Consider the following 55,388-nt stretch of genomic DNA (forward strand, 5'->3'; position numbering starts at 1 on the left):
CTCGGCGGGATCGACGCCATCGAGCCGTACGCCCGCCGGGTCCTGGTCAACACGTCGACCAGTTGGTGGCGTCGCCGCTGGCACGGGGAACGGCCGACCGAGGTGCTGCCCGAGCGGGCCGGCGTCGACGAGATCGAACACCAACTCGACCGGGATGCGCTCTGGCGGCACCTCCAGGCGTTGCCCGCCCGCCAGCGGGCCGTGTTGGTGCTCCGCTTCTACGAGGACATGTCGGAGGCGCAGACGGCCGCCCTGCTGGAGATCTCCCCGGGCACGGTCAAGAGTCAGACCTCCCGGGCGTTGAACACGCTGCGCCGCCGCCTCGGCTCGGAGGCCGCCCTGGGCCTGCCGGGCGAGCCGGCCCCGGCACCCGCCCCGGCCCCCACGACACCCCGCGTCCTACCGGCCCCGGCCGGTCCGCGGGTCGGGCGCGCGCCGGCGGCCCGGCAGCCCGTCGTGCCGCCGACGTCCCGCCTTCCGGCCGGGTCGGCCCGGCAGCCGGCCGCCTCCCGACCCGCTCGCCGTCCGGCCGGGTCCGCGCCGTCATCCGTCGAGACGTCGACGCCGCGACTTCCGGCCGGGTCCACGCGGGAACCCGCCGCGCCGACGGCGGCGACCGCGCCGGCCCCGGTCCGCCCCGCCACTCCGATCCCGGCGGAGACCCGATGAGCGGCGTCCGGCCCTCCGGTGACAACCGAACCAGCAGCCCGGAGCGTCCACTCCCCGTGGGCGAGGCCGAGCTGGAACGGGCGCTGCGGGAGACGTTCTCCCGCCGGGTCGACACGCCCGCGCCGCGCCGCGCCGACCCGGCGGGGGAGGTGCTGCGCCGGGCCCGCCGCGCCGGGCGCCGCCGGACGCTCACCGGCCTGGCCCTGGCCGGCGCGGCGACGGTGCTGGTCACCACCGGCATGGTGCAGCTCAGCGGGCCGGACGGGCGCGGCGGCACGCCGACCGTGGTGCTCGGCGACCCGCCCGGGCTCTCCCTCTCCCCGCTGCCCAGCGAGCCGACGCCGGTGTACCGGCCGGGCCCGGTCCGCGCCGAACTCGACCTGCTCGTCGGTGGCCAGCTCGACACCAGCGGCGGCCAGCGCCGGGAGCTGACCGGCGTGGACGGAGTCGAACGGGCGCAGCGGATCCACGACGGGGAGGGCTGGCTGCTCACCTCGGCCGCCACCGCCGCCGGCCGTACCCTCTGGTGGGTGTCGGCCGACGGGGGCACGCCGCAGGTGATGCTCGCCGCCGCGGACGCGGTCGCGGTCTCCGCGGACGGCCGGCAGGTGGCCTGGCGGGACGGCCCGGACGTGGTCGCCGCCAGCGTGGTCGCCGGCCAGCTCATCGCGCCCAGCCGGGTGAGCGCGCCGACCGGCGTCGTGCCGGTCGGCTTCACCGGCGACGACGTGCTGATCGCCCAGCCCGGCCAGGGTGGCATGAGCGTCTGGCGGCGGGCGATGGGCGGCGTGCCGGGCACCGTGAACCCGAACGTCCGCGTCGTCTACGGCACCCGTCCGGACGGCCGGCTCGTCGCCCTGGTCACCACCGGGCCGGCGCAGCGGCCCTGCGTGGCACTGCTCGACCCGGCCCGCGGTCTCACCCCGACCCGGACCGGCTGCGTCGCCGAGCTGACCGCCGACGGGCTCGGCGCCGTCTCGCCGGACGGGCGGTGGCTGCTGGCGAACGGCACCGGGCGTACCGCCCTGCTGATCGACCTGGCCGACCCGGCCGCCGCGCCGGCGACCCACCCGGCCGGCCCGAAGCTGGTCGGCCCGGTGGCCTGGACCCGGGCCGGTGTCGCGTTGCACGTGGACGCCGCCGGCGGGCTGGTCCGGGTCCGGCCGGAACGGGTGCTGGCCGGCGAACGCCCGACCCCGTCCACGATCGACGGGATGGCGCCCGGGCAACGGCCGGTGGTGGTGGCCGACACCCCCGCGCTGCCCGACGGGGCGTAGCGTCGGGCCGGTGAGCGTTCCCGCCCGCATCGACCTGCACACCCACTCCACCGCCAGCGACGGCACGCTCGGCCCGGCCGAACTCGTCCGGGCCGCCGCCGACGCCGGGCTCGACGTGGTGGCCCTGACCGACCACGACACCACGGCCGGCTGGGCGGCGGCCGTCGCCGCCCTGCCGGCCGGCCTCACCCTGGTCCGCGGTGCGGAACTCTCCTGCCGCTGGTCCGGCACCGAGCCGGCGCTCCCGCTGCACCTGCTCGCGTACCTCTTCGACCCGGCCGAGCCGGAGCTGGCCGCCGAACTGGCCCGGGTCCGGCGGGCCCGCGAGGAACGCGGCGAGCGGATCGTCCGGCTGCTCCAGGCCGACGGCATCCCGGTGAGCTGGTCGGAGATCCTGGCCGGGGCGGCCGGCGGAACGGTCGGCCGACCGCACATCGCACAGGCGCTGATCCGGGCCGGCCTGGTCGCCACCACCACCGAGGCGTTCGGCAGGGACTGGCTGGGGGAGCGGTACCGCCTGCCCAAGGACGACATCGACGTGTTCCGGGCGGTCGCGCTGGTCCGGGCCGCCGGCGGGGTGCCCGTCTTCGCCCACCCGAGGGCCAGTCGGCGCGGCCGGATCGTGCCCGACGAGCTGATCGCGGCGTTGGCGGCGGCCGGACTGGCCGGCCTGGAGGCCGACCACGAGGACCACAGCCCGGCCGAACGGGAGCACGTCCGCCGGCTCGCCGCCGAGCTGGGGCTGCTGGTCACCGGCGCGTCGGACTTCCACGGCACGCACAAGACGGTCCGGCTCGGCGCGTACACCACCGCCCCCGAGGCGTACGAGCGGATCGTCGCGCTGGCCCGGGGGGTGACCCCGGTCGCTTCAGGCTGAAGCGTTCCGGCGGCACGGCTACCGTGTCCGCGTGGATCTCAAGCTCTTCGGCGAGGTCTTCGTGACCCTGCTGGTGATCGTCGACCCGCCCGGAATGATGCCCATCTTCCTCGCGCTCACCGGGCCGCTGCCCGCCCGCGACCGGAACCGGGCCGCCTGGCAGGCCGTGGCGCTGGCGCTCGGGGTCATCGTGATCTTCGCGGTGGCGGGGCAGACGATCCTGGCCTACCTGCACGTCGACCTGCCCGCGTTGCAGGCCGCCGGCGGGCTGCTGCTGATACTCGTCGCGTTGGAGCTGCTGACCGGCAAGGCGGACGACCCGAGCCAGCAGGTCACCTCCAACATCGCGCTGGTGCCGTTGGGCACCCCGCTGCTGGCCGGGCCGGGCGCGATCGTGGCCACCATGCTGTTCGTGCAGCAGGCCGGCGGCGTCACCGACTACGTCGCCATCGCGCTGGCCATCGTCGCGGTGATGGTCGCGGTCTGGGTGGTGCTGCGCTTCTCCGGCGGGATCGTCAAGGTGCTCCGTCCGGGCGGCATCGAGGTGCTCACCCGGATCGCCGGCCTGCTGCTGGCCGCCATCGCGGTGCAGCTCATCGCGGACGCGATCGCCGCGTTCGTGACCGAATACGTCAACAACGCCTGAGCCTGTCGTCCGCTGTCGGACCCGGGTGGCAGGATCGCAGGCGTGCGACGACCCCCATCGACCGGCCGCCCCGCGTCGAGCAGCCGACCCGCCGGCGGCCGGGCGCCCCGGCCCCGCGCCGAGCAGGCCGAGCAGCTCGGCTTCGAGGGCATGCCGGAACGGCTCTTCGTCTGCACACCCAGCAAACTCGGCGCCTACGCCGACTGCCCCCGGCGCTACCGCTACGCGTACGTGGACCGGCCCGCCCCGCCGAAGGGGCCGCCGTGGGCGCACAACTCGCTCGGCGCCAGCGTCCACACCGCGCTCAAGAACTGGTATGCGTTGGCCCCCGACCGCCGCCACCCCGAGGTGCTCGGCACGCTGCTCAAGGGCACCTGGGTGCGCGAGGGCTACCGTGACGACGAGCAGGAGCGCGACGCGTTCCGGCGGGCGCTGACCTGGCTGGAGTCCTACGTGGCGGGCCTCGACCCGGCCGACGAGCCGGTCGGGGTGGAGCGGGTGGTGGCGGTGAAGACCGCGGTGCTCGCCTTCAACGGCCGCACCGACCGGATCGACTCCCGCCCCGGCCCCGACGGGCGACCCGAGCTGGTCATCGTCGACTACAAGACCGGCCGCACCGGGCTCGACGCCGACGACGCGCGCGGCTCGCAGGCGCTCGCGCTCTACGCGTACGCGGCCGAGCGGGTGTTCCGGCGGCCGTGCCGCCGGGTCGAGCTGCACCACCTGCCCACCGGCACGGTCGCCGCGCACGAGCACACCCCGGAGTCGCTGCACCGGCAGCTCACCCGCGCGGAGGACACCGCCCGCGACATCATGGCCGCCGAGCGGGCGGTCGCCGACGGGGCCGACCCCGACGAGGCGTTCCCCACCGAGGCGGGGCCGCGCTGCGGCTGGTGCGACTACCGGCGCACCTGCCCCACCGGCGCGCAGGTCCCCGGCAAGGAGCCGTGGTCCGCCGTCGACCGCCCCGCGCAGCCCACCGCCGACGCCGGCTGAAACCGGCACCCGCTGCCGCAGCCCTCATCGGCACCCGCGCTGTCGCCGCTGCCGGCCGCCGCAGCCGCCGACTCAGGCCGCCGACTCAGGCCGCCGACTCAGGCCGCCGCGAGGCGGGCGGCGCGTTCCTTGGCGGCCTGCTGCAACGGACCCTCCCGATAGCGCCGCGGCACCGCCGCCAGCGCCAGCCGCAACGCCCGCACACCCACCTCCGCCGACAGTGCGGTGGTGGGCAGGCCCAGCCCGCCGTAGAGCCGCAGCGCCCAGGGCGGTAGCAGACCCAACGCGGTGCCGGCCACCCCGAGGTACGCCCAGCGCGGCGGGCCGAGGTTCAGGCCGAGCCGCGCCGGCAGGCTGAGCTTCCAGGGGATCGGCGGAGCGGTCAGGAACAGCGCGGTCTCGGCCGCCTCGCGGGTCATCCGCAGCTCCGGGCGTACGTCCCGGTAGTAGGCCTCGATCTCGGCGGCGGTGCCCGGCACCCCGGCCGGGTCCAGGCCGACCAGGGCCGCAGCCCGGCGCTGCTCGGTGTAGTAGCCGTCCACCTCGTCGTCGGTCAGCGCGAGCCCGGCCCGGCGGGCGGTGCTCACGAACGACTCGACCTCGGTGACGTGCACCCACAGCAGCAGGTCCGGCTCGTCGACGCGGAACTCCTCGCCGGTGACCGGGTCGGTGGCGCGCATCCGGGCGTGCAGTGTCCGCAGTCGCCGGCCGGCCGCCTCCGCCTCGGCGGTGGTGCCGTAGATCGTCGTCGTCACGTAGGTCGAGGTCCGGACCAGCCGGCCCCACGCGTCGGCGCGGTAGTTGCTGTTCTGCGCGACGCCCGCCATCGCGCGTGGGTGCAACGCCTGCAGGTAGAGCGAGCGCAGGCCGGCGACGATCAGGATCGGTTCCTCGTGCACCTTCCACGTGACCGATCCCGGACCGAACAGGCCGAGGTCGTCGGTGTCCACCGATCAAGAGTGCCACGCCGGTCGGACCGGTCCGGCCGGGCTGGCTCAGTCGTCGGCGGAACGACGGGACTGGCAGGCCGGGCAGAGACCCCAGAACGTCACTTCCGCCTCGTCGAGCTGGAAGCCGTGGGCCTCGTTCGGGTCCAGGCAGGGAGCGCTGCCGACCGCGCAGTCGACATCGGCGATCACGCCGCAGCCACGGCACACCACGTGGTGGTGGTTGTCGCCCACGCGGGCCTCGTACCGGGCGGGACTGCCGGCCGGTTCGATCCGCCGGGACAGGCCGGCGCGGGAGAGCGCGCCCAGCACGTCGTAGACCGCCTGGGTGGAGACCGAGTCGAGCCGTTCGCGGACCCGCCGGGTGATCTCGTCGACCTCCAGGTGACCGCCGTCGGCGAGCACGGCCAGCACGGCCAGCCGCGGCCGGGTGACCCGCAGCCCTCGCGATCGGAGCAGTTCCTCACCCGTGGCCATGCGCTCATGACAGCACGGAGCCGGCCGGGCCGACAAGTGAGCGTTCCACCACGCCGGTCCCGGCCGTCGCGTGAACCGGCGCGGCGACCCGTGCGTGTGAGCAGGTGTGCGGCGGCACCGCGTCGTACGCTGACCGCGCGAATCCGTCCACTCGCCGGAGGTGTCGGTGTTCAGGGAAATCAACGGCCTCCCGGGCCACGTTCTGGTCATCCACGCCGTGGTGGTGCTGGTGCCGCTGCTGGCCGTGCTCACCGTCGCGTACGGCGTGCTGCCCCGCTGGCGGCCCCGACTGGACTGGGCGGTGGCGGCGCTGGCCGTGGTCACCCCGATCGTGGCCTGGGTGGCGACCGAGTCGGGCGAGGAGTTGGAGGAGGCGCTGCGGTCGCGGGGCTACCCGCCCGAGGGCCTTCAGAAGATCCACGAGCATGCCGAGTACGGCGAGACGCTGCTCTGGTTCACGCTCGGCCTGGCCGTGGTGGCGCTCCTGCTGCTGCTGTCCACCGCGGGCCTCGCCCGGGCCCGGAACCTGCCCCGCTGGCTGCCGCTGGCGCTCACCGCCGTGGCCGCCGTGCTCGCCGTGTTCGCGCTGGTCTACGTCTACCTGACCGGTGACAGCGGCGCCAAGATGGTGTGGGACGGCATCGTCTGACCGCTACGGGCTGCACCTTGCCGCCAGTTACCGTGCGTGACTTCCGGCGAAGGAACTATCAAGTGTGAAGCGATATACCTCAGAGTCATAAATATGACTCTGAGGTATATCGCTTCACGCACTTCAGTGTCGCCGGCCCCGACACGCCGGAACACGGCAGCCGGCGCTTCAGCGTTGAACGACCTCGACACCGACACCGACACCGACACCGACGCTAGAACAGCAACCGCGAGCAGAGCAGGCACATCAGCAGCACCAGCACCACGCCGACGACCGCGCCGATGCCGTAGGTGAGCTGTTGGGCGCGCTGCTCCGAGCGGTCCATGGCAGCCATGTCCTGCGGCGGGAGCTGCCGGGGCGGTGGCGTCCGCACATGCACCGGCGGTCGCCAGCCGGGGGGCGGCGGCGTGCTCGGCGGCGGCCCGGCGTACCCGGCGGTTGCCGGCCCGCCGACGTTGGGCGGCCCGCCGAGGTACCCGCCGGTTGCCGGCCCACCCGCATACCCGCCGGTTGCCGGCTCGACGGCGGTCCCGGGCGTGCCGGGCCACTCGCCGCCGGTCGCGGTCCAGCCACCGGTCGGTGCGGCCGGGTCCGGCCTGGCCCACGGGCTTTCCGCCGCACCCGCGCGCGACCACGGGCTGGCGGCCCCCTCGACCACGCCGGCCCCACCGGCTGAGGGCTCGGTCCCGTGCGTCCCGACGGTGTGCGGCCCGGCGGCCTGCGATTCGGTCCCGTGCGATTCGGCCGTGTGCGGTTCGGCGGTGTGCGATTCGGCCGTATGCGGTCCGGTGCGTGGCTCGGCCCTGCCGGCCTCGGTGGCGGAGCGTCCGATCGGGTCCGTCCCGGTGGCGGAGTGCTCGACCGGGTCCGTCCCGGCGGTGGAGCGCTCGACCGGGTCCGTCCCGGTGGCGGACCACGTGGCCGTGCCGGCCGCGATCGTGGGCTGTTCGGTCGATCCAGTGTCCGGACCGTCGCCGGTGCCGGTTGTCGGGCGGTCGATGGCAGCGGTGCCGGGTGGAAGGTCCGCGTCCGTTCTCCCGGGGTGATCGGCATCGGTCAGGTCGGCAGCGGCCGGGTCGGCGTCGACGGTGGGATCTGCCTCTGAGGGCGTTTCGGGGCTCACCCCGGCTGGCGGATGGTCAGCGGGCTGGTCGTCGGGCGGTGTCCCGTCCGGGGCGGCCGGCTGCTCGGGGCGTCGCCAGGTCTCGTCGTCGGTGCTGCCACCACTCGGCGTCGTCACGCCGACCGACGCTACCAACGCCGCGGCCGACCGGCCGCCCGACGCGGCGAAGCCCGACCCACCCACGCCGCACCCCACACACCCCGTCCAGCCCGCTGATTCACGGAAAGCGTGGCTATCGGGCGCGTAATGACCCCTCTTTCCGTAAATTTGCGGGCGGGGTCACCGAGGGGCGGGGTGGCCCGCCCGGCGGCGGTATCGTTGCTGCTCGTGACCGAACCCGGCATCCGCGTCCCGCGCGGCGACGACGACCGCGTGGTCGACCTCAGCGACGATCTCGTGGTGCTGCCCGAGCAGACCACCGACGACACCGACCACGGCTGGGGCGAGCGGCCCGGCGGCGGCGACGACTGGCTGCTCGCCGAGCGTCCTCCGCACTGGGGCTGACCCCTGCCGGGCGGCGCGGGCTGGTCCGGGCGGCGGTGGTCAGCTGCGGACCACCACGGCGAAGCGGCTGCCCTCGGGCAGTCCGACCGCGCGCCGGGCCTGCTCGGGCGGCAGAGCCAGGTAGAGCGCGGACGAGCCGTCGACCGCCCCGCCGGCCCCCACCACGTCGAGCACCAGCGCGCGCGGGGCGAGCAGCGTGGGGTCCGGTGAGCCGCCGGCGGGCACCACCAGCAGGTCGACCCGGGCGCCAGGACGCAGCACCGCGAGCGCGGCCGGTTCGGCCAGCCGGATCGGCACGCCTACCGACCCGTCGGGTAGCGGCGGCGGGCCGGCGGACGGTACGTCGGCGGACGCCGTGACGCCGGTGCCCGCGGACGACCCGGGCGGAGCCGACCCGGACGGAGCCGACCCGGGCGGCGGTGGCCCCGGCGGACAGCCGGCCGGCGTTCGGAGCACCGCCGCGGCCAGCCCCAGCAGCACCGCGATCAGCGTCACCCGCACCAGCGTGCGGCGTCGGGGCAGCCCGCGCCAACGCACCGGCCGTAACGTCGCCTCCCGACCCGTCACCGCTGCCTCCCGCCCGCCGGCCGACCGTTCCGCCAGCAGGCTAGGCGCGCCCGGTACCGCCGCGTCGCCCCGTCGACCACGCCTGTGGACAACCCGGGCCGCCCTGTGGACAACCGGCGACGGCGGGCACGGAAGTGGCCGCCCCCGGGACGGGGACGGCCACGTCGGGTCAGCGCGCGATCAGGAGGAGCTGGAGGCCGCCGGCGCCTTGCTGGCCGAGCCGGAGCCTGAGCCGGACGAGCCCGACCCGGAAGGGCCGGAGCCCGACCCGGAAGAGCCGGACCCCGAGCCGGACGAGCCGGAGCCCGACCCGGAGGACGAGCCCGAGCCCGAGGACGAACCGGACGAGGAGGATTCGGACGAGGACGAGTCGGACTTCCCCGGCTTGCTCGTGGGGCTCGACGCGCTGTCGGAACCGGACGAACGGGAATCCGTCCGGTAGAAGCCGGAGCCCTTGAACACGATGCCGACCGAGTTGAAGAGCTTGCGCAGCCGCCCCTCACACGCCGGGCACTCGGTCAGCGGCTCGTCCGAGAAGGACTGCACCGCCTCGAGCTGGTGGCCGCACGCGGTGCAGGCGTACTGGTACGTGGGCACGTTCTCCTCCGGATCTCTGGCACGGCCGGTCTGGCACTCGTGGTCTTCGAGTGCCAATGGTGCGTCATCGCACCCGGATTCGTCCAGCGGAAGCGCCCGGTCCCACATCCGGCACCGCCACCAGCCCGTCCCCGGGCGTGATCACGCAGTGCACCGGCCGGTCGTGCGGATCGGCGGGCACGGCCGTGACCAGCTCCCCGTCGTGCAGCAGCGCCACCGTCGGCACGGTGGCGGGCACCCGGGCCAGCGCGCGGTCGTACGAGCCGCCGCCCCGGCCCAGCCGGACGCCCCGGCGGTCCACCGCCAACGCGGGCACCACCACCAGGTCCGCGCCGGCCACGGCGGTCCGGCCCCACGGCGGCCCGGTCGGCTCACGCAGCCCTCGACCGGCGGCGCGCAGCGACTCCCGCCCGGTGTAGGCGGCCCAGTCCAGGTCCAGGTCGTCCCGGAGCACCGGCAGCAACAGCTCCGCCCCGGGCGGCAGCGCGGCCCGTAGCACCTCCGGCAGGTCGTCCCCGCCGGGCTCGGAGGCGACCGGCACGTACGCGGTCATCCGGGCCGGGCGCAGCCGGCGTACCAGGGCGGTCAGCTCGGCCTGGACGGACGCCGCCGCCTCGGCGCGGCGCGGCGCGGACAGCGACCGGCGGGCGGCGAGCAGCGCGACGCGCAGTTCCCGCTTCGCCTCGTGCACCTCATCCGAAAAATCCGGCACGCAACACTCCTGACGCAACGCTTGCCTACCGGTCGCTCTGTGTCAGCATCGCACCAAAGGGCGCGGAACTTCCGGGGGGAAGGCTTTTGACGCTACGCGGGCGGTTGACGGTGGCCTTCCTCGTGGTGGTCCTCGGCCCCGTCCTGCTCGGCGCGTTCTTCGTCGGCGCCACCCTCAGCGCGGTCGACCGCAGCCGCGCCACCGAGCGCCTGGGCCTGGCCGCGGCCGGTGTGCGTACCTCGGTCGACGCGCTCTGCCAGCAACTGCGCGCGGCGGCCGACGCGGTCGCGCTGGTGGCCGACCCGGTCGCTCGGTCGCGCGCCGCCGACCAGGTGGTCGGCCGGGGGCTGGCCACCGCCGTCGTGATCGCCGACGCCGCCGGCCGGACCACCTACGCCAGCGCCGGTGGGCCGGCCGGCCCGTGGCAGGACTGCGCCGGCGCGCCGGCCGGCCGGGTAGGGGCGCTCGCCGTCCAGGTCCGGCTCCGCGACCCGGCCGGCGCCGACCTGGGCGCGGTCGTCGCCGCGCAGCCCGTCGACCCGGCCTTCGTGGCGCGGCTCGCGGCCGTGACCGGCGTCGACGTCACCCTCCTCGACGGCCCCGGGCGGATCACCCACACGACCGAGGACCCGGGGGTACGCGCAGCGGTGCTGGCCGCCGCCGGCCAGGCGGTCGGGGACCGGGTGGCCGGGACCGGCGACGGGCGGTACGTGCGCCGGGTCGGGCCGTCCCCGGGGCAGCCGCTGCCGTTGGTGCTCTCGGTGCCGGCCCGGCGTCCACCCGTTCTGTTCGGCGCGCTGGCCGGGGCGGTGGCGCTGGCCGCGCTGCTGGCCGTGCTGGCCGCCTGGCGACTGGCCCGGGTGACGACCCGGCCCCTGGTCGAGCTGGCCGGCGCGGTGGACCGGGTGGCGCACGGTGACCTGACCGCGCGGGTGCCGGTCCGTAGCCGCGACGAGATCGGGCGGCTGGCCGCCGCGTTCAACCGGATGATGCGCGAGACCGGCAGCTACGTGGCGGCGCTGACCAGCAGCCGGGACCAGCTCCGCAACCACCTCGTCGTGCTCGGCGACACGCTGGCCAGCACGCACGACCTGCAACGCATCCTGCGGGTGATCCTGGACAGCGCGATCGCCGGGACCGGCGCGCGGGCCGGCGCGGTGCTGCTGCTCGACGGTCACGGCGTGCTGGTCGGCCAGTGCGTCGAAGGGCTGGCCGGGCGTTGGCCGACCGACGACCCGGCGGACCCGGCGACGCTGCGGGTGCCGGTCGGCACCGGCGTGGTCGGCGCGGTGGCCGCCACCGGCGAGCCGGTGCGGGGCCGCTGGACCGCGTCGGACCCGCCGACCGGGGAGCCGACCTGCGAGACGTACGTGGCGGTGCCGTTCGCCGCCCCCGACCCGCGCGGCCCGGAACGTCCCGGGCATCCGCCGCTGGACGGCGACCCGGCCGCGCCGCCCAGCGCGGCGCTCGGCGTGCTGGCCCTCTACGACCGGCTCGGCGGGCACGAGTTCGACGACGACGACCTGGTCACGCTGCGGACCTTCGCCGGGCACGCGGCGGTGGCGGTGGAGAACGTCCGGGTGCACGAGGAGGCGCAGCGGCTCTCCCTCACCGATCCGCTGACCGGGCTGTGGAACTACCGCTACCTGCGCGAGTCGATCCGGCGGGAGGTGGAACGGGCGAACCGGTTCGGCCGCATGCTCAGCGTGCTCGCGCTCGACCTGGACCGGTTCAAGCACGTCAACGACACCTGGGGGCACGCCGCCGGGGACGCCGTGCTGGTCGAGTTCGCCCGCCGGGTACGCGGCGTGATCCGCGAGGTGGACCTGGCGTTCCGGCAGGGCGGCGAGGAGTTCGTGGTGCTGCTGCCGGAGACCGACGCCCGGGGCGCCACGATCGTCGCCGAGCGGCTCGGGGCGGTGGTGCGGGACCAGCCGGTGCCGGTCGACGGGCACGGCGACGAGCCGCTGCGGGTGCCGGTGACGGTCTCCATCGGCATCGCCGTCTACCCGGACCACGCCGCCGGCGGCCAGCAGGTGCTCGACGCGGCCGACGACGCGCTGTACGCGGCCAAGGCGGCCGGGCGGGACGGCTACCGGATGGCCCCCGTGGCCGTCGGAGATCCGGCTCGCACCCAGGAGATTCCGGTGGCGGCCGCCACCGTCAGTCCGCCCGACGGGCTGCCCCGGGCCGGCGCGGCGGACCCGGCGGGCGCCGCGCAGGGCGGCGCGTCTTCCGGTCCTCACCCGCCGCGGCAGAGCCGTGGCCGATAGTCTCGCGGCATGTCGGAGCACTCAGCGAACCCCTCAGCGGCCCCCGGTCGCTCCCGTGCGGTCAAGGCCGTCATCCCGGCCGCCGGCCTGGCCACCCGGTTCCTGCCGGCCACCAAGGCGGTCCCGAAGGAGCTGTTGCCGGTCGTCGACCGGCCGGTTCTGCAGTACATCGTCGAGGAGGCCACCCAGGCCGGCATCACCGACGTGCTGCTGATCACCGGGCGGGGCAAGACCTCGATGGTCGACCACTTCGACCGGCGACCCGACCTGGAGGAACGGCTCGCCAAGAAGCCGGAGCTGCTGGCCGCCGTCAAGCGCACCGAGGAACTGGCCGCCGTCTACACGGTCCGCCAGCCGGAGCAGCTCGGCCTGGGCCACGCCGTCGGGTTCGCCGAGTCGCACGTCGGTGAGGCCGCCTTCGCGGTGCTGCTCGGCGACGAGTTCGTCAAGCCCTCCGAGCCGCTGCTGCCGGCCATGCTGGAACTCCAGGCCCGCACCGGCGGCGTGGTGCTCGCGTTCTTCGAGGTCGACCCGGCCGAGACCAGCCGTTACGGCATCGCCTCGGTCGAGCCGGCCGAATCGGAGTACGCCGACATCGCCGAGGTCGTCAGGGTCACCGGCATGGTGGAGAAGCCCAGCCCGGAGGACGCGCCCAGCAACCTGGCCGTCCTCGGCCGGTACGTGCTGCCGGGGCGGATCTTCGACGCGATCCGGCGGACGAAGCCGGGCAGCGGCGGCGAGATCCAACTGACCGACGCGATGGAATTGCTGCGCACCGAAGGGGTGCCGGTGCACGCCATCGTCTACCGGGGCACCCGCTACGACACCGGCATGCCGCTCGGCTACCTCCAGACCGTGGTGCAGATCGCCGCCGAGCGGGAGGACATCGGCACCGAGTTCCGCAAGTGGCTCGCGGAGTTCGTCAACAACGGCGACGAGACCGTCACCGACGCGGTCCTGGGCGGGCTGCGCAACGCGTCCGGCGGTGCCGATACATGACCGCGACGGCCGACGCCGAGGCGGCCGCGAACGAGTTGACGCCGCTCGCCGACTACCTGGGCAGCGTGCTGCGCAGGTTACGCGCGCTGCCTCCGCTCGACCTCGACCTGACCCAGGCGTACGGCAACGTGCTCGCCGAGGACGTGGTCGCCCCGCACTCGTTCCCCGCCTTCGACCAGGCGGCGGTGGACGGGTACGCCGCGCGCTGGGAGGACATCTCCGGAGGGAGCCGGGGGCCGGGCTACGTCCCGGCCCCCTCCGGTATCCGCGGCGGGCGCAGCATCCGGCTCAACGTGGTCGGTGACCTGGGCGCGGCGAGCTGGCGGCCGGTCCGGCTCACCCCCGGCGCCTGCTTCTCGGTGGCGGCCGGCGCGCCGCTGCCGGTGGGCGCCGACGTGGTGGTGCCGGTGGAGTGGACCGACCAGGGCATGGCCGCCGTGGAGATCTTCCGCGCGCCCAAGCGCGGGTACGGCCTGCGCCGCGCCGGTGAGGAACTCGTCGCCGGCACGCTGCTCGCCCGCGCCGGCGCGTACGTCTCACCGGCCCTGGTCGCGGTGTTCGCCGCCACCGGCATCGGGCACGTGGTGGTGCGGCCCAGCCCCCGGGTGGTCATCGTGGCCACCGGCGACGAACTCGTCGACGTGGGACGGGGCAGCCAGCCCGGTCAGGTGGTGGACACCAACTCGCACGCGTTGACCGCGGCGGCGGCCGAGGCGGGCGGGCTCGCGTACCGGGTCGGGATCTGCGACGACGACCCGGAGGCGCTACGCGGCCTGCTGGAGGACCAGACGCTGCGGGCCGACCTGATCATCACCACCGGCGGCACCGGCACCGGGCCGGGCGACATGGTCCGCCGCATCCTGTCCCGCCGCGACGGCGGCCGGGCCGGGCCGGTGGCCTTCACAGAGGTGGCCCTCTATCCCGGCACGGCGCTCGGGTTCGGTACGGTCGGCGCCGAGGAGGTGCCGGTGGTGTGTCTTCCCGGTGAGCCCGGCGCGGCGCTGATCGGTTTCGAGGTGCTGGCCCGCCCGGCCATCCAACTGCTGGCCGGCGCCGAGCCGGTGTTCCGGCCCAGCGTGCGCGCGCACCTGCTGGAGACCGTCTCGTCGCCGGGCGGGCTGCGCGAGTTCCGCCCCGCGCACGTGGCCGAGCGGCGCGGTGGCGGCTACACCGTGCAGCCGCTGGCCGGTGGGCCGTACACGCTCTCCGGGCTGGCCGAGGCGAACGGCCTGCTGGTGCTCGGCGAGCGGGTCACCACCGCCGCCGCCGGCTCCACCGTGGACGTGTTGTTGCTGGACCGGCGCCGGTGAGGTTTCGGCGGGCGCCGGGGTGGCCGGCGGTGCTGGTGGACGGTCCGGTGGTGCTGCGGCCGTACCGGCGGTCCGACGCGGTGACCTGGTCGGCGATCCGGCGCGCGAACCGGGAGTGGCTGGCCCCGTGGGAGTCGCACGTGCCGGGCGGCTGGGACGCGACGAACTCGCCGGCCGCGTTCCGTCTGGTCCATGCCGACCAGCGGAGGTCGGCGCGGACCGGGGACGGCATGCCGTTCGCGGTCTGCCTGCGCGAGGACGGGCAGGAGCGGCTGGTCGGCCACCTCAACGTGGGCAGCATCGTGCGGCGGGCGTTCTGCTCCGGGTACGTGGGCTACTGGGTGGACTCGCGGGTCGCCGGGCGGGGTGTGATCCCGACCGCTGTCGCGCTCGCCGTGGACCACGCGTTCGGCCCCGGTGGCCTGCACCGGATCGAGGTGAACATCCGGCCGGAGAACGTCCCGTCCCGGCGGGTGGTGGAGAAGCTCGGCTTCCGCGAGGAGGCCTACCACGTGCGGTACATGCACATCGACGGCGCCTGGCGGGACCACATCGGATACGCGATGACCGGCGAGGAAGTGGCCGCCGAGGGCGGTCTGCTGGCGCGGTGGCACCGCGTACGTGACAGCCGGCGCTGAGCCGTTCCGGCCGTGACGCCCGGCGCGGCGCACGGTGAAGCGGGTTGGCGGCCCGTAACCTCAAGTAACTGCAAGCTGTGGCAAGCGCTGCTGGCCCGCACGATGTGCGCCGTTAACGAGAGTCGACGGAAGAAGTTGCGGCCGTGTGGCGCTCGCCCCGAACTTGGTGACGGGAGGGGTGAGGGTGCCGACGTCGGTGCTCCTCGCCGTCCTCGCCGCCGCCGGTCTGCTCGCCCTCGCTCCGGCGCTGGTCCGCCGGTACGACGCCACCGAGCGGCTGGTGGCGGAGCGGGCGCAGTCGACGGCGCGGGTGCTTCAGCGCCAGCGTCGTCGACGCACCGTGCCCGGACGCGCGCCGGTACATCCGCCCCGCGCCCTCGTCGTCACCTTGAGTGAGAACTCCGACACGGGCGGTCTGGCCCGTCCGGTCTCCGCGCCCCCCGTCCGGCGGCGCTCCGGCCGGCTCCGGCCCGTCTCGGCGGTCCCCGCGCAGTCCCGCCGACGGCACCCGACCCGCCGACGGCACACCCCGGCCGTCTACCGCCGACGCCGGGTGCTCGCCGCGCTGCTGCTGCTCAACCTGGTCGAACTGGTCGGCGTGATGCTGGTCGGGCCCGGGTTCTGGATCAGCGTCTCGGTCACCGGTGCGCTGCTCGTCGCGTACGTCGTACACCTGCGGCAGCGGGCCCTCGCCGAACGCCGGCGGCGGCGCGCGGACGCCCGGGAAGCCGCCTGGCTGGCCGCCCGCCAGGCCGAGGTGCGCCGCGAGCAGGCCCGGCGCGCGGCGGCCCGGCGGGAGGCACAGCGCCGGCTGGCCGCCCAGCGGGAGGCGGTCCGGCGTACCGCGATGGGCCTGGACCGGCCGGCGGACCTGCCGCCGGCTGCGAGCGGCGGCTCGGTGTCCTACCGGCGGGCGGGCGGCCTGCGCGGTCGCCCGTACCAGTCCGGCCGGGGCGCCTGACCGCGCCTGTCCTTCCGCCGCCGGTTTGCGATCTTGGAAGATTCGGGCCCCGCTGAGGGCCGTTTCTTTCCAAGATCGTGCTGGGCGGCGGGGTGGTTCGCGTGGTGGGTGGGCAACCTGTTAGCCTTGTGCCGGCCCGCCCGGTGCAAGCCGGGTGGGACCGACGCTGGTTCGCCAGCGGAGGGGCTGTGGCGCAGACTGGTAGCGCACCTCGTTCGCATCGAGGGGGTCAGGGGTTCAAATCCCCTCAGCTCCACCCCAGTTCAAAGGCCGTTTCCGCTCGTCGGAGACGGCCTTTTCTGCCGTCTCCGACGAGCCGCTACGTCGCCGGTCGTCCGCGGCGTCAGTCGAACAGCCGGTCGAGCGTTTCCTGTTCGAGGTCGCGCCAGCGCTGACAGTCCTTCAGCGCCTTGGCGATCTCCTTCTCGTCGAGGTGGTGGGCACCCTCCTCGCGGATGCACGCCACGCTGAACGGCCCGCCGACCGACGGCGAGGTCCGCTCCAGCGCCTCCAGCACCCGTACCACGCCCACCACGCCGTACTCGACGGTGCGCGTGGTCATCCGGAAGTGGGACAGCAGTGCGCCGGCTTGCTGGGCCATGGGCGCTCCGGAGCCGATGGCGTGGAAGCCCACGTCCTCGTAGCGGCCGATGAGCCCGTTGGGGTTGATCTCCACGACCCACGGCCCGCCCTGGCTGTAGCCGGCCGCGAGCAGGTACGCCGACACCCCGCCGCCGCTGCCCTCGCCGGGTACGTCCGGGATGTAGTTCTCATAGTGCTTCTTGAACACGGGCAGGACGCGCTCCTGCAACTCGTCGCCGATGTCGGGTGCTTCGAGGATGGCGGTGGCCGAGTCCTGGAGGAGGGGGCGCAGGTCGTTGAGTACCCCCCGCGCGCCGCTGCCGCCCCAGGCGGCGCAGGATCCCAGCGGGTGCAGCTTCTGGGCGGGGAAGCTCAGACCGCGGTCGCTCTCGGTGATCTGGGAGTCCGCACCGATCACCACCCCGTCGCTGCAGACAACGGCGAGCACGACGGTCATAAGGGCCTCCTGAGCAGGGGTACGGGGTTGGGGCGCGAGGTACCCGGCATCCCGTCCGCCTACACCCCGGCGGGCGCTTCATACTGCCTTCTCTAGCGGTTGTCGTGGGTTGGGTCTTCTGGGTGCTCCGGCTGCGTTGCGGGCGTTCCTGGCCGCTGTTGCCGGTATCGGAGGCTACCGGGCCAGTCAGCTGTCGTGACGTGCGGCTTGGTTCGCCCGTTGTGCCGCGACGATGAGGAGGTTGGGCACGGAGGTAGGCGTCGATGCCCGCGCGGGAGCCTATGGTGGCTACCTGTGCGAGCCCGTCACTGCGGCACATCACCGGGTGCGGGCTCGATATGCGCGTTTCCGGCATGCCCGTGTTGTGGCATCAAGTGCGGCGGTATCTGCCGGGGGCGGCCCCGTACTGGCGTTTGAATGCGTTGGCGAAGGCGAACTCGGATGTATAGCCGACGCTGCCTGCTATGGCGCTCAGTGGCGCATCGGATTGGCGGAGAAGTCGGGCGGCGGTGGTCATCCGCCACCACGTCAGGTAGGTCAGTGGCGGCTGGCCGAGCAGAGTGGTGAACCGGCGGGCGAACGGCGCCCGGGACAGGCCCGCTTCGGCGGCGAGCGTCGCGACGGTCCACGGCCGCGCCGGGTCGCGGTGGATGGCCTGTAGTGCGGCCGTGGTGGCCGGATCGTTGAGTGCCGCTGCCCAGCCGGTGGTCGCGGTCCCGGGCGTGGGGTTCTGGTCGAGCCAGCTGCGCAGGATGTGCAGTAGCAGGGTGTCGAGCAGTGCAGGAATGATGGCGTCGGTACCGAGCCGGGGTCGTTCTAGTTCGGTGGCGAGCAGGTCCACGGTGGCGCGCAGTCCGGGGTGTCGCCCGAGGTGCGCGGGGAGATGGATGAGTTCGGGCAGGTCGTTGAGCAGCGGATGGGTGCGGGCCGGATCAAGTTCGTACGCACCACACAGGGTGACCGTGGCGGGGACCTTGGGGTCGGCGGGGGTGCCGACGAGGTCGGTGGCGTAGCGCTGGAGTGCCTGCGGGTCGTTCGGGTCGCAGGCGGGCGCGGCAGGTACCGTCGTTGGGCTGTCGGCCAGCGTGTGCCCACGCCCGTGCGGCCGGAACACGATGTCCCCTGCCGCAAGCGGCACTGGGCCGGTGTCCGAAGCGATGAGCCAGCACGGTCCCTGCAGGACTATCTGGAAGCCTGCGGAGCCGGGTACGGAGGCGAACTGCTGCGCCCACGGGGCCTGCCACGCCACCCGCGCGGAACGCGGCTGGCCGGCTCGCATGACCGTGATCACGTCGCTGAGTACGTCCACGCGGCCAGAGTATCGCGGTAGAGACGAACAAGTATGAATTGAGGACCACAAAGCATGGCTCGTCTTTGCGCGCCGCCATAGGTTCGAACGGTGAGAGCTATGCGAATTCACCAGTACGGTGACGCCTCGGTCATCCACGAGGAAGAGGTTCCACGCCCGGTGCCGGGCCGCGGTGACGTGCTGATCCACGTCGCCGCGACCTCGTTCAATCCGTCTGACATCGGGCTACGTCGCGGGCTGCTGCGCTCCGTGTTTGCTCTGGATCTGCCGTACACCCTCGGCGGGGACGTCGCCGGCACGATCGTCGAGGTCGGCGACGGCGTGCACACCCTGGCCGTCGGTGACCGGGTCATCGGCCGACTCGACACAGGCGGGGCCGCGGCCGAGTACGTCACCGCCGCGGCTGACACCGTTGTTGTGGCGCCTACCGCCGTTCCCCTCCCGCACGCCGCCGCCATCCCGGTCGCCGGTGTCACCGCCTGGCAGGCGGTGCTCGAGCATGCGGGCATCACGTCTGGGCAGCGGGTGCTGGTCAACGGCGCGGGCGGTGGCGTCGGCGGGTTCGCGGTCCAGCTTGCCAAGCACGCCGGAGCCCACGTCATCGCCACGGCCAGCCCGCGCAGTACCGACGTGGTTCGCCAACTCGGAGCCGACGAAATTGTCGACTACACGGCCACGCCCCTCGGTGACGCGTTCGACCGGCCGGTCGATGCGATCCTTAACTTGGTCGTGGTCAGTGCGCGGCACGCCGGGACGCTGATGTCGCTGGTGCGGCCAAGCGGCGTTGTTGTGTCCGCCACCGTTGCCCTGAAGGCACCCGCCGGGTCCCCTGTGACGGCGGTTCATTTTGTGGCCCGCAACGACACCAGCCACCTCGCTGCCTTGGTCAAGCTCGTCGACGCCGGCGCCGTTCGTGTCGATGTCGCCGCGTCGCGTCCGCTCGCCGATCTGGCCTCGGTGCACCGCGATGCCGAGTCCGGCCGCATCCGCGGCAAGACGATCCTTGTTCCGTGAGGGAGTTTCTGATGACCACCACGCCCGCCACCTCACCTACCGTACGGCTGCGCGTCGGCGCCCTCGCGGTCGGCGGTACCGTTCTCGCGACGGCGCTGCTGTGGACAGCGGCCCAGTTTCTGGGTATCGAGTTGCGCGTAGATCCGCGGAACGGCCGGCCGCCCGGGGTTATCAGCCTGCCGTTCGCTGCCACCCTGACCCTCGTCGTCTCCGCCGCCGGCTGGGGCGTTCGTGCGCTGTTGGATCGGTTGGTCCGCCGGGCATCACTTGTCTGGACCGTGCTGGCCATTCTGGTGCTGCTCGCATCTTTCCTGCCCCTGTTCGCCGTCGAGGCGACCGGCGCCACCAAGACGATCCTGGCGTTGATGCACGCCGCAGTGGCTGCCGTACTGATCCCGACCATCGGCCGCCGGAGTCCTTGATCACCGCTTAGCGGGTCAGGCACCAGTTCACTGATCAATGATGATTGCCACTATCGGCTCCCACCGGCGCGCGGCGAGCTCGATTTCCGACATCTGGCCCTTGAGGCCGAGCAGGATGCGGTCGTTGACGTTGGCCAGGTCGTATACGCCGTCGGTGTCGATCAGCAGCGTGTCGGTCAGCCGGGCCAGTTCCATCAGCCTGGTCAGGTCGGCGTTCGAGCGCCGAACCGGGAGACCTCCAGGCCGAACACCGCGCCGACCTCGCCCATACACATGCGGGCCACGATCTGCCGGTAGCCGTCGCGTTCGGCGCCGAACCGGCCGGACACGCCCAGGTCGGCATCGACCACGACGACCTGCTCGGCAGCCACCCGAACTCGGCGGCGGTGCCAACCAGGCCGTACTGCCGTTGAGTCGACTCGGTGTTGAACCGCACCTGCGCCACCGTCGACTGCCGCACATACACGATCGCCAGCCTCGACAGATGCGAGCTGCTGATTTCACCGTCGGATTCACCGCCGGCCTGCCCGCTGCCGCGCAGCAACGACTCGACCAGTTCACGACCGCCATCACCGCCTGGCGACGATCCCAACCCGACATCCGCTCCCATTCCCCGATATCCGTGATGCGCGTTTCCTGGGTGTCGTGCAGAACGCAGAGCATGGTGGTCCGCGCGGGATCGGCTCCCTCCAGGGCGGCGAGGATCATGCCGATCAGGGCGGTGCGGTGGGAGTGTTCGGCGATCGATTCAGGGTGCTTGACCCCGGCGAACCACCAGCCGGTACGAGCCGCGCTTTTCAGGACTCCGGCCTCGAAGATGAACCTCATCCCTGCGGCGTACTGGTCCTCGCTCATCTGCCCGTCCCTGTGCCGGTGATGCCTCGGTACGCAGGCTGTAGACGACAGGGGTTAGTTCCTTGCGGGACTGCGCGGAGATCTGGTCGCTGTCGAGGACGGCGCCGGATCGGTTGGCGAGCGCTTGTCCGATGGCGGTGGGTTCCGCCAAGTGGATCTTGGGCATAGGCAACCTTCGGCATCACCTAGCGTGGCGTCTCGGTGTACCGTCCGATGTGGTGGCACGTCGGGGTACAGGCCGGCGGGGGCCGCCGCCCCAGCTCTCTACCTGGGAGTACGCCGTGTCGCCCATTGCTGACCCGCGCTTCGGCGCGGAGCTTCGCCGGCTGCGTACCGAGGCGCGGATCTCGCTCCGCGATCTCGCGCAGGTGGTGTACCAGAGCAAGAGTCAGCTTCACGACCTGGAGGGCGCGCGGCGGGGACCGAGCGAGGACGTGGCGAGACGACTGGATGACGCTCTCCACGCGGACGGCCAGTTGGTCGCGTTGGCGCGTCCGCCCGAGTTGCCGGGTGACAGTGCCGACCGGATTGCCTTCGCCGCTCGTCATCCGACGCGGACTGACCCGGCTACGGTCGACGCGCTCGCGGATCTTCTGGCCAGCCAGCGCCGTCTTGACGATGTTCTCGGTGCTGCCGCTGTCATGCCGGCGGTTCGGGCGAACCTGGATCTCGTCAGCCACCTGGCCCGGGAGGCGCACGACGACCTGCGGGGCCGGCTGGTCGATCAGGCTGCGCAGTGGGCGCAGTTCGCCGGTTGGTTGGGCATCGCCGCTGGCGATCACGACTGGTCCCGGCGCTGGCTGAATCAGGCGCTGGAGTGGACCGTGGAGGGCGGGCAGGAGGCGCTGCTGGGCACGGTGCTGTCCTTTCGCGCCGATCTGGCCGGACAGATGGGGGACACCGGCACCCTGCTCGGGATGACCCGGGCGGCGCTGACCAAGCCGGGGATGTCTCCGGGGCAGCTCGCGTACGACCACTACCAACTTGCTCGCGCATACGTTCTTGCGGATGACCGGCAGGCGGCGTTGGACACGGCGGTGGCGGCCGACGAACGCGCGATCGCCGCCCTGGAACACCAGGGCGAGATGCCGCCGTGGGACTACTACCGGGACCGGGCGTTCTTCGACCTGGAGGCCGGCACCACCAGAGCCGCGCTGGGGCAGCACGAGCAGGCGGTGGAGTTGTTGACCGCCGGCCTCGACGGTCTGGACGCCGACTCGGCTTGGGCCGACTGGACCGGCACCTATGTGTGTCATCTCGCCGGTGCGCAGCTGGCGGTCGGTGAGCGGGACAGCGCAGCTCAGTCCGTGGAACGGGCGCGGTCGATCGCTGCCCGGAACCGGTCCGGCCGGTTGTCCGCTCTTGTGCGCAGCCTGTCCGCGTCCATGGACAACTGACCGGACGCGCTCTTCCTGGAACGTCACCGCCTGATCACTCGATGCTGTGACCAGCGGGTTCACGATGCTTCGTTGTCGGTCAGGCATGACCCGCTTGGAACCAGGTGCGGCCGGTCGGTCCTTTCACGAGCACGCCGCCGCGCCCCTGCCAGCGGAGGGACGGATGAGCGAGGACGCCCCAGTCGAGAGCCGAGGCGAGCGGATCGAAGCAGCGGAACGTGAGGCCGCGCGGCAACGGATCCTCGCGCAGGCGGAAGCGGATCGGATACCGGCCGAGGAGACCACCCGGGCCGTGCCGGATCGGCGGTGGCGCCGTGGACAGCGCTGAGCTGTTGCCGGTCGGGCGTCGGGTGGCGTACTGGCGAGGACGACGGAAGCTGTCGCAGCAGGTGTTGGCCGATCGGCTGGGCAAGTCGAAGAGCTGGGTCGACAAGGTCGAGCGCGGCGTCCGGTCGCTGGACAAGGTGTCGACGCTCCAGGACATCGCTGCCGTGCTGCGGATCGACACGGCGGTGCTGCTCGGCCCGGACAGCCGGCCGGTCGAGGTGACCGAGCGCGCCGAGGGCGTCGAGCGGATCCGGGCGGCGCTGTCGACGTACGAGATCGCCTTGCAACGGCCGGCTTCCCGCCGCCCGGTGGTGCCGGCGGACCGGATGGCGCGGGAGGTCGCGCATGCCTGGACCACCTTCCAGCGCGCCCGCTACCCGCAGGTGGTCGACCTGCTGCCGCAGGTGGTGGCCGACGCGCAGCGCACCCACGTCCACGATCCCGGCGGGGGCCGGGTCCCGCTGGTGGAGGCGTACCGCGTGACGGCGGCGTTGCTGGTGAAGCTCGGCGCTCCCGATGTGGCGTGGTTGGCGGTGGACCGGGCGATGAGCGCCGCCACCGGCGACCGGGTCCTGGTGGCGGCCTCCGCCGTGCAGCTCGGTCAGGTGTTGCGCGCGTCGTCGCGGGCGCGGACGGCGAAGGCGGTGATGCTGGCTGCCGCGTACCGGATCGTTCCGCCGGTGGTCGAGTTCGGCGACGCGGCGGAGTTGTCGCTGTGCGGTGCCCTGCTGGCGCAGGGTGCCCTGGCCGCTGCCCGCGACGGCGACGATCGGGCCGCCGTCGAACTGGTCGACGAGGCCGCGGGGATGGCGGCGCGGGTGGGGGACGGTCACGACCACCACCGGACCGGGTTCGGGCCGACGGCGGTCGAGCTTGTCCGGATCGCGGTAGCGGCGGAACGCAGTGACGCGGCGGAGGCCGTGGCCCGGCACGAGCGGGTGATCACGCGGGACGGGTGGCGGTGGCTGACCGTTGAGCATCGGGCCGCGTACCTGATCGACGTCGCCCGGGCGTACCTGCAAGCGGGTGACCCGGTCGGCGCCGGCCGGCTCGTGGTGGAGGCCGAACGGGTCGCGCCGGCCGAGATCCGCCACCGGCCGGACGGCCGGGATGTCCTCGCCCGGGTTGCCCACGATCCGCGCGCCCCGGCGATGCTCGTCCACCTCGCCGCGGCGCTCGGGGTGGGCTGACCATGACCGCGTCGTTTCTGTCGCTGGCCCCGATTCGCAACCGGCTGATTGTCGCCGCCGGTGGATTCTCCACGTTCCGCGCAGGCTGATTGACGTCGGGCGAGCCTCCACCCGATCCGTCCGCGGCCGGTTCGTATCGAGAAGGCAGATGCGCCTGCACCATTGACGCCAATGGTCGGCGGAAGTTCAGAGCGAGTGGGTGAGCGGCGAGGTTGCCGCAGACAGTTGGGATGCCGATCCTGCGTCATCCCACTGCCTGCGGCAACCCCACCACATCGTTTATCGGTCCGTCCGACTAGATAACGCGTGGCGGTGCCGTGGTGGCTTTCCGCGCGTCATTCGCCGGTTCGGATCAGGTCTTGTCCCGCTGCTCCCCGCCGACAATCGCCGTGCAGCAGCCGGGGTTCGCCCAACCCTGCGCGGTGAGATTCCAGACGATCGTCGTGTTCTCCGGGAAGTCGTAGTTGCAGGTCTTGGAGGTGCCCGCGCCGTTGCTGTTCACGCACTGGCCGCTGCGGCTGCCCACCTGCCAGAAGGCGATCGCGGCCCGCCCGTCGCTCTCGTCGTCCCAGACGGTGAACTTGTCGCCGTAGCTGGTGAAGGTCGCGTGCGCGATCCGGTTCGGCCAGAATCCGTAGATGGTGTCGCCGGAGTCGGCGAGGGCGGGGGTCGCGGATGCGGCAACAAGTGCCACCACGGCACTGGCGGTGAATCCGATCCTTCGGGCTAGCTTCATGACGAACTCCGTTCCCGGGCACCGCATTCGGTGCCTTCATGGTTCGTTGAACACGACATCCGGGGAATCGGCACACCCGCCGCCCCCCAGCGATCTCCGGTGAGCATAGTCCACTGTGTCTACCCCCGTTCGGTGAACGTCGATGGGGTGAGGGGACGGCGACGCGTAAACCGCGTGAGGAGCGCTCCCAAATGTAGCTGTCGGTAAAACCGCGAGAGTGCATGACAATCGCCGCCGTGTTCCTATTCAGACTGACTTGTCGGACGTCACCCGGCATGGCGGGTGCAAATCCCTCTTGGTCCCGCGCCGTTCGAAGGCTGCCTGCTGTGGTCCTTTCCGGACTGCGATCGGGGTCGGCGTGCATGGTCGGCCAGGTCGCATCGCTCACCAGGCGTGCCGGCGAACAGATCAAGAAGATCCCCGGCGGGGGCAGGACCATGCAGTTCGGCGACGACACCATCATGAAGGCGCTGGAGGGCGGCTTCCGGGCGATCTTCCTGCCGGCCGTGCGCTCGGCGTCGCTGACGAAGCGGGCCGAGCGGCTGCGCCGCGACCACCCGGATCTGGCCGACGGCTCGCCGTTCGGCTCGCTCGACCTCAAGGACCTCGACAAGGGTCGGCCCGCGATGACGATCCCCTTCGTCGGGGTGATCGAATCCGGCCTCGCCTCGGTCGCGGTCACCGGCGCGACGGTCAGCACCACCGTCAGCGGCGGTACGACGGCGGGTGTCGCGGTCGCCGCGGTGGCGTCGGACGTGGTGATCTCGCTGGCACTGCTCGGCCGGGCGGTGGCCGAGGTGGCGGTCCACTACGGCTACGACCCACGGGACCCCGAGGAGGAGCTGTTCCTGATGGGGGTCCTGAACTACAGCATGGCGTCGTCGTCCGCGAGCAAGACGGCAGCGCTCGCGAGCCTGTCGCGCCTCACCCAGCAGATGATGCGCCGCGCCACGTGGACCCAGTTGGGCCGGGACCCTCTCGTCCGGGTCATCCAGCAGATCTTCAAGCTGCTCGGGCTGCGGCTGGTCCGGACGCGGCTGGCGAACGTCGTGCCGATCGCCGGCGCGCTCGTCGCCGCCGGGCTCAGCTTCGCCATGCTCCAGTCGGCCATCGAGGACGCGACCCGGCTCTACCGCGCCCGCTACCTGGCGGAGAAGCACGGGCTGTCGTGGGAGGAGTGGATCGCGAAGCCGGCGTCGGCGGCGGACGCGACGGAGCCCGCCCCGCAGGCGGACGCGACGGTGGTCGAGGTCGACGAACTGCTCGACGACGTCACGTCCGTCGAGCAGGGCGACTCGTCCGTCGGGGAGGAGGCCGGCGACGTCCGGCCCGCCCCGGACGACCGGCTGCACGGTCCCCGCGCCTGACGGGTGGCGGTGGGCGTGGACACCGCCGCCAGCCGCACCGGCATGGGAATCCCGGCGAACCGATGAGTTTCCGGGCCGACGACTGTCGACCGGAGCATGACCACGCACACACTCCAGACACCCGACGTCGACCTCGTCTACGACGTGCACGCCCCGAACACCACCACCGGCGGGCACCGGCCGCTGTTCATGATCGGCCAGCCGATGTGCGCCGACGGCTTCGCGGCGCTGGCCTCGTACTTCCCGGACCGGACCGTGATCACCTACGACCCGCGCGGGCTCGGCCGGAGCGTGCGCCGGGACGGCCGGACCGACTCCGTGCCCGAGACCCAGGCCGGCGACGTACGGGCCGTCGTCGACGCGCTCGGCACGGGCCCGGTCGACATGTTCGCCAGCAGCGGCGGCGCGGTGACCGCGCTCGCCCTCGTCGCGGCGTACCCGGACACCGTGGGCACGCTGGTGGCGCACGAGCCGCCACTCGTCACGCTGCTGCCCGACGCGGACGCCGCCGCGCGGGCCACCGCGGCCTGCCAGGAGGCGTACCAGAAGAACGGCTGGGGTGCCGGGATGGCCGCGTTCGTGGCCATGACGTCGTGGCGCGGCGAGTTCACCGACGACTACTTCGCCCGGCCCCTGCCCGACCCGGCGGCGTTCGGGATGCCGGTCGAGGACGACGGCTCCCGGGACGACCCGCTGCTCTCCGATCGGTCCGTGGCGGTCACCAGTTACCGGCCCGACGTCGACGCGCTCCGCGTGGCACCGACCCGGCTGGTCATCGCGGTGGGCGAGGAGTCGGCGGACACGTTCACCGGCCGCACGTCGGTGGCGACGGCCGAGCTGCTCGGCGGGCGGCCGGCGGTCTTCCCGAGCCACCACGGCGGCTTCGTCGGTGGGGAGGGCGGCTACGCCGGCCAGCCGGAGGCGTTCGCCCGCCGGCTGCGCGAGATCCTCGACGACCGGGGCTGACCGGCCGGCTCCGGCCTGCCCGCCCGGCCACCGCGTCGCGGGTGTCGCGGGCGACCCGGTCACCGCGCTACGAGCGTCGCGGGCTCCGCGGCCACGCGGCACGGTGCTGGTGCGGTTGAACCGCCTCAGGCCCGGCGCAGCTCGGTGACCATGACCGGGTAGGGACCGGCCGGTGTGTCGGGGCCGGCCTGGTCCGCCGGGACCACGTTCTCCATCACCAGCCGCAGCGTCGACGGGTCGGCGGCGTCCAGCGTGATCCGCCACCCCCACCCGCCGGCGTACTCCGCGGCCAGCTCGACCGCCGACGCCGCGTCCGTCGCGCCGGTGAGCGTCATCGCGGTGGGCTGCTGGTGCCACGAGTCGCCCCACCAGGCGGCCAGCGAACCCGGCTGCTCCCCGGCGGCGATCACGAGCAGGCCGTCCTGCGGGCCGTCGTCCGGATGCGCCCACGCGTACGCCACGGTGGTCAGGTGACCGCCGGCAGCGGTCGTCACGGTCAGCGTGGCCGGCGACTCGGCGAACGGATCGGCGGGCAACATCCGGAAACCGTTGGTGCCGGCCCAGGAACCGGTGGCGTCAGCGATGATCACCGGCCCAGCATAGGGGCGCGGAAGCCGTCCCCGCGCCCCTGCGCCGGCACCCCGGCAGCAGCCGTCAGTCGTCGCAGCCCACCCCGTCGCCGTCCCGGTCCAGGTCGTAGATGTCGCTGCCGACGACCCGGACCGGGCCGTCGACGTACGCGGGACCGTTGCCGCTGCCGCCGGAGCAGTCCACGTCGCTCGCGACCGGTACGCAGGCCCCGCTGTAGTTCGGGTCGCATCTGCGCGCCGGCTTGGTGCCGATGGCGACCACCTGCGTCACCGGCTGCCTGCTGACCACGGAACGGATGAGCTTCCGGGCGGTCTGCACCCCGTCGGTGACCGTCACCCGGTAGGTCAGCGTGCGCACCCCGTTGACGCCGCGCGTGCGTACCTTCTTCGTGCCCTGCGTCAGGGTGGCGTCCTTGACGGTCCGGGTGGGGTAGGCGATCTTCGCGGTCGCGGTGACGGTCGTGGTCCGGACCTGGGGCGACGGCGGCGCGCTCGGGCTCGGGCTCGCCTCGGTCGGCGACGCGGCCGGGGACGGGACGGAGGTCGTCGGCGCGGCGACCGCCGCCGCCTCGACACCGGTCGTCGCGGACGTGGCCGGCGCGGCCTTCTTCCCGGCCGGAGCCGAGGGGGAGTCGGGGCCGGCACCGATCGCCACGCCGCCGCAGCAGCAGAGCACCAGCACGCCCGAGGCCACGACCGCGACCTTCGCGCCGCTGGAGAGCCGGCGCCACCAGGACTGTTTCGGAGCGGGATACGCCGGGCGGGGACCCGGGACCTGCGGTGATGGGTTCGTCACGCACCACAGTCTGCTTGCGTACGCAACGATTGCCAGCGGTCAATCGGTGTGCTCCACATCGACGCTGCGGCAGCGTCCGGCGACGACGAGTCGCGGGATTCGGACAACCGGCGGGCCCCGGTGGCACCCGGTCGACCGACCCCCGACCGGTGACCGGCGACTGCGGGCCGATCGGCCCGCCGCGACACCGCCATAGATCTTGGTACGGGACCGCCCTCGCCGGGGCCGGTCCGTACCAAGATCTCGGTGCGGTGGGAACGGCTACAACGGTGGCAGTAGGGCGGCCAGGTCGGCGGCGTGCCGCAGCGTGTCGGCCAGCCGGCCGCGCAGCGCCTCGTCCAGCGGCACCGCGTCGGCCCGCCGCAGCAGCCCACGCGCAACCGCCGGCTCGTCCAGCAGCAGCGCCAGCTCGGCGCGGTAGATGAGCGCCTCGACGTGGACGGCCGGATCGTCGGCGGCGTCGGGCCGGGCCAGCGCGCCGTCGAGGATCCGGGCGGCCTGCTCGGGCATCCCGCGCGAGTCGGCCTGCACCACCGCGTTCCGCAGTGCCCGGGCCAGCCCGGCCCGGTCGTCGTCCGCGTCCGGGGTGGCGGCTCGGGCCACGAACCGGATCCAGTTGCCGCCGGGGTCGACGATGCTGAACCCGGTGTGCCCGTCCGCGTTGCGCCGGAGCCGGGGGCGCGTCATCCGGGGCACGCCGGAGACGAGCACCTTGCCGTAGGCGGCACGCAGGCCCGCCGCGAAGGCCCGGTGGATGCCGACCGGATCGTCCACCACGACCAGGCAGCTACCGTACGAGGCGGCCGGATCGAACTCCGGCATGCCGAAGAAGTGCAGGTTCAGATCCTCCCGGCGCAGCGCCAGGTACGGGTTGGGGCGCGCCTGCCGGTGCGTCACCTCGAAACCGAGGGCCCGGTAGAACGGCGCGACGTCGTCCAGGGAGCGGCACGGCAGCAGCGGGATGGTGGTCTCGTTCGCCATCCGTCGAGCCTGACGAACAGCGGGCGGCACGCGCACACGGAACGACCCGAACGGCTCGGCGGCACCGACCGAACGGCCCCCGGGGCCGGCCCTCGACGGGACCGGCCCCCGGGCGGGGTCACGCTCCGGTCAGGGCTTCCAGGACCCGGCGGTACGCAGATGGTGCTCGTACTCGACGACGCCGTTGCGGTCCTTGACGTCGAAGATGAGCTGGCCGCTGCGCTTGGAACCGGCCGGCAGGTTGTTGCCGGAGGTCATCAGCTTGCCGCAGCCGGAGAACGCGCCGGCGATGCCGCTCTCCTCGGTGCCGTCCGCGCCCTTCCAGGTGAAGAAGAACGGGTTGATCGAGCCGGTGCCCTTGGTGACCTCGGCGGACACGTCGGCGATCAGGAACGTGCCGTTCTTCGGGGCGGACGCGTACTCCCGGCAGGCGGTGTCCTTGGTCCGGAAGTTGCCGACGGTGATCTCCACCGTGCCCTCGTCGTCGTTGACGATCAGCTTGTCGCCGGCGGGCATGTTGAACGTCTCGTCGTCGGTGGTGCCCGGCTGGGGCGTGGTGACGGACGGGTCACCGGTGGCCGGCGGGGGATCGATCGGGTTGCTGTAGCTGATGTCCGGGGTGGGCAGCGTGTCGATCGCTTCCTTGGTCTTCTTCGCGCCGCTGTAGAGCGCGAAGATGCCACCGCCGCAGCAGAGCAGCAGCAGGACCACCACCACGATGCCGACGGTGAGCCAGACGTTCCGGCCGGACTTCTTCGGCGGCGGCCCGAACGGCTGCCCCGGCGGCGGCGGGTACGGCCCGGTCGCCGGGTACGCCTCACCGCCCGGCGGCGGGTACTGCCCACCCGGCGGCGGGTACGGCGCGCCCGACGCGGGCGGATACGGCGGCTGCGCCCCGCCCGGCGGCGGATAGCCACCCGGCGGCGGGTAGCCACCTGCCTGCGGGTAACCCTCCGCCTGCGGGTAGCCACCTGCCTGCGGGTAACCCTCCGCCTGCGGGTAGCCATCTGCCTGCGGGTAACCGCCCGCCTGCGGGTACGCCCCACCCGGTGGGTACGGCGCACCCGACGTTGGTGGCGCCGGCGGGAACGCCTCGGTGGACGGTGGCGGCGGGAACGCCTGGGTCGACGGCGCCGGCGGATAGGCCTGGGTCGGCGGGGACGGCGGGAACGCCTGAGTTGGCGAGGCCGGCGGGGCCGGCGGGAACGCCTCGGTCGGCGGCTGGGGCGCGCCGGAGGTCGGCTGGGACGGGAACGCCTCGGTGGCCAGGGCCGGCGGGAACGCCTGGGTCGGCGGCTGGGGCGGCCCGGAGACCGGCGGGTGGGGCGCGCCCGAGATGGGGGCGGTCGGCGCGTCCGAGGTCGGCGGCGGCGCCCAGGGGCTGCCGGACACCGGCGGCATCGGCGCGGTGGGGAACGCCTGCGTCGGCGGTTCCTGCGGCTGCTGGTCCGGGTCCTGTGACCCGGACGGAGGCTGAGGGTGGCTCACCGTACTCCTTGGCACCTTCGGAGGAGATTTCAGTCGGGACGACGGTACAAGCCGGCTACAACGCCGCCGTCCGGCCCTCACCGACGTGCCAGGACGGCGGCGGTACGGATCAGGTCGTCGTCCACCGCGAACCGTCCGGTGATCGATGACGGCGGATCGGGCACCGGGGCGGCGGCGAGCCGGGCCGGCGCGATCTCGGCGCGGAACGTGCCCGCGTCGGGGTCGAGCGTGAGCCGGGCGTCCGGGAAGCCCAACCAGGTGCCGACGAGTGGGTACCAGACCTTGTAGACGGTCTCCTTGGCGCTGAACAGCACGGTCGGCCAGGGGAGCCCGGACGGCAGCCGGACCAGGTCCGCCTCCTCGTCGGGGCGGCACACCTTCCGACGTACCCCCGGGGGGAGCGGGCGGTGCCGCTCGGCGTCGATGCCGACCGCGCGCACGTCGGTGGCGCGGGCGACGGCGGCGGCGCAGTAGCCCTGGGTGTGGGTGATCGCCCCGACGACGCCGGCCGGCCAGACCGGGGCGCGGTCCGCGCCGGTGGGCAGCGGCGTGACCGGCAGGCCGAGCGCGGCGAGCGCCCGGCGGGCGCACGTCCGGCCGGCGGTGAAGTCGCGTCGGCGGCGGGGCACCGCGCGGTCGCCCAGGCCGGCCCGCTCGGCCGGCAGCAGCGTTCCGGACCAGTCGGCCGGACCGGCCACCGCCACCGCCACGGTGGACGGCAACAGGTCACGCACGTGCGTCAGTGGGTGACGGGGACACGCGGTGACCGTACCGTAACGGCGGAGCGCAGTGTGGCGCTGAAGGAACGTTGTGGGGGGAGGCAGCGTCATCGACATCGATGGAAGGAGTGGCCGATGGCCCCCTGTGTGGAGGCGTCGGAACCACGGTCCGGCGAGCACGTCCCCGTGACGCCCGACTGGACCTGCGGCTCGTGCGGCGAAGACTGGCCCTGTGCCACCAAACGCCGGAACCTGCTGATCGAGTACCAGGTGGACCGGGCGTCGCTGAGCGTCTATCTCGGTTCCTGCCTGGCGGCTGCCACGCACGACCTGCGTGCCGCGCCGGTCACCGCGTTGCAGGACCGGTTCATCGGCTGGGTGCCGCGCGGTTCCCGTACGGTCTGATTTTCGCGCTTCCGGTGGCCGCCGCGTCGGGTTCGCGGCGGCCACCGGTCGCGGTCTCAGCGGCGGCGGGGCCGCCGGGTGAGGGCGAAGCCGACCACGCCGGCCACGGCGGCGAGCACCCCGCCCACGCTGGTCCACACCCAGCGCGAGCCGGCTTCGGGGAGCCAGCCGGTCAGGTCGGTCTCCTCCTCGGCGGCCGGCTCCGGCGTCGGCTCGGCGGTCAGCACCGTCCCGGCCCGCGTGTTCGGCACCAGTGGCGCCGCCAGTTCACCGTCGTCACCGGACGCGCCGCCGGAGTCGGTCGCGCCGGCCAGCAGGTCCACCTCGATCGGCAGGCCCAGGTCGGGCTCGGGCAGGTCGGTGACGGAGAGCCGGACGTAGTAGGTGCCGGGCAGCGGGTCGCCGGACCACGGCTCGGCCCACGGCCGCACCCGGCGCAGCGTGCAGCCGAGCGTCACGCCGGTCGCTGCCGCGTCCACGGTGGGGGTCTGCGCGCCGGCCGTGCACGCCTGCCGGCGACGCAGCCCGTCGAACACGTCGACCGTCCAGGTGGACGAACCGGTGCGCGGCTTTCCGAAGGTGACCGTGACGCCGACCTCGTGCACCTGCCCGGCCTCGGCCCGGAACGACCAGTACAGGTGGTCGCCGGTCGAGGCGCCGACCCGTACCGGCTGGCCGGCGGTGATGGTCGTGGCGGTGAGGAACGAGGTGCCGGCCTTGGTCACGGTGGTCGCGCCCGGGGACGGGCTCGGCGCGGCGAGGGCGGCGCCGGGCGTGAGCGCGAGGCCGGCGGCGGCGGTCGCCGCGGCGACGCGGATGAGGGTACGCATCCTCAGTTCTCCCTCCAGGTGGCGACCCACCAGCGGGTGAGCAGCCCGGCGACCAGGCCGGTGACGAGACCGGCCAGGGTGAGCAGGAGCAGCAGGGCCCAGCCGCGGCCCAGGTCCGGCCCGTCCGGGGCGGGGGAGGCGGCGACCACGTCCACGGTCAGCTCCACCGGCATGCCCGGTTCGGCGCGGGTGCCGGCGCGGGCCGCGAACGAGTTGCTGACCACCAGGCAGACGGTCCGGGCCGTCGCCGTCGCGCTCGGGGTGGGCGTCGGGCCCGCCGCGTCCTCCTCCTCGGCGGCCGACCAGCGCAGGCCGGCCGAGACCACGTCGGTACGTCCGCTGCCGGCGTCGACGCCGCGCACCAGTTCCCGCCCGTCCGGCGCGGTGGCCCGCAGCAGCACGCCGTAGTCCGGGTTCACCGGCCGGTCCAGCCCGATGCTGACCGAGGCGCGCAGCTCCTGCCCGGCGCGCACCGGCACCCGGTACCAGCGGTGCTCGGAGAACGCCTCCCGGTCGGTGTAGACGCCGGGCGCGAGCAGCGGCGCGTCCGCGCAGGCCGCCGCGCCGCCGACCACCGCCGGGGTGACCGTGTACGTGTCGCGGGCCCGGTCGACGAGTTGCTTGATCCGGCCGGTCAGCTCGTCGGCGCTCTGCGCCGCGGTGTAGGTGCCGCCGGTGGCGCCGGCGATGCAGAGCAACTGCCGGCGTACCTTCTCGTCGGGGGCGAGGCCGAGCGTGTCGACCACCAGCCGGGTGCCCTGCGCGGCCAGCTCGCGGGCCACCTCGCACGGGTCGGGCGGGGCGCAGGTGTCCTCGCCGTCGGTGATCAGCACGATCCGGCGGGCGGTGCTGCCGGTGCCCAGGTCCTGCGCGGCGGAGCGCAGCGCCAGCCCGACCGGGGTGAAACCGGTGGGTCGCAGCCCGGCGACGGCGGCCTTGGCCTGGGCCCGGTCCACCGGGCCGACCGGCACGATCTGCTGGGTGTCCCGGCAGCCCTGCTTCTTGTCCTTGCCCCGGTAGGTGGCGCCGAGCACCCGGATGCCGAGCTGCGTCTCGTCGGGCAGGCCGTCGACCACCTCGTTGAACGCCTGCTGGGCGACGCTGATCCGACTGCGCCCGTCGATGTCGCGGGCCCGCATCGAGCCGCTGACGTCGAGCACCAGCTCGACCTTGGGTGGTTCGGCGGCGGGTTCGGTGGTCTCGTCGTCGGCCCCGGCGGGGCTCGGACCGATCAGCGCGATCACCGCCAGCAGTCCCCACAGGACGGCCGTCGATCGTCTCTTGTTGATCACCGGGCGAGTGTAGTGAGATCCACAATGGAAGATCATCCGGGTGGTGGGGTGCGGCCCGGTCGACGATGGTGTCGAACTCGTTATGTTCCGGGGGGATGACCCACCGTTAGCTGCCCGATGTAAACCTTTCGGGGGGTGGCGCGTTGGTCGGAAATCTGACTGAGCTGCACCCGTTGTGCGGTCGGCGCAGTGTGGTTAAGCTCTGTCTTGCGCGCCCCAATCGCCCGCTTCCCCCGTGGCAGGCGATCGGGGCGCGCTTTTTTCTGCCCCAGGGCCGCTAAGCAGATCGGCGGCGTGGGCGCAAGCACATTTCGGCCCGGTGGAGAGGTCTCCACCGGGCCGTCGTGCGTTTCGGCCCGCGGTCAGATCCAGCGGCCGTCCAGCCACATCCGGGCGGACCAGTCCGCGTACGGCAGCAGCTTCCCCACGAAGATCGGATAGAAGTAGCCGAAACAGAGCGCGACCAGCAGCACGTAGGCGCCCACGATGATGCCGCCGACCAGCCGGCGGTCATTGGTCTGCTCCTCGCTCGGCGGCGCGGCCGTGCCGGTGACCGGTGCGGGGGTGACGATCGCGCCCAGCACGTAGACCACGGCGAGCACCAGGAACGGCACCGCCGGCGCGGCGTAGAACGAGAACATCGTCCGGCCGTCGAGCGCGAACCAGAACCAGGGCAGCAGCCCGGCCGCCGCGCTCAGCAGGATCGCCCCGGCCCGCCAGTCCCGCCGGGCCAGGCCCAGCCAGACGGTCGCGGCCAGCGCCGGCAGGAACGACCACCAGAGCAGCGGGGTGCCCAGCAGCAGCACCTCGGAGGCGCAGCTCGCCGCGCCGCAGTTGCCGTCGCCGGACCAGGAGAACGCCACCGGCCGGCCCAGCAGCAGCCACTGCCACGGCCAGGACTGGTACTTGTGCGGGTCGTCGAGCTGAGTGTGGAAGCCGTACGCGGCCTTGTGGTATTCCCACAGGTTGATCAGCGCGCCGAACACGGGCGTGTCGCTCAGGCCCTCGACGTTCGGATAGCGGGCGGCCAGGCGGTAGTAGCCCTCGTCGCTCAGCAGCCAACCCGACCAGGTGGCCACGTAGGTCACCACCATCAGCACGCCGGCCGCGAGCAGCCAGGGCAGCTCGTCGAGGACGGCGTCCCGCCACGGGCGGCGGACCCCGGCCGACCGGCGGACGCCGACCTCCCAGAGCAGCACCAGCAACGCGAACGCCGGTACGAAGTAGAGCCCGCTCCACTTCACCGCACAGGCGCCGCCGAGCAGCACGCCGGCGAGCAGTCGCCACCACGGCCAGTTCCGCCAGCCCGACGCCGGCCGGCCGGCGCGCCCCGGCGCCGTCGGGTCGAGCCCCGCCTCCAACGCCCGGGCCCAGCGTCGCCGCCGGGCGTCCCGGTCGAGCACCAGCGCGCCGAACGCGGCCAGCACGAACAACAGCAGGAAGATGTCGAGGATCGCGGTGCGGGACAGCACCAGGTGGAAACCGTCGAGCGCGAGCAGCAGGCCCGCCGCGCAGCCGAGCGTCGTGGAGCGGAACATCCGCCGGCCGATGCGCACCAGCAGCAGCACCGACAGCGTGCCGCAGACCGCCGCGCCGAACCGCCAGCCGAACTCCGGGGTGGTGGTCATCAGGTGCCCCGGCACCGAGATGTTGGTCTCGGCGTCCTGGTAGCCGAAGGCCCACTCGCCGAGCCCGATCAGCCACTTGCCCAGCGGCGGGTGGACCACGTACGACGGGCCGTTGTCCTTGTAGTTCCACTCGACGCCCCGGTCGATGAGCCCGTACGCGTCCTTGGCGTAGTAGGTCTCGTCGAAGACCTTGCCGGACGGGTGGCTGAGCCCGACGAAGCGCAGGATCGCGGCGATCGCCACCACCACGGCGGTGGCCAGCCACGCCTGCCCCCGGCCCAGATGGTCGTCGACGGTCGCGAGCCGACGCCGGACCGCGGCCGGGATGCCACCGCCGTCGTCGCCCGGTGAGCCGGCGGCCCGGTCGGTGGTGGAGGGCTCCTGTGCTGTCGAGGCACTCGTCACCCGGCGATCGTAGGCTGCGAGGGTGCCCGGTGGCGTCCATCGTCCCCGAAATTGGTACGACCATCGATGAAGGAGCGCACGTCGTGGGGGAAATGTCCGAGGTGGGACGGTTGGTGCTGCTCGGCGCGCCGCTGGGCAACCCGGCCGACGCGTCCACCCGGTTCCGCGAGGTGCTCGCCACCGCCGACGTGGTCGCCGCCGAGGACACCCGGCGGCTCACCCGGCTGGCCCGCGACCTCGACCTCACCGTGCCCGGCCGGATCGTCTCCTACTTCGAGGGCAACGAGGAGCGGCGCACCCCGGAGTTGGCCGAGGTGCTCACCGCCGGCTACACCGTCGCGCTGGTCACCGACGGCGGCATGCCGAGCGTCTCCGACCCCGGCTACCGGCTGGTCCGGGCCGCGCTGGAGGCCGGCGTCCCGGTCACCGCCGCACCCGGCCCGAGCGCGGTCACCACCGCGCTGGCGCTGTCCGGGCTGCCCTGCGACCGGTTCTGCTTCGAGGGCTTCCTGCCCCGCACCCCCGGCGCCCGCCGCTCCCGGCTGCGCGCGCTGGCCGGCGAGGAGCGCACGCTGGTGCTCTTCGAGGCGACCCACCGGATCGCCGGGGCGCTTGCCGACCTGGCCGAGGCGTTCGGCCCGGACCGGCCCGCCGCGCTCTGCCGCGAGCTGACCAAGACCTACGAGGAAGTGGTCCGCCGGCCCCTGGGCGAGCTGGCCGAGTGGGCCGCCGCGGGCGACGTACGTGGCGAGATCACGATGGTGGTGGCCGGTGCGCCGGCGACCCCGGCGGTCCGCCCCGACGACGACGCGCTGCGCGCCGCGGTGGCCGAGCGCGAGGCGGCCGGGGCGTCCCGGCGGGACGCGATCACCGAGGTCGCGACCGCGTACGGGCTGCGTCGCCGCGACGTCTACGCGGTCGTGCACCGCTGAGCCTGGGCCTGGGCCTGGTTAGGCGGGGCCCCCTTTTAACACCTCGCTGTTAAGCGGGGCCCCCGCCTCTACCGGAAGCGCTAAGCGGGGCCCCCTCCTTGCACCATCACCAGGTGGCGGTGAGGAAGCCGATGGTGATCAGCAGCGGGCCGGTGAGCGCCAGCCCGACCGCCCAGCGCCGCTGTCGCGGGTCCGCCAGTCGGGTCGCGCCGGTCCATCGGGCGATCCCGGCGGCGCAGGCCGCCACCAGGGCCAGTCCGAGCAGCCAGCGCAGGTGCCGCCCGACGCCGGAGTCCGCGTACGCGGTGGCGCCGCCCGGTCCGGTCATCCGGGCCGGCAACGTGCTGCCGGTGGCGGTGTGCCCGGCCGGCACGCCGCTGACCCGTACGCCCTGCGCCTGGAAGCGGTCGCCGTCGGCCTGGAAGATGCCCCGGCAGCGCTGGGTGAGTCCACCGCCCGCGCACTCGGTGATCATCACGGTGCCGCCCGTCGAGTGCCCCACCGCCAGCCAGAACGGGCCGGCGCTCACCCAGGCGAAGAACGCGGCGAGCAGGCTCAGCGTCACCAGCACGGCGAGCCCGGCGGGCGGGTTCGGCGGGTTGGCCGGGCGGGCCGGCGCCCGCCGGGCGCGGACCCGGACGGTCCGGCGGCGCGGCTCGTCGCGTAGCGGCGTGCCGTCCCAGTGCACCTCCTCGATCGGCGCCCAGCCGGTCGTCTCGTCGCCGGCCGGGGCCGACCGCCGCTGCCAGCGCGGCTGCCGCACCGGCACCCGGCGCGGCACGGCGTCCACGGGCGCCCCGGTGGTCGGCTCCACCTCCACCGTCGGATCCACCGGGTCCACCCGGGGCTGCGGGGCGACCGGCGTGCCGCGCGGCGCGGCCCGGGCGGACGCGGACGGCTCGGGCGCCGCTGGTCTGCTGGTCACGCCGTTCATTCCACACCTGCGGCGCGGGCTCGCCGGGCAGCTCAGGCCGCGTGTCGGCGACAAATCGGGCGTACGCCGGGCCGGCCCGCCCTATTGGTTCGCGGGGCGCCCACGGCAATCACTAGTCTTGACGCTCATGAGTCACGTTCTCGCCGCGGTCGCCTGGCCCTACGCCAACGGCCCGCGCCACATCGGCCACGTCTCCGGATTCGGCGTTCCCTCCGACGTCTTCGCCCGGTACATGCGGATGGCCGGTCACGACGTGCTCATGGTCTCCGGCACCGACGAGCACGGCACCCCGATCCAGGTGCAGGCCGACGCCGAGGGGGTCACCGCGCGAGAGCTGGCCGACCGCTACAACCGGGTGATCGCCGAGGACCTCCGGGCGCTCGGCCTGTCGTACGACCTGTTCACCCGCACCACCACCCGCAACCACTACGCGGTGGTGCAGGAGCTGTTCACCGGGCTGCACCGCAACGGCTACATCGTCCCGAAGGTCACCACCGGGGCGATCTCCCCGTCCACCGGCCGCACCCTGCCGGACCGCTACATCGAGGGCACCTGCCCGATCTGCGGCTACGACAGCGCCCGCGGCGACCAGTGCGACAACTGCGGCAACCAGCTCGACCCGATCGACCTGATCGACCCCAAGTCGAAGATCAACGGCGAGACGCCGGAGTTCGTGGAGACCGAGCACTTCTTCCTCGACCTGCCCGCCCTCGCCGACGCGCTGCGGCAGTGGCTGGACACCCGGGAGGGCTGGCGGCCCAACGTGCTGCGGTTCTCCCGGAACCTGCTCGACGACCTCCAGCCCCGGGCCATCACCCGGGACCTGGAATGGGGCGTGCCGATCCCGCTCGACGGCTGGCAGGACCGGAACGACAAGCGGATCTACGTCTGGTTCGACGCGGTGATCGGCTACCTGTCCGCGTCCATCGAGTGGGCCCGCCGCACCGGCGACCCGGAGGCGTGGCGGAAGTGGTGGTCGGCCGACGCCGAGGGGAAGGACGCGCTCGGCTACTACTTCATGGGCAAGGACAACATCGTCTTCCACTCGGTGATCTGGCCGGCGCTGCTCGGTGGCTACTCCGGCGAGGGCGCCCGCGACGGCGAGCCCGGCCGGCTGGGCCGGCTCAACCTGCCCACCGAGGTCGTCTCCAGCGAATACCTCACCATGGAGGGGCGGAAGTTCTCCTCCTCCCGCAAGGTCGTCATCTACGTCCGGGACTTCCTGGAGCGCTACGACGCCGACGCGCTGCGCTACTTCATCGCGGTGGCCGGCCCGGAGAGCAACGACACGGACTTCACCTGGGCGGAGTTCCTCCGCCGCAACAACGACGAGCTGGTCGCCGGCTGGGGCAACCTGGTCAACCGGTCCGTGTCGATGGCGGCGAAGAACTTCGGCGCGATCCCGCCGGTCGACCCGGCCGGGCTCACCGACGCCGACCGGGCGCTGCTCGACGTCGCGGCGGCCGGCTTCGCCACCGTCGGCGACCTGATCGCCCGGCACCGGCAGAAGCAGGCCATCGGCGAGGCCATGAAGGTGGTCGCCGAGGCCAACAAGTATCTGTCCGAGCAGGCGCCCTGGAAGCTCAAGGGCGACGACGACAAACCGCGGATGGGCACCATCCTGCACGTCGCGCTCCAGGTGGTCAGCGACGCCAACACGCTGCTCACCCCGTTCCTGCCGCACTCCGCCCAGAAGATCCACGAGCTGCTCGGCGGCACCGGCACGCACGCGCCGATGCCGGTGATCGAGGAGGTCGACGACCTCGACGGCGGCCCGGCGTACCCGGTGCTGACCGGCGACTACACGGTCGGGGCGCGCTGGGAGTCCGTACCCCTGGAGGCGGGCCGGCCGCTCGCGGCGCCCAAGCCGGTGTTCCGCAAGCTCGACCCGTCCATCGTCGACGAGGAACTGGCCCGCCTCGCCGGCTGACCACCGACGCGACAGCGGCCCCGGGGGAGACCCCGGGGCCGCCTGCCGTCCGGGGTCAGGCCCGGGCCATGCTCGGCTTGCCGATGAACTCCATGATCGCGTTGTTGACCTCGGTCGGATGGGTCCACGGCGTGCCGTGCGGGGCGCCCTTCAGCGTGACCAGCTTGGCGTCGGACAGCATGTTCACCAGCCGCTGACCCGTCTTCGGGTACGGCAGCACCATGTCCTTGTCGCCCTGGATGATCAGCACCGGGATCTTGATGTTCGGCAGGTCGCCGCGGAAGTCGGTCTGCCAGGCGTCCACCGAGTCGTGGGTGCCCTTCGCGGACGCCTGCGCGCCGATCTGCCAGTGCGCGTGGTACGCCTCGTCGCTGACCAGCTTGCCCTTGTTCTCGCTGGCGTTGAAGAACGCGTCGCAGAACTGCGTCAGGTAGGCGAACCGGTCCTGGATGATCGCCTGCTGGAACCCGTCGAACAGGCTCTTCTCGACGCCCTCCGGATTGTCGGCGGTCTTCAGCAGGAACGGCGCCAACGGGGCCATCACCACCGCCCGCGACACCCGGTCCGACCCGTACGCGCCCAGGTAGCGGGTGACCTCGCCGGTACCCATCGAGTGCCCGACCAGGATCGCGTCCCGCAGGTCCAGCTCGGTCATCAGCACGTCCAGGTCGGCGGCGAACGTGTCGTAGTCGTAGCCGAACGCCGGCTGCGCGGAACTGCCGTACCCGCGCCGGTCGTACGTGATCACCCGGTACCCGGCGGCGAGCAGCGGACCGCTCATCTTCTCCCAGGTCGCCCCGTTGAACGGGAAACCGTGGATCAGCACGATCGGCTGACCGGAACCGTGATCCTCGTAGTACAGGTCGATGGGTGCGGAGTTCTCCGTACCGACGGTGACGAAAGGCATGTCGGAATTCCCCCTCGCGTGGGTCTCGGACGCCCACGACTTCCCGACCCGCCGCCGGCTATGCGTCGCGGCGCGGGTACGGCAGGTCCACCACCCGGTCCTCGGTCAGCTCGCCACCCGGCGCCCACACCTCGTAGACGCCCCGTTCGTGACACTGCGCCCCGGTCACCGCCACCGCGTCCGGATCCGGACGACGCAGCCGCAACCGCAGCCAGCCCGCCTCCTCCCGCAGCACCAGACAGGGCACCCCGCGCCACACGGCCGTCCGCAGCCGCCGGGCCGCCGCGTCCACCGGATAGCGGGCCGCCCGGGTCATCGCCAGCACCCGGAACCCGCCCGGCTGGTCGGCCACCGCCTCGTACTCGGCCCCGGCGTACGCGCCGACCAGCCGGGTCGAGCGCGGCGCGTCGCCGGTCGGCACGTACTCCTGGTCGGCGGCGAGGCCGGGCACCGCGGCCAGCAGGTGCCGCCACTGCGGACCGGCCAGCCGCAACCAGCCGCGCTGCTCCGCCTGATAGGTGTAGAGCACCACCTCCACCCCCTCCGCCGGGTAGGCGAGCAGCGTGGCGTTGGCCGGCACCGGCAGGTCGGCGAAGTCCCGGGTGACGAACTCCGGGACGAGCTGCCCGTCGCTCGGCACGAACCCGGTGCCCAGCACCGGCGGCCCGATCCGGTCCCGGGGCGGCAGGGCGGTCAGCCCGCGGTGCGCCGGGCCGACCGGGACGTCGTAGTCGGCCGGGTCGGCGGCCCGCCACCGCAACGCGTACGCCACGTCGCCGCCCTCGGAGTCGCCGCGCAGCACCGCCAGCCCCGCCGGCGTCCGCAGGTGCGCCACGTCGTGCTCCCGGTAGCAGAAGCCGTGCGGCAACCAGCCCCGCACGTAACCGGCGAGCTGCCGGGCGGAGAGCACCTTCACCATCCGGGTGCCCGGCCGGATCACCGCCGACGCCCGCACCGCGGCCAGCGTCGGGTCGCCCGCCGCCGCCGGCCGCTGGCTGAGCTGGTGCACGTACGCCCAGCCCCGGTCCCGGTGCACCGGCATCAGCAGCGGCGAGTCGGGCTCCTCGGTCGGCTCGGCCGCCCCGTGCACCGCGTCCACCTCGGTCGCGTGCACGAACTTCCGCCAGGGCAGGCCGCCACCCGGCCGGGGACACCACTCGAAGCCGGGCACCTCGTCGGCGCTGAACAGCTCGTACGCCGCGCCCCGGGCGAGCTCCTCGGCCGGGTGCACGCGCCCGTCGTACGCCACGCGCAGCCCGGTCCGCTCGGAGGCGGCGCCGCCGGTACGGTCCGTGACGGTCATTTCCGGGACGCTAGGCCGGCCAGATGTGGGGCGTGTGAACGGCCGGTGGCGGTCCGGGAACGCGGCCCGGCGCGGGTGTGTGATGCTGGCCGCGATGACCGAGCAGACCGAGACCCGCAAGCAGCGCGCCGCCCGCCGGGCCGGCGAGTTCCCACCCGCCCCCGAGCCGCTGCCGGCGCCCGTACCGGACAGCCACACCCACCTCGACATCACCGTCGGCGAGTACGGCGCACCCCCCGGCGGGGACGGTGGCTCCTCCCCGGGCGGCGCGGGCGACGGCGACCGGGTCGCCGCCGCGCTCGCGGTCGCCGTCGACGCCGGCGTGGACCGGCTCGTCCAGGTCGGCGTGGACATCGCGTCGTCCGAGTGGGGCGCCGACGTCGCCGACCGGTACGCCGCGGTGCTGGCCACCGTGGCGCTGCACCCCAACGAGGCGCCCCGCCTCGCCGACCTGGACGAGGCGCTGCGCCGGATCGAGGCGCTGGCCGGGCGGGACCGGGTCCGTGGGATCGGCGAGACCGGGATGGACTTCTTCCGCACCGGCGAGGCGGGCCGGGCCGCGCAGGAGGAGAGCTTCCGGGCGCACATCGCCATCGCCAAGCGCCACCGCAAGGCGCTCGTCATCCACGACCGCGACGCGCACGCCGACGTGCTGCGCATCCTCGACGACGAGGGCGCCCCGGAGACCGTGGTGATGCACTGCTTCTCCGGCGACGCCGACTTCGCCCGCGCGTGCGTGCGCCGGGGCCACCTGCTCAGCTTCGCCGGCACGGTCACGTTCGGCAGCGCCGCCGCGCTGCGCGAGGCCGCCGCCGTCACCCCGCCGGATCAGATGCTGGTGGAGACCGACGCGCCGTACCTGACGCCGATGCCGTACCGGGGCCGGCCGAACGCGTCGTACCTGATTCCGCTGACGGTCCGGTTCCTGGCCGACACCACCGGCACCGACCTGGACGAACTCTGCGCCGCGCTGTCGACCAACGGTGAGCGCGCCTTCGGCCCGTGGCGTCAAGGAGGGGCCCCTTCTTGACGCCAGGCGTTAAGAAGGGGCCCCTCCTTTCACGAATGGGTGGGCAATTACGCTACGGGGCGTGACCGGACTCCTCGGCCCGGCGGAGATCCGGGAACTCGCCGCGCGGCTCGGCGTCACGCCGACCAAGAAGCTCGGCCAGAACTTCGTGCACGACCCGAACACGGTGCGCCGGATCGTCACCACCGCCGGGCTGGCCCCGGACGACGTGGCGCTGGAGGTCGGCCCCGGGCTCGGCTCGCTCACCCTGGCGCTGCTGCCGGTCGCCGCGCACGTGCACGCCGTGGAACTCGACCCGGCGCTCGCCGCCGCGCTGCCCGGCACCGCCGACCGGTTCGCCGGCCCGGACGCCGCCCGGCTCACCGTGCACCAGGCCGACGCGCTGCGGATCACCGCCGCCGACCTGGGCGACCCGGCCCCCACCGCGCTGGTGGCGAACCTGCCCTACAACGTGGCGGTGCCGGTGGTGCTGCACCTGCTCGCCGAGCTGCCCACGCTGCGGCACGGCCTGGTGATGGTGCAGAAGGAGGTCGCCGACCGGCTCGTCGCCGGTCCCGGCTCCAAGGTGTACGGCATCCCCTCGGTCAAGCTCGCCTGGTACGCCCGCGCCCGCGCCGCCGGCAAGGTCCCGCCGAACGTGTTCTGGCCGGTGCCCAACGTCGACTCCGGACTGGTCGCGTTCACCCGCCGCGAGCCGCCCCGGCCCGAGGTACCCCGCAGGGCGGTCTTCGCGGTGGTCGACGCCGCGTTCGCCCAGCGCCGCAAGACGCTGCGCGCCGCGCTGGCCGGCTGGGCCGGCGGCGCGGACCGGGCCGCCGCCGCGCTCACCGCCGCCGGCGTGGACCCGGGCGCCCGCGGCGAGTCGCTCACCGTCGAGCAGTTCGCCGCCATCGCCGCGTCGGCCCCGGACGGCTCCGCCGGGGCCCAGTAGGCTGGCGCCGTTGCCCGACCCCGCCGAGGAGCTGACCGTGCAGAAGCCGTTCGACACCCGCCTGCGCCCACGGGAGCTGTCCCGGTGACCGAGGCCTGGCGACCGGAGGACGAGGACGGGCAGCGGCGCGGCTCCAGCGGCCCGGTCAGGGTGCGGGTGCCCGCCAAGGTCAACCTGCACCTCGGGGTGGGGCCCCTGCGGCGGGACGGCTACCACGAGCTGAACACCGTCTACCACGCGATCTCCATCTACGACGAGCTGACCGCCCGCCGCGGCGACACGCTCGCGCTCACCATGGAGGGCGAGGGCGCCGGCGAGCTGGCCCTGGACGACACCAACCTGGTGCTGCGCGCCGCGCACGCCCTCGCCGGCTACGCCGGGGTCGCCCCGCACGCCCGCCTGCACCTGCGCAAGCACATCCCGCTCGCCGGCGGGCTGGCCGGCGGCAGCGCCGACGCCGCCGCCGCGCTGGTCGCCTGCGACGCGCTCTGGGGCACCGGCCTGTCCCGCGACGAACTGGCCGGCATCGCCGCCGACCTCGGCTCCGACGTGCCGTTCCTGATCCACGGCGGCACCGCGCTCGGCACCGGCCGGGGCGAGGCGGTCAGCCCGGTGCTGGCGCGCCCCACCTCCTGGCACTGGGTGGTGGCCATCGCCGACGGCGGCCTCTCCACCCCGGCCGCCTACCGTGAACTGGACCGGCTGCGCGACACCGGGGCCGCCGGCACGCCGCTGGGCAGCACCGACGCGCTGCTCGGCGCGCTGCGCCAACGGGACCCGCGGGTGCTCGCCGCCACGCTCGGCAACGACCTCCAGGACGCCGCGCTGGCCATGCGCCCGGCGCTGGCCGGGACGCTCAAGGCCGGCGAGGCCGCCGGCGCGCTCGCCGGCATCGTCTCCGGCTCCGGGCCCACCTGCGTGTTCCTCGCCGCCGACGCCGCCGACGCGGAGCGGATCGCCGACGAGCTGACCGCCGCCGGAGTGTGCCGGGAGGCACGGGTCGCGCACGGGCCCGTGCACGGCGCCCGCATCGTCTGACGCCCCGTACCCTTGACTCAGGCGTCCCGGACCCCGGGGCGCCTGAGTCGTGTGAAAGGTGAACCAGTGGCCAACATCGTCAACCTGGACCGGGTGTCCAAGGGGTACGGCGCCGCCGGGCCGCTGCTCACCGACGTCTCGCTCGGCCTCGACGACGCCGACCGGATCGGCGTGGTCGGTCTCAACGGCGCCGGCAAGTCGACGCTGCTGCGGATGCTCACCCGCACCGAGGAGCCCGACGACGGCCGGGTCACCCACCGCCGCGACCTGCGGGTCGCCTGGCTGCCGCAGCGCCTCGACCTGGCCGGAGACCTCACCGTGCGGGATGTCGTGCTCGGCACCGCGTGGCTCGGCGAGAGCATGGGCGCCGAGCACGAGTGGGCCGGCGACGCCGGCGTCCGGGCCATCCTCGACGGCCTCGGCATGCCCCACCTCGGCCTCGACGCCGCGGTCGGCACCATGTCCGGCGGGGAGCGCCGCCGGGTCGCGCTCGCCGCGCTGCTGGTCCGCGACGCCGACCTGCTCGTCCTCGACGAGCCCACCAACCACCTCGACGTCGGTGGCGTCGACTGGCTGGCCCGGCACCTGGTTACCCGCAAGGGCGCGCTGGTGGTGGTCACCCACGACCGCTGGTTCCTCGACGCCGTCTGCACCACCACCTGGGAGGTCGCCGACCGGACCGTCCGGGCGTACGAGGGCGGCTTCGCCGCGTGGACGCTGGCCCGCGTCGAGCGGCAGCGGGTCGCCGCCGCCACCGAGGCCCGCCGGCAGAACCTGCTCCGCAAGGAGATCGCCTGGCTGCGGCGGGGCCCGCCGGCGCGGACCTCCAAGCCCAAGTTCCGCATCGACGCCGCGAACGCGCTCATCGCCGACGTGCCGGAACCGCGCGACACCATGTCGCTGCAACGGCTCGCCACCGCCCGGCTCGGCAAGCAGGTGTACGACCTGGAGCACGTCACCCTGCACGCCGGCCCGAAGGAGATCCTGCGCGACACCACCTGGCAGGTCGGCCCCGGTGACCGGATCGCGATCCTCGGCCGCAACGGCGCCGGCAAGACCACGCTGCTGCGGCTGCTCGCCGGCGTGACGGGCGCCGACGGCGGGCGCTTCGCCGCCGGGCAGACCGTGCGGCCGGCGTTCCTCTCCCAGGAACTCGCCGAACTCCCCGGCCACCTGCGCGTGCTGGAAGCCGTCGAGGAGGTGGCCCGCCGGGTGCAGTTCGGCGACCGGGAGATCAGCGCGTCCCAGCTCGCCGAGATGTTCGGCTTCGACGACCGGCGGCTCTGGACGCCGGTGAGCGACCTGTCCGGCGGCGAGCGCCGCCGCCTCCAGATGCTGCGCCTGCTGGCCGGCGAGCCCAACGTGCTGCTGTTCGACGAGCCCACCAACGACCTGGACACCGACACGCTCGCCGCGCTGGAGGACCTGCTCGACTCGTGGCCCGGCACCATCGTGGTGGCCAGCCACGACCGCTACCTGATCGAGCGGGTCACCGACGTCGCGTACGGCATGTTCGGCGACGGGCGACTCGTGCACCTGCCCGGCGGCATCGACGAGTACCTGGCCCGGGCCGCCGCGGCCGGTGGCCCGGCGCCCGCCGACCTCACCCCGGGCACGGCCGCGCCGGCCCGCGACGGCATGTCCGCCGCCGAGGTACGCACCGCGAAGAAGGAACTCAACCGGCTGGAACGGCAGATCGCCAAGCTCGAACAGAAGGAGGCGGGCCTGCACGAGCAACTCGCCGCCAACGCCACCGACTACGCCCGCGTCGCCGAGCTGGACGCCCAGCTCAAGGAGGTGCGGGCCGAGCGGGACCGCACCGAGGAGACCTGGTTGGCGCTGGCCGAGGAGCTGCCCGCCGGCTGAGGCGTGGGGGGTGTGCGGCGTCACTGACCGCCGTACGGGACAATCACCGAGGAACCCTCATCCGAACGGTCTTGGAGACGCTGAGATGGCCCACACCCCCGTCAACCACCCCGCGCGGCCGATCTACCGGGCGATCGGCGGGCTCGTTGGTCTGTACTTCGTCGTCTTCGGCGGCCTCGGCATCATCGCCAGCGCCGGCAACGACTTCTTCGCCCAGGACGACACCAGGGTGCTCGGTCAGGGCACCAACATGGGCTTCTCGCTGCTGTCGATCCTGATCGGGGTGGTGATCCTGGTCGGCACCGCGATCGGCCGCAACCTCGACGTGGCGGTCAACCAGTGGCTGGCGTACACGCTCATGGTCATCGGCCTGGCCGCGCTGGCGTTCCTCCAGACGGACGCCAACCTCCTCAACTTCTCGATCGTGACCGTGATCGTGGTCCTGACGCTGTCGCTGGTCCTGCTGGTGGCCGGCATGTACGGCAAGGTCGGCACCGACGACGAGCACGAGGCCTGGCAGAAGGCCCGCCTGGTGCTCTGATCCGATCCACCCCGAAGGCCCGGCGTCCGCGCCGGGCCTTCGGCGTTTCCCGGTACGGAACCGGACGCCCCGGGGGACAATTGCCCCGAATCAGTCTCCACGGCTGGAGGGCACCATGGCGCACTTCCCGGTGAACCACCCCGCGCGACCGCTCTACCGGGTGCTGTCCGGGCTGATCGGCCTCTACATCCTGGCCTTCGGTGTCTGGGGGGTGTTCGAGACCTGGGGCGACGGGCTGTTCAGCCGGCAGGACACCTACGCCCTCGGGCTGCGCACCAACCTGGCCTTCTCGCTGGTCTCGGTGGTCTTCGGCGCGGTCCTGATCATCGGCGCGTCCCGCCGGAACAACCTCGGGCACTACATGAACCTCACCGCCGGCGCGGTCTTCCTGGTCACCGGCATCCTGATGATGGCCGTGCTCCAGACCTCGGCGAACTTCCTGAACTTCTCGATGTCCACCGTCATCGTGTCGCTGCTGTTCGGGCTGATCCTGCTCGCCACCGGGCTCTACGACAAGGTCGGGCCGCCCGAGCACGCCGAGGAGGAGCGCCGCCGCCGCTACCACCCGCTCGCCGAGGGCAACCGCTAACCCTGGATCGGCCCCGGTTTCGACTCCAGGTGCGACAGGCCGTTCCAGGCCAGGTTCACCAGGTGCGCCGCCACCGTCTCCTTGCGCGGCCTGCGCACCTCCAGCCACCAGCGCCCGGTCAACGCCACCATGCCCACCAGCGCCTGCGAGTAGAGCTCCGCCAGCTTCGGGTCGTACCCCCGGCTGGAGAACTCCGCGCCGAGAATGTGCTCCACCTGGTGCGCGACGTCGTTCATCACGCTGCTGAAGTTGCCGGTCGCCGACATCAGCGGCGACTCCCGGACCAGCACCCGGAAGCCGCTGGTCTCCTCCTCGATGTAGGTCAGCAGCGTCAACGCGGCCTGCTCCAGCAGTTCGCGCGGATGGCCCGCGGTCAGCGCCGTGGTGATCCGGTCCAGCAGCGAGCGGACCTCCCGGTCCACCACCACCGCGTAGAGCCCCTCCTTGCCGCCGAAGTGCTCGTAGACCACCGGCTTGGAGACCTTGGCCCGCGACGCCACCTCCTCGATCGAGGTGGCGTCGAACCCGCGCTCGGCGAAGATCTGCCGGGCGATCGAGATCAACTGCTCGCGCCGCTGCGCCGCGGACATCCGTACCCGGGGCTTGGCCGCCGGGACGGCCCGCCGGCGAGCACTGTCGCTGCCGGGAACGTCGGTCACCCACCCCATCCTGCCAGGCGCGGTCCGCGCCGGCCGACCGGCGACCGCTTGTCGTACACCTGTTCTAGGTTGGGGTGGTGACCGATCCGCTCGCGGCAGAGGCGCGCCGGCTGCGCGTCGAGGAACACCTCTCCGTCGTGGAGATTCGGGCCCGGCTCGGCATCGGCCGCAACCGGGCGTACGCGTTGCTGCGCGGCGTGCCGCCGCCGAAGTGGACCCGCCGCCCCCGGGCCCGGGACGACGCCCGCGCCGAGGCGCTCAGGCTGCGCGCGACCGGGTGCTCGGTCAACCAGATCGCGGTGCGGCTCGGCGTGGCGAAGTCCACCGTCTACCAGTGGGTGCGGCACCTGCCGCTGAACCCGGACGCCGCGACGGCCGAGCGGCGGCGGGCGCACGCGAAGGTGATGACGGATGCGCGTTGGGGCGCCCACCGGGAGGCGCGGGACGCGGAGCAGGCTGCCGTGCAGGCCCGGGCCGCGGCGGCGGTGGGTGGCCTCGGCGAGCGGGATCTGCTGATGCTGGGCGCGGCGATCTACTGGTGCGAGGGAAGCAAGTCGAAGCCGTGGCGATCACAGGATCGGCTGGAGTTCGTCAACAGCGACCCCCTGTTGCTCGCGCTGTTCCTGGCGTTTCTCGCCGCCTGCGGGGTCAACCGCGAGACGGCGAGCTACCGACTGCTCATCCACGAGTCCGGTGAGGTCGAGGCGACCGAGCGCTGGTGGGCGGAGCGGCTGCGGCTTCCGCCGGAGCGGTTCACCCGAGCGACGCTCAAACGGCACAGCCCGAAAACGGTGCGGCGGAACAGCGGCGAGAGCTACCGGGGTTGCCTGGTGATCACCGTTCCGCGCAGCCGGCAGCTCTACTGGCGTGTCGAGGGCCTGATCGCCGGGATCGGGGACGCGGTGACGGGAAGGCGCGACGAATGAACGGCCGGCGCCGGCCCGGAGAGGCCGGGGCGGCGATGGCGACCGCACGGCACGGCGCCCGATCCGAGGCATCCGAGGGCTAGCGAGACCCGGTAAGCTGTCGAGGTTCCCTTCGGCCGTGGTGTAACTGGCAACACCCAAGATTTTGGTTCTTGTGTTTCAGGTTCGAATCCTGGCGGCCGAGCAGTTTCAGGTATAGGTGCCCTTCGTGGGGTACGCGGCAAGCTGCCCGCTGCTCTGGTTAGCATGACCGCGAGACTGTCGCCGTCCCGACGGGAGCACGTCGTGTCCCAGCCCCACCTCCGCACCGTTGTCGTGCTCGCCGCTGGTGAGGGCAAGCGGATGAAGTCGTCCCTGCCCAAGGTGCTGCACCCCTTGCTCGGCCGTACCCTGCTCGGTCACGTCCTGGCCGCGGCCGGGCCGCTCGGCGCGGACCGCACCGTGGTGGTGGTCGGCCACGGCGCCGACCAGGTGCGGGCGCACCTGACCGAGGTGGCCCCGGCCGCCACGCCGGTGCTCCAGGAGCGCCAGCTCGGCACCGGGCACGCGGTCCGCATCGCGCTGGACGCGGTGCCGGACGCGGCCGGCACCGTCGTGGTGATCAACGGCGACGTGCCGCTGCTGCGGCCGGAGACCGTCGCGGCCCTGGTCGAGGCGCACGAGGACGCCGTCGCCGCGGCGACCGTGCTGGCCGCCGAGGTGCCGGACCCGACCGGCCTGGGCCGGATCGTGCGGGACACGGACGGCCGGCTGGCGCAGATCGTCGAGGAGCGCGACGCCACGCCGCAGCAGCGCGCGCTGCGGGAGATCAACGCGGGCATCTACGCGTTCGACGCGGTCCGGCTCCGGGAGGCGCTGGGCAAGCTCTCCACCGACAACGACCAGGGCGAGGAGTACCTCACCGACGTCTTCGCGCTGCTCCGGGACGCGGGCGAGCCGGTGGCGGTGCACCGGGCGGCCGACCACGTGGAGACGCTGGGCTGCAACGACCGGGTGGAGCTGGCCGGGCTGCGCCGGCTGCTGCGCGACCGGGTCAACGAGGGCTGGATGCGTACCGGCGTGAGCCTCCTCGACCCGCACACCACCTGGATCGACGTGACGGTGACGCTGGAGCGGGACGCGGTGGTCGACCAGAACACCCAGTTGCGGGGCGCCACCACGGTGGGCGCGGGCGCGTCGGTCGGCCCGGACACCACGCTCGTCGACACCACGGTGGGCGAGGGCGCGAGCGTGGTGCGCAGCCACGCGGTGGGCGCCGAGGTGGGCCCGCAGGCCAGCGTCGGCCCGTACGCGTACCTGCGGCCGGAGTCGCGGCTGGCCCGCAAGGCGAAGGTCGGCACGTTCGTGGAGACCAAGAAGGCGACGATCGGTGAGGGCTCGAAGGTGCCCCACCTGTCGTACGTGGGGGACGCGACGATCGGCGACCACAGCAACATCGGCGCCGCCACGGTGTTCGTCAACTACGACGGGGTGCACAAGCACCACACCACGATCGGCAGTCACGCGCGTACCGGTGCGGACAACATGTTCGTGGCCCCGGTGCGGGTGGGCGACGGCGCGTACACCGCGGCCGGTTCGGTGATCACCGGTGACGTGCCGCCGGGCGCGATGGCGGTGGCGCGCGGTCAGCAGCGCAACGTGGAGGGCTGGGTGCTGCGCAAGCGGGCCGGCACGGCGGCGGCGGACGCGGCCCGGCAGGCCCGCGACGGCGAGGCCGGGCCGGGCGCGGCCGCAAGCGAAGGTGACTGAATCCACGGGGACCGCCGGGCGGTGGGTGGACCGGTGAACCCGGGGGATACTGCAACCGAACAGTTCCCGGCCGCGCCGGGCACCACCGACATACGGGAGCAGACGGGCCCATGGGCAGCATCGTCGCCGAGAACCGCAAGAGCCTGATGCTCTTCTCCGGGAGGGGTTTTCCGGAGCTGGCCAAGGAGATCGGTGAGGTGCTCGGCGTCGCGCCGACGCCCGCCGACGCCTACGAGTTCGCCAACGGTGAGATCTTCGTACGGTTCAAGGACTCGGTCCGTGGTTCGGACGCCTTCGTGGTGCAGTCCGTGACGCACGGGGTGAACACGTGGGTCATGGAGACCCTGATCATGGTGGACGCGCTGAAGCGTGGTTCCGCCAAGCGGATCACCGTGGTGTTGCCGTTCTACCCCTACTCGCGGCAGGACAAGAAGCACCGGGGTCGCGAGCCGATCTCGGCGCGGCTGGTGGCCGACCTGCTGAAGACCGCGGGCGCGAACCGGATCCTGACCGTGGATCTGCACACCGCGCAGATCCAGGGCTTCTTCGACGGCCCGGTGGACCACCTGTTCGCGATGGACGTGCTCGCCGAGTACGTGGAGCACAAGTACGCGGGCCGGCCGATGACGGTGGTGGCGCCGGATTCGGGCCGGGTGCGGGTGGCGGAGCGCTGGACGGACCGGCTGGGTGGTTGCCCGCTGGCGTTCATCCACAAGACCCGGGACCCGTTGAAGCCGAACCAGGTGGTGGCGAACCGCGTGGTGGGTGAGGTCGAGGGCCGGGTGTGCCTGATCGTGGACGACATGATCGACACCGGTGGCACGATCTCCAAGGCGGCGGACATCCTGAAGGAGTCCGGGGCGGCGGAGATCGTGGTCGCGTCGACGCACGCGCTGCTGTCGGACCCGGCGACGGAGCGGCTGAAGAACAGCCCGATCAGCGAGGTCGTGGTGACGAACACGCTGCCGTTGCCGCCGGAGAAGCAGCTCGACAAGCTGACCGTGCTGTCGATCGCCCCGCTGCTGGCGCGGGCGATCCGGGAGGTCTTCGACGACGGTTCGGTGACCACCCTGTTCGGTGGCCTGAGCTGACCGTGGGGTCCGGTCGCCGGTGTGGTCCGGCGGCCGGGCCGTTGCGCTGCGGACCGGCCGGCGTGGTGATAGTGGGGGACTGCCGGCAGGCGCGGAATTCGCTCGGGTAGACTGGTGCGGTTGCCACGGCGAGGGTGCCCGGCGGGCTGCTGAAAAGCACCGCACGGAGGCGCCGTCATCGACGCGGTGCTCCGGGCGGTCGTTCATGACCTTGAGCCCCAGCGAGCCCCTCGCCCAGCACCGCCAGACGACAAGCCGCCGCAGCGAAGTATCAGGAGTTTCCCCGTGTCCGAGGTAAAGATCAGCGCCGAGCCCCGTACCGAGTTCGGCAAGGGTGGTGCCCGTCGTACCCGCCGGGCCGGCAAGGTGCCCGCCGTGCTGTACGGCCACGGCGAGAAGCCCAAGCACATCGCGCTCCCGGCGCGGGAGTTCGCCGCCGCGATCCGTAAGGGCGGTGCGAACCAGCTCTTCGCGATCGAGGTCAGTGACGGCACCCAGGTGCTGGCGCTGCCGAAGGCGATCCAGCGCGACCCGATCAAGGACTCCTTCGAGCACGTGGACCTGCTGCTGGTCCGCCGTGGCGAGAAGGTCACCGTCGAGGTCCCGGTCCAGCTGACCGGTGAGGCCGCGAAGGACACCCTGATCGTGCACGACCACGACACGCTCTCGGTGACCGCCGACGCCACCAAGGTGCCGGACCACCTGGAGGCGTCGATCGAGGGCGCCGAGCCGGGCACCACGATCACCGCCGCCGACGTCGAGCTGCCGTCCGGCGTCGAGCTGGCCACCGACGAGGAGACCGCTGTCGCCTCGGTGACCGCCGCCCCGACCGCCGAGCAGCTCGAGGCCACCCTCCCCGAGGTCGAGGAGGCCACCGAGGAGGCCGAGGCGGAGACCGGCGAGGAGACCGCCGAGGCGCCGGAGGGCGCTCCGGCCGGCGAGGGCGCCGAGGCCGAGGCGAAGACCGAGGCCTGATCGGTCCGCAGGTTGTGCGACAGGCGTCCCCGGTGTTCGGGGGCGCCTGTCGGCGTATCGGGGCGGGTCGTCGGGGAAGCGAGCGGGAAGGGGCGTCGGGGTGACGGACGAGGCGGGGCCGTGGCTGGTGGTCGGCCTGGGCAACCCCGGTCGGGAGTACGCGGCCAACCGGCACAACGTCGGGTTCATGGTGGCCGACCTGCTGGCGGCGCGGGTGGGCGCGAGGTTCGGGCGGCACAAGCGGGCGATGGCCGAGGCCGCCGAGGGGCGGTTGGGGTTCGGCGGCCCGAAGCTGGTGCTGCTGAAGCCGCTGACCTACATGAACCTCTCCGGTGGGCCGGTGGCCGGGCTGGCGCAGTTCCACAAGATCCCCCCGGCGCGGGTGATCGCGGTGCACGACGAGCTGGACATCGGCTACGGGCAGGTGCGGGTGAAGTGCGGCGGCGGCGAGGGTGGCCACAACGGGCTGCGCTCGATGTCGAAGTCGCTGGGCACGAAGGACTACGTCCGGGTGCGGTTCGGCATCGGGCGGCCACCGGGCCGACAGGACCCGGCGGACTACGTACTCTCGGATTTTTCCGGCGCGGAGCGCAAGGAGTTGGAGTTCCTGGTCGACCGCGCGGCGGACGTGGTGGAGTCGGTGGTCACCAAGGGTGTGGAGCCGACGCAGAACCTGTACCACGGGGCTTGACCGGCTCCCGGTGTGCCGGCCGGTAGTCTGCGCCTCGCGACGTGAGCGGGGCCGGCGACGGGAGCGGTGACCATGGGCAGTCCTCCGATGATCGACGGCGCGTTCGCCCGCTGGTTGGCGTCGCGGGCGGGGCAGGCGTTGACGGACCTGCGCGCGGAGTTGGGTTTCGCGGACGCCGGGGCGCTGACGTCGGCCGGGGACAAGGTCGCGCACGACCTGATCCGGACCGAGCTGGCCCGGTGGCGCCCGGCGGACGCGGTGTTGTCGGAGGAGGACGAGGGCTCGCGGCTGGCCTGGACGGCCGAGGTGAGCCGGGAGGCGATGTCCCGGCTGACCGCCGACCGGGTGTGGATCATCGATCCGCTGGACGGCACCCGGGAGTACGCGGAGGAGGGGCGCGCGGACTGGGCGGTGCACGTGGCGCTCTGGTCGCGGCACGCGCCCACGCCGCACGGTCTGGTGGCGGGCGCGGTGGGCCTGCCGGCGCAGCACCGGGTGCTGGGCACGGACCACCCGCCGGCGTACCCGCCGATGACGTTGGAGGCGGCCACGGCCGGCGACGCGCGGGCCGTCCGATTGGCGGTCAGTCGTAGCCGTCCGCCGGTTTTCCTGACCGATCTGGCAGCGGACGTCGGCGCTCATCTGGTTCCGATGGGCTCGGCGGGTGCGAAGATCGCCGCGGTGGTGACCGGCGAGGTCGACGCGTACATCCATGCCGGCGGCCAGTACGAGTGGGACTCGGCCGCTCCGGTCGCTGTGGCGACGGCCACCGGACTGCATGCTTCCCGGATCGACGGTTCTGCGCTGAAATACAACGAGGCCGACCCGCGCCTACCCGATCTGCTGGTCTGCCGCAAGGATCTCGCGAGTCGGTTGCTTGCGGCGTTGCAGCGTCATTCCGGGTAACCTGAGCGTTCTTCTTCACGACTCCGACCGGAAAGGTCTGGAATCCGATGTACGGATCCGAGCGAATCGAGTTCGTGTCATGACGTCCCCCGCCGCGTACCAGGTGTCGCACCTCGACGCGCTCGAGGCGGAGAGCATCTTCGTGATGCGCGAGGTCGTCGCCGAGATGGAGCGGCCGGTCCTGCTCTTCTCCGGTGGCAAGGACTCGATCGTGATGCTCCGATTGGCGCAGAAGGCGTTCGCGCCGGCCAACATCCCGTTCCCGGTGATGCACGTGGACACCGGGCACAACTTCCCCGAGGTGCTCGAATACCGCGACCAGCGGGTCGCCGAGCTGGGTCTGCACCTCATCGTGGCCAGCGTGCCGGAGGCCCTGACCAAGGGCATGGTCCGCGAGTCGGCGGACGGCATG

56 protein-coding genes, 2 tRNA genes and 3 pseudogenes (2 of these 61 running past the window's edge) are annotated in these 55,388 nt (G+C 73.4%); 38 read left to right on the forward strand and 23 right to left on the reverse strand.

Annotated elements, in window-relative coordinates; genetic code table 11:
• The 5 genes in view from ACLQ2W_RS06745 to ACLQ2W_RS06765 are tightly spaced (at most 42 nt apart) and all read left to right on the forward strand, a layout consistent with a single transcriptional unit that may run on beyond the window.
• On the forward strand, positions 1–669 hold the 3' portion of the coding sequence (locus tag ACLQ2W_RS06745; RefSeq protein WP_425785661.1) for a SigE family RNA polymerase sigma factor. 159 nt of this gene lie to the left of the window's left edge; 669 of the gene's 828 nt are visible here — the last part of the coding sequence; the start codon falls outside the window, past its left edge; it ends in the stop codon at positions 667–669.
• A complete protein-coding gene (locus ACLQ2W_RS06750; protein WP_425785662.1) occupies positions 666–1,946 on the forward strand; it encodes a hypothetical protein in 1,281 nt (426 codons plus the stop codon). Before ACLQ2W_RS06745 ends, ACLQ2W_RS06750 begins: the two co-directional genes overlap by 4 nt.
• Positions 1,947–1,956: 10 nt before the next feature.
• Positions 1,957–2,823 carry a PHP domain-containing protein gene (locus ACLQ2W_RS06755; RefSeq protein WP_425785663.1) on the forward strand — a complete coding sequence of 289 codons (867 nt, stop codon included), beginning with the start codon at positions 1,957–1,959 and terminating at the stop codon, positions 2,821–2,823.
• A gap of 31 nt (positions 2,824–2,854) precedes the next feature.
• Entirely contained in the window at positions 2,855–3,469 is a 615-nt protein-coding gene (locus tag ACLQ2W_RS06760) for a MarC family protein (protein ID WP_343443615.1), read from the forward strand.
• A gap of 42 nt (positions 3,470–3,511) precedes the next feature.
• Positions 3,512–4,465 carry a RecB family exonuclease gene (locus ACLQ2W_RS06765; RefSeq protein ID WP_425785664.1) on the forward strand — a complete coding sequence of 318 codons (954 nt, stop codon included), beginning with the start codon at positions 3,512–3,514 and terminating at the stop codon, positions 4,463–4,465.
• A 98-nt stretch (positions 4,466–4,563) separates the two neighbouring features.
• Here ACLQ2W_RS06765 and ACLQ2W_RS06770 read toward each other — a convergent pair whose 3' ends face one another.
• Together ACLQ2W_RS06770 and ACLQ2W_RS06775 are read right to left on the reverse strand one after the other, a co-directional pair.
• Complete coding sequence (locus ACLQ2W_RS06770; protein WP_425785665.1) at positions 4,564–5,415, reverse strand: oxygenase MpaB family protein; 852 nt, start codon at positions 5,413–5,415, stop codon at positions 4,564–4,566.
• 45 nt (positions 5,416–5,460) lie between these two features.
• Positions 5,461–5,889 (reverse strand): Fur family transcriptional regulator, encoded by a 429-nt coding sequence (locus tag ACLQ2W_RS06775; RefSeq protein WP_281943076.1) that lies wholly within the window; start codon positions 5,887–5,889, stop codon positions 5,461–5,463.
• A gap of 166 nt (positions 5,890–6,055) precedes the next feature.
• On the opposite strand from ACLQ2W_RS06775, the gene ACLQ2W_RS06780 reads away from it, so the two are divergent.
• Entirely contained in the window at positions 6,056–6,538 is a 483-nt protein-coding gene (locus tag ACLQ2W_RS06780) for a DUF2231 domain-containing protein (RefSeq protein WP_425785666.1), read from the forward strand.
• Positions 6,539–7,988: 1,450 nt separating this feature from the next.
• On the forward strand, positions 7,989–8,165 hold the full coding sequence (locus tag ACLQ2W_RS06785) for a hypothetical protein (protein WP_425785667.1): 177 nt from the start codon (positions 7,989–7,991) through the stop codon (positions 8,163–8,165).
• A gap of 39 nt (positions 8,166–8,204) precedes the next feature.
• On the opposite strand, the gene ACLQ2W_RS06790 is transcribed toward ACLQ2W_RS06785, so the two are convergent.
• Complete coding sequence (locus tag ACLQ2W_RS06790) at positions 8,205–8,732, reverse strand: flagellar biosynthesis protein FlgA (RefSeq protein ID WP_425785668.1); 528 nt, start codon at positions 8,730–8,732, stop codon at positions 8,205–8,207.
• Between the two features lie 208 nt (positions 8,733–8,940).
• Here ACLQ2W_RS06790 and ACLQ2W_RS06795 point away from each other — a divergent pair, with 208 nt between their 5' ends.
• On the forward strand, positions 8,941–9,174 hold the full coding sequence (locus tag ACLQ2W_RS06795; RefSeq protein ID WP_425786044.1) for a hypothetical protein: 234 nt from the start codon (positions 8,941–8,943) through the stop codon (positions 9,172–9,174).
• A gap of 14 nt (positions 9,175–9,188) precedes the next feature.
• On the opposite strand, the pseudogene ACLQ2W_RS06800 reads toward ACLQ2W_RS06795, so the two are convergent.
• Both ACLQ2W_RS06800 and ACLQ2W_RS06805 read right to left on the reverse strand, forming a co-directional pair.
• Positions 9,189–9,437, reverse strand: a pseudogene (locus ACLQ2W_RS06800) (FmdB family zinc ribbon protein); the annotation flags it as partial.
• Positions 9,394–10,041 carry a 5-formyltetrahydrofolate cyclo-ligase gene (locus ACLQ2W_RS06805; RefSeq protein WP_405092312.1) on the reverse strand — a complete coding sequence of 216 codons (648 nt, stop codon included), beginning with the start codon at positions 10,039–10,041 and terminating at the stop codon, positions 9,394–9,396. The pseudogene ACLQ2W_RS06800 and the gene ACLQ2W_RS06805, both read right to left, overlap by 44 nt.
• An 86-nt stretch (positions 10,042–10,127) precedes the next feature.
• Here ACLQ2W_RS06805 and ACLQ2W_RS06810 point away from each other — a divergent pair, with 86 nt between their 5' ends.
• The 6 genes from ACLQ2W_RS06810 (at position 10,128) to ACLQ2W_RS06835 (ending at position 16,478) form a co-directional block, all read left to right on the forward strand.
• Complete coding sequence (locus ACLQ2W_RS06810) at positions 10,128–12,314, forward strand: diguanylate cyclase (RefSeq protein ID WP_425785669.1); 2,187 nt, start codon at positions 10,128–10,130, stop codon at positions 12,312–12,314.
• A 9-nt stretch (positions 12,315–12,323) separates the two neighbouring features.
• The gene (locus tag ACLQ2W_RS06815) at positions 12,324–13,313 is read left to right on the forward strand and encodes a UTP--glucose-1-phosphate uridylyltransferase (RefSeq protein WP_425785670.1); all 990 of its coding nucleotides are present in this window, start codon (positions 12,324–12,326) and stop codon (positions 13,311–13,313) included.
• The gene (gene glp, locus ACLQ2W_RS06820) at positions 13,310–14,623 is read left to right on the forward strand and encodes a molybdopterin molybdotransferase MoeA (protein ID WP_107157119.1); all 1,314 of its coding nucleotides are present in this window, start codon (positions 13,310–13,312) and stop codon (positions 14,621–14,623) included. The genes ACLQ2W_RS06815 and glp overlap by 4 nt, the downstream gene beginning before the upstream one ends.
• Positions 14,620–15,261, forward strand: coding sequence for a GNAT family N-acetyltransferase (locus ACLQ2W_RS06825; protein WP_425785671.1), 642 nt, complete (start codon positions 14,620–14,622; stop codon positions 15,259–15,261). The genes glp and ACLQ2W_RS06825 overlap by 4 nt, the downstream gene beginning before the upstream one ends.
• A gap of 178 nt (positions 15,262–15,439) precedes the next feature.
• Complete coding sequence (locus ACLQ2W_RS06830) at positions 15,440–16,222, forward strand: hypothetical protein (protein WP_425785672.1); 783 nt, start codon at positions 15,440–15,442, stop codon at positions 16,220–16,222.
• 182 nt (positions 16,223–16,404) lie between these two features.
• Positions 16,405–16,478 (forward strand) — tRNA-Ala (locus tag ACLQ2W_RS06835).
• 87 nt (positions 16,479–16,565) lie between these two features.
• Here the strand turns inward: ACLQ2W_RS06835 and ACLQ2W_RS06840 are convergent.
• A complete protein-coding gene (locus ACLQ2W_RS06840) occupies positions 16,566–17,261 on the reverse strand; it encodes a proteasome protein (RefSeq protein ID WP_107157124.1) in 696 nt (231 codons plus the stop codon).
• A 370-nt stretch (positions 17,262–17,631) separates the two neighbouring features.
• Positions 17,632–18,570, reverse strand: a complete 939-nt coding sequence (locus ACLQ2W_RS06845) for an AraC family transcriptional regulator (RefSeq protein ID WP_425785673.1) — start codon at positions 18,568–18,570, stop codon at positions 17,632–17,634.
• 99 nt (positions 18,571–18,669) lie between these two features.
• Here ACLQ2W_RS06845 and ACLQ2W_RS06850 point away from each other — a divergent pair, with 99 nt between their 5' ends.
• Positions 18,670–19,584, forward strand: coding sequence for an NADP-dependent oxidoreductase (locus ACLQ2W_RS06850; protein WP_425785674.1), 915 nt, complete (start codon positions 18,670–18,672; stop codon positions 19,582–19,584).
• Positions 19,585–19,595: 11 nt separating this feature from the next.
• On the forward strand, positions 19,596–20,006 hold the full coding sequence (locus ACLQ2W_RS06855) for a DUF6069 family protein (RefSeq protein WP_425785675.1): 411 nt from the start codon (positions 19,596–19,598) through the stop codon (positions 20,004–20,006).
• A 27-nt stretch (positions 20,007–20,033) separates the two neighbouring features.
• Here the strand turns inward: ACLQ2W_RS06855 and ACLQ2W_RS06860 are convergent, their stop codons facing one another.
• The 3 genes and pseudogenes from ACLQ2W_RS06860 to ACLQ2W_RS06870 all read right to left on the reverse strand — a co-directional run.
• Positions 20,034–20,201, reverse strand: coding sequence for a hypothetical protein (locus ACLQ2W_RS06860; protein ID WP_425786045.1), 168 nt, complete (start codon positions 20,199–20,201; stop codon positions 20,034–20,036).
• 8 nt (positions 20,202–20,209) lie between these two features.
• Entirely contained in the window at positions 20,210–20,377 is a 168-nt protein-coding gene (locus tag ACLQ2W_RS06865) for a hypothetical protein (protein ID WP_425786046.1), read from the reverse strand.
• 244 nt (positions 20,378–20,621) lie between these two features.
• Positions 20,622–20,861: pseudogene (locus tag ACLQ2W_RS06870) on the reverse strand (HD domain-containing protein); the annotation flags it as partial.
• Positions 20,862–21,142: 281 nt separating this feature from the next.
• On the opposite strand from ACLQ2W_RS06870, the gene ACLQ2W_RS06875 reads away from it, so the two are divergent.
• From ACLQ2W_RS06875 to ACLQ2W_RS06885, 3 genes are all read left to right on the forward strand, one after another.
• Complete coding sequence (locus ACLQ2W_RS06875) at positions 21,143–22,258, forward strand: helix-turn-helix domain-containing protein (RefSeq protein ID WP_425785676.1); 1,116 nt, start codon at positions 21,143–21,145, stop codon at positions 22,256–22,258.
• A 163-nt stretch (positions 22,259–22,421) separates the two neighbouring features.
• A complete protein-coding gene (locus tag ACLQ2W_RS06880; RefSeq protein ID WP_425785677.1) occupies positions 22,422–22,586 on the forward strand; it encodes a hypothetical protein in 165 nt (54 codons plus the stop codon).
• Positions 22,573–23,775, forward strand: coding sequence for a helix-turn-helix domain-containing protein (locus tag ACLQ2W_RS06885; RefSeq protein ID WP_425785678.1), 1,203 nt, complete (start codon positions 22,573–22,575; stop codon positions 23,773–23,775). Before ACLQ2W_RS06880 ends, ACLQ2W_RS06885 begins: the two co-directional genes overlap by 14 nt.
• A gap of 352 nt (positions 23,776–24,127) precedes the next feature.
• On the opposite strand, the gene ACLQ2W_RS06890 is transcribed toward ACLQ2W_RS06885, so the two are convergent.
• Positions 24,128–24,511: a hypothetical protein gene (locus tag ACLQ2W_RS06890; RefSeq protein ID WP_425785679.1), complete on the reverse strand. Its 384-nt coding sequence runs from the start codon at positions 24,509–24,511 to the stop codon at positions 24,128–24,130.
• Positions 24,512–24,873: 362 nt separating this feature from the next.
• Between ACLQ2W_RS06890 and ACLQ2W_RS06895 the strand changes: the two genes are divergently transcribed.
• On the forward strand, positions 24,874–25,878 hold the full coding sequence (locus ACLQ2W_RS06895; RefSeq protein ID WP_425785680.1) for an EcsC family protein: 1,005 nt from the start codon (positions 24,874–24,876) through the stop codon (positions 25,876–25,878).
• Between the two features lie 96 nt (positions 25,879–25,974).
• Positions 25,975–26,844, forward strand: a complete 870-nt coding sequence (locus ACLQ2W_RS06900; protein ID WP_425785681.1) for an alpha/beta fold hydrolase — start codon at positions 25,975–25,977, stop codon at positions 26,842–26,844.
• A gap of 125 nt (positions 26,845–26,969) precedes the next feature.
• Here ACLQ2W_RS06900 and ACLQ2W_RS06905 read toward each other — a convergent pair whose 3' ends face one another.
• From ACLQ2W_RS06905 to ACLQ2W_RS06925, 5 genes are all read right to left on the reverse strand, one after another.
• Positions 26,970–27,434 carry a hypothetical protein gene (locus ACLQ2W_RS06905; RefSeq protein ID WP_425785682.1) on the reverse strand — a complete coding sequence of 155 codons (465 nt, stop codon included), beginning with the start codon at positions 27,432–27,434 and terminating at the stop codon, positions 26,970–26,972.
• A gap of 64 nt (positions 27,435–27,498) precedes the next feature.
• The gene (locus ACLQ2W_RS06910) at positions 27,499–28,230 is read right to left on the reverse strand and encodes a G5 domain-containing protein (RefSeq protein ID WP_425785683.1); all 732 of its coding nucleotides are present in this window, start codon (positions 28,228–28,230) and stop codon (positions 27,499–27,501) included.
• A 261-nt stretch (positions 28,231–28,491) separates the two neighbouring features.
• Positions 28,492–29,211: a VOC family protein gene (locus tag ACLQ2W_RS06915; RefSeq protein ID WP_425785684.1), complete on the reverse strand. Its 720-nt coding sequence runs from the start codon at positions 29,209–29,211 to the stop codon at positions 28,492–28,494.
• 129 nt (positions 29,212–29,340) lie between these two features.
• Positions 29,341–30,699 (reverse strand): hypothetical protein, encoded by a 1,359-nt coding sequence (locus ACLQ2W_RS06920; protein ID WP_425785685.1) that lies wholly within the window; start codon positions 30,697–30,699, stop codon positions 29,341–29,343.
• A gap of 77 nt (positions 30,700–30,776) precedes the next feature.
• Positions 30,777–31,433 carry a 4'-phosphopantetheinyl transferase family protein gene (locus ACLQ2W_RS06925; protein ID WP_405092323.1) on the reverse strand — a complete coding sequence of 219 codons (657 nt, stop codon included), beginning with the start codon at positions 31,431–31,433 and terminating at the stop codon, positions 30,777–30,779.
• A 120-nt stretch (positions 31,434–31,553) separates the two neighbouring features.
• Between ACLQ2W_RS06925 and ACLQ2W_RS06930 the strand changes: the two genes are divergently transcribed.
• Positions 31,554–31,823 (forward strand): hypothetical protein, encoded by a 270-nt coding sequence (locus ACLQ2W_RS06930; protein ID WP_107157130.1) that lies wholly within the window; start codon positions 31,554–31,556, stop codon positions 31,821–31,823.
• Between the two features lie 56 nt (positions 31,824–31,879).
• On the opposite strand, the gene ACLQ2W_RS06935 is transcribed toward ACLQ2W_RS06930, so the two are convergent.
• From ACLQ2W_RS06935 to ACLQ2W_RS06945, 3 genes are all read right to left on the reverse strand, one after another.
• Positions 31,880–32,653: a peptidase gene (locus ACLQ2W_RS06935; protein WP_425785686.1), complete on the reverse strand. Its 774-nt coding sequence runs from the start codon at positions 32,651–32,653 to the stop codon at positions 31,880–31,882.
• 2 nt (positions 32,654–32,655) lie between these two features.
• On the reverse strand, positions 32,656–33,945 hold the full coding sequence (locus tag ACLQ2W_RS06940) for a VWA domain-containing protein (protein ID WP_425785687.1): 1,290 nt from the start codon (positions 33,943–33,945) through the stop codon (positions 32,656–32,658).
• Between the two features lie 362 nt (positions 33,946–34,307).
• Entirely contained in the window at positions 34,308–35,978 is a 1,671-nt protein-coding gene (locus ACLQ2W_RS06945) for a dolichyl-phosphate-mannose--protein mannosyltransferase (RefSeq protein ID WP_425785688.1), read from the reverse strand.
• Between the two features lie 92 nt (positions 35,979–36,070).
• On the opposite strand from ACLQ2W_RS06945, the gene rsmI reads away from it, so the two are divergent.
• Positions 36,071–36,910 (forward strand): 16S rRNA (cytidine(1402)-2'-O)-methyltransferase, encoded by an 840-nt coding sequence (gene rsmI / locus ACLQ2W_RS06950; protein ID WP_425786022.1) that lies wholly within the window; start codon positions 36,071–36,073, stop codon positions 36,908–36,910.
• Positions 36,911–37,016: 106 nt separating this feature from the next.
• Here the strand turns inward: rsmI and ACLQ2W_RS06955 are convergent, their stop codons facing one another.
• Positions 37,017–37,844, reverse strand: coding sequence for a hypothetical protein (locus ACLQ2W_RS06955; RefSeq protein ID WP_425785689.1), 828 nt, complete (start codon positions 37,842–37,844; stop codon positions 37,017–37,019).
• 127 nt (positions 37,845–37,971) lie between these two features.
• Here ACLQ2W_RS06955 and metG point away from each other — a divergent pair, with 127 nt between their 5' ends.
• Complete coding sequence (gene metG / locus ACLQ2W_RS06960; RefSeq protein ID WP_425785690.1) at positions 37,972–39,774, forward strand: methionine--tRNA ligase; 1,803 nt, start codon at positions 37,972–37,974, stop codon at positions 39,772–39,774.
• Between the two features lie 55 nt (positions 39,775–39,829).
• Here metG and ACLQ2W_RS06965 read toward each other — a convergent pair whose 3' ends face one another.
• Positions 39,830–40,681 (reverse strand): alpha/beta fold hydrolase, encoded by an 852-nt coding sequence (locus ACLQ2W_RS06965; RefSeq protein WP_425785691.1) that lies wholly within the window; start codon positions 40,679–40,681, stop codon positions 39,830–39,832.
• A gap of 58 nt (positions 40,682–40,739) precedes the next feature.
• Positions 40,740–41,984 carry a hypothetical protein gene (locus ACLQ2W_RS06970; RefSeq protein ID WP_425785692.1) on the reverse strand — a complete coding sequence of 415 codons (1,245 nt, stop codon included), beginning with the start codon at positions 41,982–41,984 and terminating at the stop codon, positions 40,740–40,742.
• An 82-nt stretch (positions 41,985–42,066) separates the two neighbouring features.
• Here ACLQ2W_RS06970 and ACLQ2W_RS06975 point away from each other — a divergent pair, with 82 nt between their 5' ends.
• The 6 genes from ACLQ2W_RS06975 (at position 42,067) to ACLQ2W_RS07000 (ending at position 47,979) form a co-directional block, all read left to right on the forward strand.
• Positions 42,067–43,014 carry a TatD family hydrolase gene (locus ACLQ2W_RS06975; RefSeq protein WP_425785693.1) on the forward strand — a complete coding sequence of 316 codons (948 nt, stop codon included), beginning with the start codon at positions 42,067–42,069 and terminating at the stop codon, positions 43,012–43,014.
• 61 nt (positions 43,015–43,075) lie between these two features.
• On the forward strand, positions 43,076–43,945 hold the full coding sequence (gene rsmA / locus ACLQ2W_RS06980; RefSeq protein WP_425785694.1) for a 16S rRNA (adenine(1518)-N(6)/adenine(1519)-N(6))-dimethyltransferase RsmA: 870 nt from the start codon (positions 43,076–43,078) through the stop codon (positions 43,943–43,945).
• 84 nt (positions 43,946–44,029) lie between these two features.
• Positions 44,030–44,983 (forward strand): 4-(cytidine 5'-diphospho)-2-C-methyl-D-erythritol kinase, encoded by a 954-nt coding sequence (locus ACLQ2W_RS06985; protein WP_425785695.1) that lies wholly within the window; start codon positions 44,030–44,032, stop codon positions 44,981–44,983.
• 66 nt (positions 44,984–45,049) lie between these two features.
• Positions 45,050–46,849 (forward strand): ABC-F family ATP-binding cassette domain-containing protein, encoded by a 1,800-nt coding sequence (locus ACLQ2W_RS06990; RefSeq protein ID WP_425785696.1) that lies wholly within the window; start codon positions 45,050–45,052, stop codon positions 46,847–46,849.
• Between the two features lie 85 nt (positions 46,850–46,934).
• Entirely contained in the window at positions 46,935–47,390 is a 456-nt protein-coding gene (locus ACLQ2W_RS06995; RefSeq protein ID WP_425785697.1) for a DUF4383 domain-containing protein, read from the forward strand.
• Between the two features lie 115 nt (positions 47,391–47,505).
• Positions 47,506–47,979: a DUF4383 domain-containing protein gene (locus ACLQ2W_RS07000; protein WP_405092336.1), complete on the forward strand. Its 474-nt coding sequence runs from the start codon at positions 47,506–47,508 to the stop codon at positions 47,977–47,979.
• Here ACLQ2W_RS07000 and ACLQ2W_RS07005 read toward each other — a convergent pair.
• On the reverse strand, positions 47,976–48,638 hold the full coding sequence (locus tag ACLQ2W_RS07005) for a TetR/AcrR family transcriptional regulator (RefSeq protein ID WP_107157143.1): 663 nt from the start codon (positions 48,636–48,638) through the stop codon (positions 47,976–47,978). The two genes, ACLQ2W_RS07000 and ACLQ2W_RS07005, sit on opposite strands and share 4 nt — an antisense overlap.
• Positions 48,639–48,715: 77 nt before the next feature.
• On the opposite strand from ACLQ2W_RS07005, the gene ACLQ2W_RS07010 reads away from it, so the two are divergent.
• The 8 genes and pseudogenes from ACLQ2W_RS07010 to cysD form a co-directional block, all read left to right on the forward strand.
• Entirely contained in the window at positions 48,716–49,564 is an 849-nt protein-coding gene (locus ACLQ2W_RS07010; RefSeq protein ID WP_425785698.1) for a helix-turn-helix domain-containing protein, read from the forward strand.
• A gap of 112 nt (positions 49,565–49,676) precedes the next feature.
• Positions 49,677–49,748 (forward strand) — tRNA-Gln (locus ACLQ2W_RS07015).
• A gap of 62 nt (positions 49,749–49,810) precedes the next feature.
• Positions 49,811–51,373, forward strand: a pseudogene (glmU, locus tag ACLQ2W_RS07020) (bifunctional UDP-N-acetylglucosamine diphosphorylase/glucosamine-1-phosphate N-acetyltransferase GlmU); the annotation flags it as partial.
• Positions 51,374–51,423: 50 nt separating this feature from the next.
• Complete coding sequence (locus ACLQ2W_RS07025; protein WP_107157145.1) at positions 51,424–52,404, forward strand: ribose-phosphate diphosphokinase; 981 nt, start codon at positions 51,424–51,426, stop codon at positions 52,402–52,404.
• Positions 52,405–52,689: 285 nt separating this feature from the next.
• Complete coding sequence (locus ACLQ2W_RS07030) at positions 52,690–53,379, forward strand: 50S ribosomal protein L25/general stress protein Ctc (protein ID WP_425785699.1); 690 nt, start codon at positions 52,690–52,692, stop codon at positions 53,377–53,379.
• A gap of 100 nt (positions 53,380–53,479) precedes the next feature.
• On the forward strand, positions 53,480–54,070 hold the full coding sequence (gene pth / locus ACLQ2W_RS07035) for an aminoacyl-tRNA hydrolase (RefSeq protein WP_425785700.1): 591 nt from the start codon (positions 53,480–53,482) through the stop codon (positions 54,068–54,070).
• A 72-nt stretch (positions 54,071–54,142) separates the two neighbouring features.
• On the forward strand, positions 54,143–54,976 hold the full coding sequence (locus ACLQ2W_RS07040; protein ID WP_425785701.1) for an inositol monophosphatase family protein: 834 nt from the start codon (positions 54,143–54,145) through the stop codon (positions 54,974–54,976).
• Positions 54,977–55,055: 79 nt separating this feature from the next.
• A protein-coding gene (cysD, locus tag ACLQ2W_RS07045; protein ID WP_357292462.1) for a sulfate adenylyltransferase subunit CysD crosses the window boundary here: on the forward strand, positions 55,056–55,388 show its start. It continues 579 nt past the right edge of the window; only the first 333 of its 912 coding nucleotides appear in the window; the start codon lies at positions 55,056–55,058; its stop codon lies off the right edge, out of view.

The sequence above is a fragment of the Micromonospora sp. DT227 genome (assembly GCF_049841835.1).
Classification (GTDB): Bacteria; Actinomycetota; Actinomycetes; order Mycobacteriales; family Micromonosporaceae; genus Micromonospora.

Excerpts from the sequence above, each read along its gene's own strand:
- ACLQ2W_RS06750 (WP_425785662.1), top strand. The coding sequence starts at position 666 with ATGAGCGGCGTCCGGCCCTCCGGTGACAACCGAACCAGCAGCCCGGAG.
- ACLQ2W_RS06775 (WP_281943076.1), bottom strand. The coding sequence starts at position 5,889 with ATGGCCACGGGTGAGGAACTGCTCCGATCGCGAGGGCTGCGGGTCACC.
- ACLQ2W_RS06815 (WP_425785670.1), top strand. The coding sequence starts at position 12,324 with ATGTCGGAGCACTCAGCGAACCCCTCAGCGGCCCCCGGTCGCTCCCGT.
- glp (WP_107157119.1), top strand. The coding sequence starts at position 13,310 with ATGACCGCGACGGCCGACGCCGAGGCGGCCGCGAACGAGTTGACGCCG.
- ACLQ2W_RS06840 (WP_107157124.1), bottom strand. The coding sequence starts at position 17,261 with ATGACCGTCGTGCTCGCCGTTGTCTGCAGCGACGGGGTGGTGATCGGT.
- ACLQ2W_RS06850 (WP_425785674.1), top strand. The coding sequence starts at position 18,670 with ATGCGAATTCACCAGTACGGTGACGCCTCGGTCATCCACGAGGAAGAG.
- ACLQ2W_RS06855 (WP_425785675.1), top strand. The coding sequence starts at position 19,596 with ATGACCACCACGCCCGCCACCTCACCTACCGTACGGCTGCGCGTCGGC.
- ACLQ2W_RS06860 (WP_425786045.1), bottom strand. The coding sequence starts at position 20,201 with ATGGAACTGGCCCGGCTGACCGACACGCTGCTGATCGACACCGACGGC.
- ACLQ2W_RS06880 (WP_425785677.1), top strand. The coding sequence starts at position 22,422 with ATGAGCGAGGACGCCCCAGTCGAGAGCCGAGGCGAGCGGATCGAAGCA.
- ACLQ2W_RS06890 (WP_425785679.1), bottom strand. The coding sequence starts at position 24,511 with ATGAAGCTAGCCCGAAGGATCGGATTCACCGCCAGTGCCGTGGTGGCA.
- ACLQ2W_RS06895 (WP_425785680.1), top strand. The coding sequence starts at position 24,874 with ATGGTCGGCCAGGTCGCATCGCTCACCAGGCGTGCCGGCGAACAGATC.
- ACLQ2W_RS06900 (WP_425785681.1), top strand. The coding sequence starts at position 25,975 with ATGACCACGCACACACTCCAGACACCCGACGTCGACCTCGTCTACGAC.
- ACLQ2W_RS06915 (WP_425785684.1), bottom strand. The coding sequence starts at position 29,211 with ATGGCGAACGAGACCACCATCCCGCTGCTGCCGTGCCGCTCCCTGGAC.
- ACLQ2W_RS06930 (WP_107157130.1), top strand. The coding sequence starts at position 31,554 with ATGGCCCCCTGTGTGGAGGCGTCGGAACCACGGTCCGGCGAGCACGTC.
- ACLQ2W_RS06935 (WP_425785686.1), bottom strand. The coding sequence starts at position 32,653 with ATGCGTACCCTCATCCGCGTCGCCGCGGCGACCGCCGCCGCCGGCCTC.
- rsmI (WP_425786022.1), top strand. The coding sequence starts at position 36,071 with ATGTCCGAGGTGGGACGGTTGGTGCTGCTCGGCGCGCCGCTGGGCAAC.
- ACLQ2W_RS06955 (WP_425785689.1), bottom strand. The coding sequence starts at position 37,844 with ATGAACGGCGTGACCAGCAGACCAGCGGCGCCCGAGCCGTCCGCGTCC.
- metG (WP_425785690.1), top strand. The coding sequence starts at position 37,972 with ATGAGTCACGTTCTCGCCGCGGTCGCCTGGCCCTACGCCAACGGCCCG.
- ACLQ2W_RS06965 (WP_425785691.1), bottom strand. The coding sequence starts at position 40,681 with ATGCCTTTCGTCACCGTCGGTACGGAGAACTCCGCACCCATCGACCTG.
- ACLQ2W_RS06970 (WP_425785692.1), bottom strand. The coding sequence starts at position 41,984 with ATGACCGTCACGGACCGTACCGGCGGCGCCGCCTCCGAGCGGACCGGG.
- ACLQ2W_RS06975 (WP_425785693.1), top strand. The coding sequence starts at position 42,067 with ATGCTGGCCGCGATGACCGAGCAGACCGAGACCCGCAAGCAGCGCGCC.
- ACLQ2W_RS06995 (WP_425785697.1), top strand. The coding sequence starts at position 46,935 with ATGGCCCACACCCCCGTCAACCACCCCGCGCGGCCGATCTACCGGGCG.
- ACLQ2W_RS07000 (WP_405092336.1), top strand. The coding sequence starts at position 47,506 with ATGGCGCACTTCCCGGTGAACCACCCCGCGCGACCGCTCTACCGGGTG.
- ACLQ2W_RS07025 (WP_107157145.1), top strand. The coding sequence starts at position 51,424 with ATGGGCAGCATCGTCGCCGAGAACCGCAAGAGCCTGATGCTCTTCTCC.
- ACLQ2W_RS07040 (WP_425785701.1), top strand. The coding sequence starts at position 54,143 with ATGGGCAGTCCTCCGATGATCGACGGCGCGTTCGCCCGCTGGTTGGCG.